This is a genomic window from Streptomyces sp. NPDC034670 (genome assembly GCF_055574875.1).
The window spans coordinates 126,431-182,179 of record NZ_JBVITR010000001.1 but is presented as its reverse complement, the minus strand read 5'-3'; the positions used below and the strand labels follow the sequence as shown (position 1 = coordinate 182,179).

Annotated in this window: 50 protein-coding genes and 1 riboswitch; of the genes, 30 read left to right on the top strand and 20 right to left on the bottom strand. The window is 73.6% G+C overall.

The window, feature by feature from the left end; translation table 11 throughout:
- The first annotated feature begins 153 nt into the window (after positions 1-153).
- On the top strand, positions 154-519 hold the full coding sequence (locus tag ACZ56B_RS00835; RefSeq protein WP_468784821.1) for an ArsR/SmtB family transcription factor: 366 nt from the start codon (positions 154-156) through the stop codon (positions 517-519).
- Positions 520-601: 82 nt separating this feature from the next.
- The gene (locus tag ACZ56B_RS00830) at positions 602-1,438 is read left to right on the top strand and encodes an MBL fold metallo-hydrolase (protein WP_468784819.1); all 837 of its coding nucleotides are present in this window, start codon (positions 602-604) and stop codon (positions 1,436-1,438) included.
- A gap of 36 nt (positions 1,439-1,474) precedes the next feature.
- On the opposite strand, the gene ACZ56B_RS00825 is transcribed toward ACZ56B_RS00830, so the two are convergent.
- The 5 genes from ACZ56B_RS00825 to ACZ56B_RS00805 form a co-directional block, all read right to left on the bottom strand.
- Positions 1,475-3,523: an SWIM zinc finger family protein gene (locus ACZ56B_RS00825; protein WP_468784817.1), complete on the bottom strand. Its 2,049-nt coding sequence runs from the start codon at positions 3,521-3,523 to the stop codon at positions 1,475-1,477.
- A complete protein-coding gene (locus ACZ56B_RS00820; RefSeq protein ID WP_468784815.1) occupies positions 3,520-6,438 on the bottom strand; it encodes a DEAD/DEAH box helicase in 2,919 nt (972 codons plus the stop codon). Before ACZ56B_RS00820 ends, ACZ56B_RS00825 begins: the two co-directional genes overlap by 4 nt.
- 118 nt (positions 6,439-6,556) lie before the next feature.
- A complete protein-coding gene (locus ACZ56B_RS00815) occupies positions 6,557-7,135 on the bottom strand; it encodes a sugar kinase (RefSeq protein ID WP_468784813.1) in 579 nt (192 codons plus the stop codon).
- The gene (locus tag ACZ56B_RS00810; RefSeq protein ID WP_468784811.1) at positions 7,132-8,283 is read right to left on the bottom strand and encodes an ROK family glucokinase; all 1,152 of its coding nucleotides are present in this window, start codon (positions 8,281-8,283) and stop codon (positions 7,132-7,134) included. The genes ACZ56B_RS00815 and ACZ56B_RS00810 overlap by 4 nt, the downstream gene beginning before the upstream one ends.
- A 76-nt stretch (positions 8,284-8,359) precedes the next feature.
- Positions 8,360-9,097: a GntR family transcriptional regulator gene (locus ACZ56B_RS00805; protein ID WP_468785015.1), complete on the bottom strand. Its 738-nt coding sequence runs from the start codon at positions 9,095-9,097 to the stop codon at positions 8,360-8,362.
- Between the two features lie 128 nt (positions 9,098-9,225).
- Between ACZ56B_RS00805 and ACZ56B_RS00800 the strand changes: the two genes are divergently transcribed.
- Positions 9,226-10,248 carry a Gfo/Idh/MocA family protein gene (locus tag ACZ56B_RS00800; RefSeq protein WP_468784809.1) on the top strand — a complete coding sequence of 341 codons (1,023 nt, stop codon included), beginning with the start codon at positions 9,226-9,228 and terminating at the stop codon, positions 10,246-10,248.
- A gap of 23 nt (positions 10,249-10,271) precedes the next feature.
- On the opposite strand, the gene ACZ56B_RS00795 is transcribed toward ACZ56B_RS00800, so the two are convergent.
- Positions 10,272-10,946 (bottom strand): response regulator, encoded by a 675-nt coding sequence (locus ACZ56B_RS00795; RefSeq protein ID WP_468784807.1) that lies wholly within the window; start codon positions 10,944-10,946, stop codon positions 10,272-10,274.
- 103 nt (positions 10,947-11,049) lie between these two features.
- Positions 11,050-12,336 carry a sensor histidine kinase gene (locus ACZ56B_RS00790; protein WP_468784806.1) on the bottom strand — a complete coding sequence of 429 codons (1,287 nt, stop codon included), beginning with the start codon at positions 12,334-12,336 and terminating at the stop codon, positions 11,050-11,052.
- Positions 12,337-12,515: 179 nt separating this feature from the next.
- Between ACZ56B_RS00790 and ACZ56B_RS00785 the strand changes: the two genes are divergently transcribed.
- The 3 genes from ACZ56B_RS00785 to ACZ56B_RS00775 all read left to right on the top strand — a co-directional run bounded on the left by ACZ56B_RS00785 (position 12,516) and on the right by ACZ56B_RS00775 (position 14,666).
- Positions 12,516-12,716 (top strand): hypothetical protein, encoded by a 201-nt coding sequence (locus ACZ56B_RS00785; protein WP_468784805.1) that lies wholly within the window; start codon positions 12,516-12,518, stop codon positions 12,714-12,716.
- A gap of 109 nt (positions 12,717-12,825) precedes the next feature.
- Positions 12,826-13,635, top strand: a complete 810-nt coding sequence (locus ACZ56B_RS00780; protein WP_468784804.1) for an SDR family oxidoreductase — start codon at positions 12,826-12,828, stop codon at positions 13,633-13,635.
- A gap of 236 nt (positions 13,636-13,871) precedes the next feature.
- Positions 13,872-14,666, top strand: coding sequence for an IclR family transcriptional regulator (locus tag ACZ56B_RS00775; RefSeq protein ID WP_468784803.1), 795 nt, complete (start codon positions 13,872-13,874; stop codon positions 14,664-14,666).
- A 100-nt stretch (positions 14,667-14,766) separates the two neighbouring features.
- On the opposite strand, the gene ACZ56B_RS00770 is transcribed toward ACZ56B_RS00775, so the two are convergent.
- Positions 14,767-15,060 (bottom strand): DUF5955 family protein, encoded by a 294-nt coding sequence (locus ACZ56B_RS00770; RefSeq protein WP_468784802.1) that lies wholly within the window; start codon positions 15,058-15,060, stop codon positions 14,767-14,769.
- A gap of 269 nt (positions 15,061-15,329) precedes the next feature.
- On the opposite strand from ACZ56B_RS00770, the gene ACZ56B_RS00765 reads away from it, so the two are divergent.
- On the top strand, positions 15,330-15,983 hold the full coding sequence (locus ACZ56B_RS00765; protein WP_468784801.1) for a nucleotidyltransferase family protein: 654 nt from the start codon (positions 15,330-15,332) through the stop codon (positions 15,981-15,983).
- Positions 15,984-16,158: 175 nt separating this feature from the next.
- Here ACZ56B_RS00765 and ACZ56B_RS00760 read toward each other — a convergent pair whose 3' ends face one another.
- The 4 genes from ACZ56B_RS00760 to ACZ56B_RS00745 form a co-directional block, all read right to left on the bottom strand.
- Positions 16,159-16,455 (bottom strand): Rdx family protein, encoded by a 297-nt coding sequence (locus ACZ56B_RS00760; protein WP_468784800.1) that lies wholly within the window; start codon positions 16,453-16,455, stop codon positions 16,159-16,161.
- Positions 16,452-17,366, bottom strand: coding sequence for a HipA family kinase (locus tag ACZ56B_RS00755; protein WP_468784799.1), 915 nt, complete (start codon positions 17,364-17,366; stop codon positions 16,452-16,454). The genes ACZ56B_RS00760 and ACZ56B_RS00755 overlap by 4 nt, the downstream gene beginning before the upstream one ends.
- Before the next feature lie 291 nt (positions 17,367-17,657).
- Complete coding sequence (locus ACZ56B_RS00750; RefSeq protein WP_468784798.1) at positions 17,658-18,848, bottom strand: cytochrome P450; 1,191 nt, start codon at positions 18,846-18,848, stop codon at positions 17,658-17,660.
- A gap of 608 nt (positions 18,849-19,456) precedes the next feature.
- A complete protein-coding gene (locus ACZ56B_RS00745) occupies positions 19,457-20,089 on the bottom strand; it encodes a class I SAM-dependent methyltransferase (RefSeq protein ID WP_468784797.1) in 633 nt (210 codons plus the stop codon).
- Positions 20,090-20,757: 668 nt separating this feature from the next.
- Here ACZ56B_RS00745 and ACZ56B_RS00740 point away from each other — a divergent pair.
- The 14 genes from ACZ56B_RS00740 to ACZ56B_RS00675 all read left to right on the top strand — a co-directional run bounded on the left by ACZ56B_RS00740 (position 20,758) and on the right by ACZ56B_RS00675 (position 37,127).
- Positions 20,758-22,047: a YcaO-like family protein gene (locus tag ACZ56B_RS00740; RefSeq protein WP_468784796.1), complete on the top strand. Its 1,290-nt coding sequence runs from the start codon at positions 20,758-20,760 to the stop codon at positions 22,045-22,047.
- Between the two features lie 16 nt (positions 22,048-22,063).
- A complete protein-coding gene (locus tag ACZ56B_RS00735) occupies positions 22,064-22,672 on the top strand; it encodes a TOMM precursor leader peptide-binding protein (RefSeq protein WP_468784795.1) in 609 nt (202 codons plus the stop codon).
- Between the two features lie 30 nt (positions 22,673-22,702).
- Complete coding sequence (locus ACZ56B_RS00730) at positions 22,703-24,307, top strand: tpaE (protein ID WP_468784794.1); 1,605 nt, start codon at positions 22,703-22,705, stop codon at positions 24,305-24,307.
- 4 nt (positions 24,308-24,311) lie between these two features.
- Positions 24,312-25,010: a nitroreductase family protein gene (locus ACZ56B_RS00725; RefSeq protein ID WP_468784793.1), complete on the top strand. Its 699-nt coding sequence runs from the start codon at positions 24,312-24,314 to the stop codon at positions 25,008-25,010.
- Positions 25,011-25,097: 87 nt separating this feature from the next.
- Positions 25,098-26,822: a hypothetical protein gene (locus ACZ56B_RS00720; protein ID WP_468784792.1), complete on the top strand. Its 1,725-nt coding sequence runs from the start codon at positions 25,098-25,100 to the stop codon at positions 26,820-26,822.
- The gene (locus tag ACZ56B_RS00715; protein ID WP_468784791.1) at positions 26,819-28,693 is read left to right on the top strand and encodes a YcaO-like family protein; all 1,875 of its coding nucleotides are present in this window, start codon (positions 26,819-26,821) and stop codon (positions 28,691-28,693) included. The genes ACZ56B_RS00720 and ACZ56B_RS00715 overlap by 4 nt, the downstream gene beginning before the upstream one ends.
- A gap of 29 nt (positions 28,694-28,722) precedes the next feature.
- The gene (locus ACZ56B_RS00710) at positions 28,723-31,392 is read left to right on the top strand and encodes a lantibiotic dehydratase (protein WP_468784790.1); all 2,670 of its coding nucleotides are present in this window, start codon (positions 28,723-28,725) and stop codon (positions 31,390-31,392) included.
- Positions 31,373-32,314, top strand: coding sequence for a thiopeptide-type bacteriocin biosynthesis protein (locus ACZ56B_RS00705; RefSeq protein ID WP_468784789.1), 942 nt, complete (start codon positions 31,373-31,375; stop codon positions 32,312-32,314). Before ACZ56B_RS00710 ends, ACZ56B_RS00705 begins: the two co-directional genes overlap by 20 nt.
- Before the next feature lie 106 nt (positions 32,315-32,420).
- The gene (locus ACZ56B_RS00700; protein ID WP_468784788.1) at positions 32,421-32,585 is read left to right on the top strand and encodes a thiocillin/thiostrepton family thiazolyl peptide; all 165 of its coding nucleotides are present in this window, start codon (positions 32,421-32,423) and stop codon (positions 32,583-32,585) included.
- A 104-nt stretch (positions 32,586-32,689) separates the two neighbouring features.
- Positions 32,690-32,836, top strand: a complete 147-nt coding sequence (locus ACZ56B_RS00695; protein WP_392040905.1) for a thiocillin/thiostrepton family thiazolyl peptide — start codon at positions 32,690-32,692, stop codon at positions 32,834-32,836.
- Between the two features lie 97 nt (positions 32,837-32,933).
- A complete protein-coding gene (locus ACZ56B_RS00690) occupies positions 32,934-33,986 on the top strand; it encodes a hypothetical protein (protein ID WP_468784787.1) in 1,053 nt (350 codons plus the stop codon).
- Positions 33,987-34,075: 89 nt separating this feature from the next.
- Positions 34,076-36,016, top strand: a complete 1,941-nt coding sequence (locus tag ACZ56B_RS00685) for a RiPP maturation radical SAM C-methyltransferase (protein WP_468784786.1) — start codon at positions 34,076-34,078, stop codon at positions 36,014-36,016.
- A gap of 14 nt (positions 36,017-36,030) precedes the next feature.
- Positions 36,031-36,696: a DUF5825 family protein gene (locus tag ACZ56B_RS00680; protein WP_468784785.1), complete on the top strand. Its 666-nt coding sequence runs from the start codon at positions 36,031-36,033 to the stop codon at positions 36,694-36,696.
- Positions 36,697-36,761: 65 nt separating this feature from the next.
- Positions 36,762-37,127 (top strand): hypothetical protein, encoded by a 366-nt coding sequence (locus ACZ56B_RS00675; RefSeq protein ID WP_468784784.1) that lies wholly within the window; start codon positions 36,762-36,764, stop codon positions 37,125-37,127.
- On the opposite strand, the gene nshR is transcribed toward ACZ56B_RS00675, so the two are convergent.
- Entirely contained in the window at positions 37,119-37,934 is an 816-nt protein-coding gene (gene nshR, locus ACZ56B_RS00670) for an NshR/TsnR family 23S rRNA methyltransferase (protein WP_468784783.1), read from the bottom strand. The genes ACZ56B_RS00675 and nshR overlap by 9 nt on opposite strands.
- Before the next feature lie 415 nt (positions 37,935-38,349).
- Positions 38,350-39,336 carry a ferric reductase-like transmembrane domain-containing protein gene (locus ACZ56B_RS00665; protein ID WP_468784782.1) on the bottom strand — a complete coding sequence of 329 codons (987 nt, stop codon included), beginning with the start codon at positions 39,334-39,336 and terminating at the stop codon, positions 38,350-38,352.
- Positions 39,337-39,485: 149 nt separating this feature from the next.
- Positions 39,486-39,670: riboswitch (cobalamin riboswitch) on the top strand.
- A gap of 30 nt (positions 39,671-39,700) precedes the next feature.
- On the opposite strand from ACZ56B_RS00665, the gene ACZ56B_RS00660 reads away from it, so the two are divergent.
- From ACZ56B_RS00660 to ACZ56B_RS00640, 5 genes are all read left to right on the top strand, one after another.
- On the top strand, positions 39,701-40,744 hold the full coding sequence (locus ACZ56B_RS00660; RefSeq protein WP_468784781.1) for an ABC transporter substrate-binding protein: 1,044 nt from the start codon (positions 39,701-39,703) through the stop codon (positions 40,742-40,744).
- Positions 40,741-41,928: a FecCD family ABC transporter permease gene (locus tag ACZ56B_RS00655; RefSeq protein WP_468784780.1), complete on the top strand. Its 1,188-nt coding sequence runs from the start codon at positions 40,741-40,743 to the stop codon at positions 41,926-41,928. The genes ACZ56B_RS00660 and ACZ56B_RS00655 overlap by 4 nt, the downstream gene beginning before the upstream one ends.
- Positions 41,925-42,746, top strand: coding sequence for an ABC transporter ATP-binding protein (locus ACZ56B_RS00650; protein ID WP_468784779.1), 822 nt, complete (start codon positions 41,925-41,927; stop codon positions 42,744-42,746). Before ACZ56B_RS00655 ends, ACZ56B_RS00650 begins: the two co-directional genes overlap by 4 nt.
- 47 nt (positions 42,747-42,793) lie before the next feature.
- Complete coding sequence (locus ACZ56B_RS00645; RefSeq protein ID WP_468784778.1) at positions 42,794-43,795, top strand: TerC family protein; 1,002 nt, start codon at positions 42,794-42,796, stop codon at positions 43,793-43,795.
- 82 nt (positions 43,796-43,877) lie between these two features.
- Entirely contained in the window at positions 43,878-45,446 is a 1,569-nt protein-coding gene (locus tag ACZ56B_RS00640) for an SDR family oxidoreductase (RefSeq protein WP_468784777.1), read from the top strand.
- Between the two features lie 218 nt (positions 45,447-45,664).
- Here ACZ56B_RS00640 and ACZ56B_RS00635 read toward each other — a convergent pair whose 3' ends face one another.
- Complete coding sequence (locus tag ACZ56B_RS00635) at positions 45,665-46,681, bottom strand: MerR family transcriptional regulator (RefSeq protein WP_468784776.1); 1,017 nt, start codon at positions 46,679-46,681, stop codon at positions 45,665-45,667.
- 68 nt (positions 46,682-46,749) lie between these two features.
- Here ACZ56B_RS00635 and ACZ56B_RS00630 point away from each other — a divergent pair, with 68 nt between their 5' ends.
- The 3 genes from ACZ56B_RS00630 (at position 46,750) to ACZ56B_RS00620 (ending at position 48,925) form a co-directional block, all read left to right on the top strand.
- Entirely contained in the window at positions 46,750-47,355 is a 606-nt protein-coding gene (locus tag ACZ56B_RS00630) for an RNA polymerase sigma factor (protein ID WP_468784775.1), read from the top strand.
- A 128-nt stretch (positions 47,356-47,483) separates the two neighbouring features.
- Entirely contained in the window at positions 47,484-48,257 is a 774-nt protein-coding gene (locus ACZ56B_RS00625; RefSeq protein ID WP_468784774.1) for a DUF4397 domain-containing protein, read from the top strand.
- Positions 48,258-48,427: 170 nt separating this feature from the next.
- Entirely contained in the window at positions 48,428-48,925 is a 498-nt protein-coding gene (locus tag ACZ56B_RS00620; protein WP_468784773.1) for a hypothetical protein, read from the top strand.
- On the opposite strand, the gene ACZ56B_RS00615 is transcribed toward ACZ56B_RS00620, so the two are convergent.
- From ACZ56B_RS00615 to ACZ56B_RS00605, 3 genes are all read right to left on the bottom strand, one after another.
- The gene (locus tag ACZ56B_RS00615; RefSeq protein WP_468784772.1) at positions 48,852-49,430 is read right to left on the bottom strand and encodes a Dps family protein; all 579 of its coding nucleotides are present in this window, start codon (positions 49,428-49,430) and stop codon (positions 48,852-48,854) included. The two genes, ACZ56B_RS00620 and ACZ56B_RS00615, sit on opposite strands and share 74 nt — an antisense overlap.
- 163 nt (positions 49,431-49,593) lie before the next feature.
- On the bottom strand, positions 49,594-49,926 hold the full coding sequence (locus ACZ56B_RS00610) for a DUF3140 domain-containing protein (RefSeq protein ID WP_468785013.1): 333 nt from the start codon (positions 49,924-49,926) through the stop codon (positions 49,594-49,596).
- A 5-nt stretch (positions 49,927-49,931) separates the two neighbouring features.
- Complete coding sequence (locus ACZ56B_RS00605) at positions 49,932-50,180, bottom strand: hypervirulence associated TUDOR domain-containing protein (RefSeq protein ID WP_468784771.1); 249 nt, start codon at positions 50,178-50,180, stop codon at positions 49,932-49,934.
- Between the two features lie 236 nt (positions 50,181-50,416).
- On the opposite strand from ACZ56B_RS00605, the gene ACZ56B_RS00600 reads away from it, so the two are divergent.
- The gene (locus ACZ56B_RS00600) at positions 50,417-50,680 is read left to right on the top strand and encodes an HU family DNA-binding protein (protein WP_468784770.1); all 264 of its coding nucleotides are present in this window, start codon (positions 50,417-50,419) and stop codon (positions 50,678-50,680) included.
- Positions 50,681-50,751: 71 nt separating this feature from the next.
- On the opposite strand, the gene ACZ56B_RS00595 is transcribed toward ACZ56B_RS00600, so the two are convergent.
- Positions 50,752-52,494, bottom strand: a complete 1,743-nt coding sequence (locus ACZ56B_RS00595; protein ID WP_468784769.1) for a lectin — start codon at positions 52,492-52,494, stop codon at positions 50,752-50,754.
- A 27-nt stretch (positions 52,495-52,521) separates the two neighbouring features.
- On the bottom strand, positions 52,522-55,398 hold the full coding sequence (locus ACZ56B_RS00590; RefSeq protein WP_468784768.1) for a lectin: 2,877 nt from the start codon (positions 55,396-55,398) through the stop codon (positions 52,522-52,524).
- Positions 55,399-55,749 lie beyond the last annotated feature (351 nt).

Here is a 55,749-nt window from a genome sequence, read left to right as displayed (position 1 = left end):
GCCCCCCCACCACCCCGTCCATAGCCCACGCTCTCATGCCACCTAGCCCTCCCCCCCCCCCCCCCCCCCCCCCCCCCCCCCCCCCCCCCCCCCCCCCCCCCCCCCCCCCCCACCCCGGCAGACCGTCCCCGACGCGGCAGGGAGCGCACACCCATGCAGGTCCCCCTCTACCAGGCCAAGGCGGAGTTCTTCCGCATGCTGGGGCATCCCGTGCGCATCAGGGTCCTGGAGCTGCTGCAGCACGGCCCCGTCCCGGTGCGGGACCTGCTCGCCGACATCGACATCGAGCCGTCCAGCCTCTCGCAGCAGCTGGCCGTCCTGCGCCGGTCCGGCATCGTCGTCTCGGTCCGGGAGGGCTCCACCGTCCGGTACGCCCTCGCCGGCGGCGACGTCGCCGAACTGCTCCGCGCGGCCCGCCGGATCCTCACCGAACTGCTGGCCGGGCGGAGCGAGCTCCTGGCCGAGCTCCGGCAGACCGACTCCCCCGTGCCGTCGGTGCCCAGGAGCAGGCGCGGCTGAAGGGCTCCGGGTGTGTGAAACCGCGGTCACGGATCACCCGGGGACGGAAACCGGGCAGCCTCGGCGAGGAAGGGGGCCGGTCATGGAGGGCAAGCCGCCCGAGGGCGTCGCGGAGATCCTGTTCATCGGCAACGCCACCCTGCTGATCCGCTACGGGGAGCTGACGCTCCTGACCGATCCGAACTTCCTCCACCGCGGGCAGTTCGCCCACCTCGGCTACGGTCTGGTGTCGCGCCGGCGCACCGAACCGGCCCTGGACGTGGCGGAACTGCCGCACGAGGACCTGGACGCCGTGGTGCTGTCCCACCTGCACGGCGACCACTTCGACCGGGTGGCGCGGCGCGGGCTGGACCGCGGCCTGCCGTTCGTGACCACCCCGCACGCCGGGCTCCTGCTGAAGGGCCTGTACGGCTTCCGCCGCGCCACCGGGCTGCGCACCTGGCAGAGCCACACCGTGCGGCACGGTGACTCCTCCGTGCGCGTCACCGCCCTGCCCGGCCGCCACGGCCCCGGACCGGCACGGATGCTCCTCCCCCCGGTGATGGGCAGCCTGCTGGAGTTCGGCGACCGCTCCGGGGAGGTCCGCCTGGTCCTCTACCTCTCCGGCGACACCCTGGTGTACGACGGCCTGCGGGAGATCCCCCGGCGGTACCCGGACATCCACCTGGCGGTCCTGCACCTGGGCGGCACCACCCTGCCGGGCGGGCTGCTGGTCACCATGGACGCCGAGCAGGGCGCCGACCTGCTCGACCTGGTGCGCCCGCGCCGGGCGCTGCCCGTCCACTACGACGACTACACGGTCTTCAAGTCGCCGCTGGACGACTTCCTCGCCGAGGCCCGGCGCCGCGGCCACGAGGCGCGCCTGCTGCGGTGCGCTCCGGGCGAGCGGGTGACCGTCGGCGCCCGGACCGCGCTCTGACGGGCACGCCGGCCCCGTCGCCCGCCCCGGGGGCCGTCACCGCTCGCCCCGTGCGTCGAGGCCGGTCAGCGCGCCGACGGGGTCCGGGTCAGGAGTGCCGCGGGGCCACCAGTCGTCGCGGCCCGGTTCGGACTCGTAGGCGTACCACAGGTGATCGCGGCCCAGGCGGAGCTGGACGTGGCCCCGGGGGTGGGTGAGGCGGTTGCGCCAGGGGCGGAAGGCGGGCAGGTCGGCGGCGAGCAGGAGCGGGCGGGCACGGTCGAAGCGGCCGGCCGGCGGGTCCCACGGCTCCTCCAGGACGGCGAGGCCCGCCGGGCCGCCCTGGCGCCAGGCGGCGACCGCGCGCGCCAGCTCGGCGGTGGTGCGCCCGGTGGCGGTGGCGAGGGAGGAGTACAGCGCGCGGGTGGCCGCGGTCAGGCCGGAGCCGGGGCGGGCGGCGGCGAGCCGCACCGCGTCCTGCCACAGGGTGAGCCCGCCGACCGGGTCGCGGCCGGTGGCGAGCAGGGCGTGGGCGCGGGCGGCGGCGTCGGTGGCCAGCTGGTCGAGCGCGAACGGGTCCGGGCCGCCGGGGGACGCGGGGTACACCGGGGGCTGCCCGGGGTGCGCGGGCGGGGGCGGCGGGGCCGGGAGCGGGGGCAGGTCGCGCGGGGCGAGGGCCTCGGCGGCCCGCACGCCGGGCAGGGGCTCCGGCTCCTTCTCCCGGGCGGTCCGGGCGGCACGGGCCGCGCTCAGCCGGGACAGGGCGTCGATCACCTCGCGCTCGCCGCGTCCGCGCAGCAGGAGCAGCACGAACGGGTCGGCGTCGAGCAGCCGGGCGGTCTGGTAGCACAGGGCCGCGGCGTGCTTGCAGGGGTGACCGGAGTCGGGGCAGCTGCAGTGCGGATCGAGGTCGCCGGGGCCGGGCAGCAGCGGGACCCCGCAGTCGGCGAGGGACGGGGGCATCTCCTTGTCCAGCAGGGCCGCGATGTGGCCGGGCCGGTCGGCGGCGGCGTCCAGGAACCGCTCCCAGTCGGCCTCCCGGAACGTCCGCAGCCGCACCTGCACGCGGTACGGCCGCGGCCGGCTGCCCCGCACGTACGCGAGGACGAGCCCCGGCGTGACGGTGATCGCGTCGACGTGGCCCCGCTCGGCGTACCCGCGCCCGCGCGCCAGCCGCGCGGCGTCCAGCGCGCCCTCCTCGAGCGCGGCCACCCACGCGTTGCCCCACCAGGTCCCGGCGAAGCCCGGGCCGTCCGAGGCGCGGGGCGGGAAGGCGGGGAAGGTGCGGCGCAGGTCGCCGTCGCGTGCCGGGGCGGCCATGGAGCGGGGGACGGCGCGGGACGCCGGGGGCTCCGGGGCGCCCCCGGGCTTCCGCTCCGGTGCGTCGGCCGGGGCGGGCGTGCGGAAGGCGCCGGTGGGCGACTCCCGGGCCTCGCGCGCCGCTCCCCCGCCCGTCCGGGTGCCGCGTGCGCCCGCCTCGTCCGCCCGGGTCTCGTCCGCCCGGGTCTCGTGCGTCCGGGCCTCGCCCGCCCGGGCCTCGTGCGTCCCTGCCTCGTCCGCCCGCACCTCGCGCACCCGTGCGTCGGTGGCACGGTCGCCGCGGGTGGTGCGCGGGAGGCGGGGGGCGGGGGACGGGGGGCGCCGTCGGCGGGGTTCGGCTCGCCCCTCCCGGTCCCCGGCCAGCGCGCGGGCGCGTACCTCGCGGGCCGAGCGCAGCGCCTCGCGCGCGACGTCCCCGGGGCGCTGCGCGGGGCGGTCCGCTGACCCCTCCCCTCCGGGTCCGGCAGCGGCGGACGCCCCGCCGGGCGGTGCGCCGCCGGCCGCCGGGGAGGGGGCCGTGCCCGGCTCCACGGGCGCGCCGGCGTCCTGCCCGCCGGGGTCGCCCGGGTCACCGGCCGCCGGCGCCGGGCCGCGCCGGGAGCGCACCGCCCGGCGCAGGGCCTCGCGGGCCGCGTCGCCCGGGCGGGGCTCCCGGTCCGCCGGCCGCCCGGGCCTCCGGGCCGCGGCGGGGACGGGCCCGGCCTGCGGGTCCGGGGCACCGGCGGCCGCCCGCTCCCGCGCCGCGCGCAGGGCCTCGCGGGCCTCGTCGGACGGGCGGGGGGTCATGCCGGCCTCCGCAGGGACACCAGGTCGGACAGGTCGCGGTCGGACAGTTCCGTGAGGGCCGACTCGCCGGAGCCGAGGATCGCGTCGGCGAGGGCGCGCTTGGACCGGAGCATCTCGGCGATGCGGTCCTCGACGGTGCCCTCGGTGACGAGGCGGTGGACCTGGACGGGCTGGGTCTGGCCGATGCGGTAGGCGCGGTCGGTGGCCTGCTCCTCGACGGCCGGGTTCCACCAGCGGTCGAAGTGGACGACGTGGCCCGCGCGGGTGAGGTTCAGGCCGGTGCCGGCGGCCTTGAGGGACAGCACCAGGACCGGGGTCGCCCCGCTCTGGAAGCGGTCCACCATGCGCTCCCGCTCCGGCACCGGCGTACCGCCGTGGAGGAGGTCGACCGGGACCGCGCGCCCGGTCAGGTGCGCGGTGATCAGCCGGGCCATCCCGACGTACTGCGTGAACACCAGGGCCGAGCCGTCCTCGGCGAGCACGGTGTCCAGCAGTTCGTCCAGCAGGGCCAGTTTGCCCGAGCGGGCGGCGAGCCGGTCGCCCCCGGCCCGGGCGTGCTCCTCCTTCAGGTACAGCGCCGGGTGGTCGCAGATCTGCTTGAGCGAGGTCAGCAGTTTCAGCACCAGGCCGCGGCGGCCCATGCCCTGCGCGGTCTCGATGGCGAGCAGGGACTCGCGGACCACCGCCTCGTAGAGCGCGGCCTGTTCGCGGGTGAGCGGCACGGGGTGGTCCGTCTCGGTCTTGGGCGGCAGTTCCGGGACGATGCCCGGGTCGGACTTCCGGCGCCGCAGGAGGAAGGGCCGGACCAGGCGGGCGAGGCGGTCGGCCGCCTCCTCGTCCTCGCCGGTCTCCACCGCGCGCGCGTGCCGGGCGCGGAAGGACTTCAGGGGGCCGAGGAGGCCCGGGGTCGTCCAGTCGAGCAGGGCCCACAGCTCGGAGAGGTTGTTCTCGACGGGGGTGCCGGTCAGCGCCACCCGCGCCGGGGTCCTGACCGTGCGCAGTGCCTTCGCCGTGGCCGAGTGGGGGTTCTTGACGTGCTGGGCCTCGTCGGCGACGACCATGCCCCACTGCCGCGCGGCCAGCACCGGCGCCGCGGAGCGCAGGGTGCCGTAGGTGGTGAGGACGAAGCCGCCGTCCAGCTCGTCCAGGGTGCGGTCCGGGCCGTGGAAGCGGCGGACGGGGACGCCGGGGGCGAACCGGGCGATCTCCCGCTGCCAGTTGCCGAGCAGCGAGGCCGGGCAGACCACCAGGGTCGGTTCGGTGCGGGCCCGCTTCAGGTGCAGGGCGATGACGGTGATCGTCTTGCCGAGGCCCATGTCGTCGGCGAGGCAGCCGCCGAGGCCGAGGGAGGTCATGAGGTCGAGCCAGGCCAGGCCCCGCAGTTGGTAGTCGCGCAGGGTGGCGTCCAGGCCGGGCGGCGGCTCGGCGGGCCGCACGCCGGCGGTCAGGCGGTCGCGGAGGGCGGCCACCGCGCCGGCCGGCACCGCCTCGACCGTCTCGCCGTCGACCTCCGCGCGGCCGGTGAGGGCGACGGACAGCGCGTCGACCGGGTCGAGCAGCCCCAGGTCCCGCTTGCGGGCCTTGCGGACGAGGGCGGGGTCGACCAGCACCCACCGGTCGCGCAGCCGGACGACGGGACGGTGGGCCTCGGCCAGGGCGTCCATCTCGGCCTCGGTGAGCGGGTCTCCGCCGAGCGCGAGCTGCCAGCCGAACCGCAGCAGGTCCCCGCTCTCGAAGAGGCCGGTGCCGTCGGTCGCCGAGCCGGGAGCCGGGCGGACCACCGCCGTGGCGGTCAGGTCCTGGGCGAGGTCCCGGGGCCAGTGCACCGCGACCCCGGCCGCGGCGAGCCGGCCGGCCGCCGCGCCGAGCAGGTCGTTCAGCTCGTCCTCGGACAGCGCCAGCACGTCGGGCACGTCCTGGTCGCGGAGCCGGTCCAGCGGCGGCCAGACGCGGGCCGCGCGGCGGACGGCGAGGGCGGCGTCCACACGCGCGCGGGGGCCGAAGGCGCCGTCCGCCGCGCCCGCCCACAGGGCGGCCGCGTCGGCCACGAGCGTGGGGTCGGCGAGGCTGTGCACCTGGACGACCGCCGCGCCCGCGGCGCGCGCGGCGTCGCCGCCCGCGGGGGCGCCGTCGAAGAGGTCGTACGCGGACAGGTCGAGGCGGAGCGAGATCCGCACGCCCGCGTCCATCCCGGCGGCGACCTCCGCGGCCCAGTCCCGGGCGCCCGGCAGCCGCTGGGCCTGCCGGGCGGCGAACGGCGGGCCGCAGGCGTACGCCGCGGCCGGGGTGCGGGGCAGCGTGTCGGCGACCGCGTCCAGGAAGGCGCGCACCAGCGCCTCCGGCTGCGGCAGCCTCAGGGGGCCGGGGCCGGGCAGCGGAACGGCGTGGCCCTCGTAGGGGAGGGCAGCGGCCACGGCGCGCAGGTGGGCCACGTCGTCCGGGTCGAGCGGGCCGGCGCGCCAGGCGTCGTGGCCGGCGGCGGTCAGGCCGGGCAGCAGCCGGCCGCGCGCCGTGAGCCGCAGCGCGTGCAGGGCGGCGGCGCCCCAGCAGGCGGTGGCGGGGTGGGCCGCGGGGTCGCGGCGGGCGCGGACCAGCAGGGGCAGCGCCTCCTCCAGGGGGAGCGAGAGGGCCGGGGTCGTCCGCCGGCGCACCCCGGCGCCGTGCGGGCGGACGACGGTGAGGTCGGTGCGGAGCGCGGACGCGGTCCCGCCGGACGCCTCGTCGGGCGGTCCGGGGGGTGGTGCCTGCCCGACGGGGCCGCCCCCGGGGTCGTAGAAGGCGACGCGTCCGTCGCGCGGGAGGGGGGCGGGCAGGAAGACGGCGGCGAGCCGGACGGGGACGTCCGCCCCCTCGGCCCCGACCGTGCCGCCGGGCCCGGTCCCGCTCCGCCCCACCGTCACGACCCGTTCGCCCATGTGCCTCGTCACCTCCCGCCCGCCTGCCGGACCACGTCCGTCCCCGACTCTACGGGCGGGGTCCGACAACCGGCCCCGGCGGCCGGTCCGGCGTGCGCCGGTCCCGGGCGGCACGGGGTCAGGGCACGGTGCGGGAGACGACGTACACCCAGGGATAGCCCGGTTTGTCGTGGTTGACGACGACCTCGTGGGTGGGCGCCGGGTCCTTCTGCTCGTGGACCAGGCCCGACCAGGTGCCGGGACCGTCGAAGGTCCAGCCGGTGACGTTCCGGTCGCGCTCGCTGATGGGGAGCTCGCCCCGCTCCAGGTCGTCCGGCCGCACGCCCATGCTGGTGAGGAAGGCGCTCAGGCCCGCGTCGGTGGTCTCGAACTCGACGTAGAGGCGGCTGGTCTTCCAGTTGTTGGTCTCGTAGTGCGCCACCCACCAGGCGGGGATCGGGACGGGCACCTGGTAGAGGCGGCGCTGCAGCTTCGACGGCCAGCCCTCGGTCAGGCCGGTCGCGGAGTACTTCGCCTCCTTGTCCTTGCCGCTGGCCCGGCTCTGGTTCGCGGAGATCACCAGGTACCCGGCGGGGATGCCGATGAGCAGCACGATGATCAGCAGGGTGAGCGCCCTGCGGCGGATCACGTGCCCGCGGTCCTCGGCCGGACGGGATCCGCCCGGGGCCCCCGTCCGCCGGGGGGGTCCGCCCGTCACAGCGACTCCTGGACGGCGCGCCGGGCCTGTGCGTAGTACCGCTCGTAGCGCTCGTACCGCTCGACCCGGCGGCGCTTGGCCCGGCGGAAGCGGCGGGCGACCAGGCGGGCGAGGTCGGCGGCGCCGACCATGCCCGCCTCGGGGCCGAGCTGGGCGCGGACGATGTGGGCCTCGGGGCGGTAGCCGCGGCCGGTGAGGTGCCGCTTGAAGGCGTCCCGCGCGGGGCCGATCAGCAGGTCGTCGGCGGCCGAGACCCCGCCGCCGACGACGAAGCAGGACGGGTCGAGGGCGGCGGCGAGGTTGGCGATGCCGACGCCGAGCCACTGCCCGATGTCCTGGAGCAGTTCGATGCACATGGCGTCGCCCTCGCGGGCCAGCTCGGTGATCATCGGGCCGCTGATCTCGGCGATGTTCCCTTTGACGTGCTCGATGATCCCGAAGGCGACCGGGGAGTCGGCGGCGGCCAGCTCGCGCGCCTCGCGGACCAGGGCGTTGCCCGAGCTGTACTGCTCCCAGCAGCCGCGGTTGCCGCAGGGGCAGCGGTGGCCGCCGGGGACGACCTGCATGTGCCCGAACTCGCCGGCGACGCCGTACTTGCCGCGCTTGACCTGCCCGTCCTCCAGGATCGCGCCGCCGATGCCGGTGCCCAGGGTGATCATGACGAGGTGGTCCTCGCCGCGCCCGGCGCCGAAGCGCCACTCGGCCCAGGCGGCGGTGTTGGCGTCGTTGTCGACCAGCACGGGCACGGACAGCCGCCCGGAGAGGCGGTCGCGCAGCGGCTCGTTGCGCCAGGACAGGTGGGGGGCGAACAGCACGCGGTTGCGGTCGGCGTCGACCCAGCCGGCCGCTCCGATGCCGACCGCGTGCACGTCGTGCCGGTCGGACAGGTCCAGCACCAGCTCGACGATGGTGTCCTCGACGACCTTCGGGCTCTTGGACTTGTCCGGGGTCTCCGCGCGGATCTTCTCCAGGATGTTGCCGTCGGCGTCCACGACGCCCGCCATGACCTTCGTGCCGCCGATGTCGATGCCCACCGTCGGGACCCGGGGCGCCGTCAGGTGGGAGCGGCGCTCCCGCGTGCCGACGGTTCTGAGGACCGGGGCCCGGCGGGATCCGATGGGGGCGGTGAAGTCGCGGTAGGTGCTCATCGAGCCCGATTCTGCCGCACCGCCCCGCCCCGGACCGAACGGGACGGCCGGGAAAGGACGCGCCGCACCGCGGTCGTCAGGACCGGACGAGCAGCTGGAACTCGAAGGAGTAGCGGGAGGGCCGGTAGGTGTGGGTGCCGAACTCCACCGCGCGGCCGGTGTCGTCGAAGGTCACGCGCTGCATGGTGAGCAGCGGGGCGCCGGTCTGCTCGCCGAGCCGTTCGGCCTCGGCCGCGGTGGCGGCGCGGGCGCCGATGGTCTGGCGGGCGCTGTGCAGGGTGATCCCGGCGGTCCGCATCAGCCGGTACAGGCCGGTGGCCTCGAGCTGTCCGGTCACCAGGTCGAGCAGGCCGGGCGGCAGGTAGTTGCACAGGTACGCCATCGGCTCCCCGTGCGCGAGGCGCAGCCGTTCGATCCGGTGCACCTCACCGCCCTCGGCCACCCCGAGGGCGGCCGCGACCTCGGCGGGCGCGGCGACGACGGTGTTGAGCAGGACCTTCGTGGCCGGGCGCTGGCCCGCCGCCTCCAGGTCGTCATAGAGGCTGCTGAGCTCCAGGGGGCGTTTGACCCGGCTGTGCACCACCTGGGTGCCGACGCCGCGGCGGCGCACGAGGAGCCCCTTGTCGACGAGGGACTGGATGGCCTGGCGGACGGTCGGCCGGGACAGGCCGAGCCGCGCGGCGAGTTCGATCTCGTTGCCCAGCAGGCTGCCGGGGGTCAGCGTGCCCTGCTCGATAGCGGCCTCCAGCTGCTGGGAGAGCTGGAAGTACAACGGCACGGGGGAGCTGCGGTCCACGCTCAGCTCCAACTGCACGGTCGGGTCCACTTCTTGTTTCGGCACGGCCCGAGCGTAGTCCCGTGCGCTGTTGACGGGAAGTCGTGTAGTCCGGTTGTCCGGACATGCGGATTGACAGGAGGGGAAGCGGGCCCCACTTTGTCTCCATGCGCATCGGGATCATCGGCACGGGCCGCATCGGCGGTCTCCACGCCCGCACCCTCAGCAGGCACCGCGACGTCGGCTCCCTGATCCTCACGGACGCGGACCCCGCGCGGGCCCAGGCGCTCGCGCACCGGCTCGGGGAGACGGCCGCGCCCGGGGTGGACGAGATCTTCGCCTGGGGAGTGGACGCCGTGGTGATCACGACGTCCACCTCCGCCCACGCCGAGCTGATCGGCCGCGCGGCACGGGCGGGACTGCCGGTGTTCTGCGAGAAGCCCGTCGCCCTGGACCTCGCGGGCACGTTACAGGCGATCACGGAGGTCGAGGCCGCCGGAACCGTCCTGCAGATGGGTTTCCAGCGCCGCTTCGACCCCGGTTACGCGGGCGCGCGGGAGGCGGTGCGCTCGGGCCGGCTCGGGCGGCTGCACACCGTGCGGGCGACGACCGGCGACTGCGGGCCGCCGCCGGCCGGGTACCTGGCGCAGTCCGGCGGGCTGTACCGGGACACCCTCGTCCACGACTTCGACATCCTGCGCTGGGTGACCGGGCGGGAGGTCGCGGACGTCTGCGCCACCGGGTCCGACGCGGGGCCCGCGCCGTTCCGGGAGGCGGGCGACGTCGACACCGGCGCGGCGCTCCTCACCCTCGACGACGGCACGCTCGCCGCGGTCACCGCGACCCGCCTGAACGGCGCGGGCTACGACGTGCGCATGGAGCTCGCCGGGGAGCGGGACCAGATCGTCGTCGGCCTGGACGACCGTACGCCGATCGCGTCCACGGAACCGACCGGGCCACCCCCCGCGGACCAGCCGTGGACCGGGTTCCTGGAGCGGTTCGGGCCCGCCTACGAGGCGGAACTGAACGCGTTCGTCGAGGTGGTGCGGGGGGAGCGGGCCAACCCCTGCGACGGGCGCGAGGCCCTGAGGGCGCTGCGGATCGCGGAGGCGTGCGAGCTGTCCCGGCGGGAGCGCAGGGCCGTCCGGCCGGCGGAGCTGGGGCACGGGGCGGGCGGGGCGTTCGACTGAGGCGGACCGGGCACGGCGCGGCGCTACCGCCCTTCGGCGTCCTCCAGGAGCCCGGCGTCGTGGGCGAGCAGGGCGATCTGCACGCGGTTGTTGAGGCCGAGCTTGGCCAGGATCCGGGAGACGTGGGTCTTGACCGTGGCCACGCTCATGAAGAGCCGGGCGGCGATCTCGGCGTTGGCCAGCCCCCGGCCGACCGCGACGGCGACCTCGCGCTCCCGGTCGTTGAGGGCGGCGATCCGCTCCCGTGCGTGCGTGCGCCGCGTGTCGGCGGCGGTGCCGGCCGCGTGCGCCATCAGCTGGCGGGTGACGGCGGGCGACAGGACGGGGTCACCGGCCGCGACCCGGCGCACCGCGGCGAGGATCTCGGCGGGCGGGGTGTCCTTGAGGACGAAACCGGCGGCGCCGGCGCGCAGGGCCCGCAGCACCTGCTCGTCGGCGTGGAAGGTGGTGAGCACCACCACCTGCGGGGCGTCCTCGCGCCGGCGCAGCATCTCGGTGGCGGCGAGCCCGTCCACCGTCGGCATCCGGATGTCCATCAGGACGACGTCCGGGCGGGTGCGGTCGACGAGTCCCCCGACCTCGCCGCCGTCGGCGGCCTCACCGACGATCTCGATGTCGCCGGCGCCGCCCATCATGAAGGAGAGCCCGGCCCGCACCAGGGGGTCGTCGTCGACGAGGAGCAGTCTGATCGCGGTCATGGGAGGTACGTAATCACGCCGGGGCGGGGCGTGGACATGCCGGGCGGCCGGTCCGCCGGGCTCCCGGCCGGGAAGTCGCGCCCCGGCGCGTCCGGTGCGCGGTTCACCGCCGCTCCCCCGCGCCGGTGCCGGGCTCCGCGCGTCCCCAGGGCAGCTCCGCCCGCACCTCGAACCCGCCGCCGGGCGTGGGCCCGTGGTCCAGGGCGCCGCCCGCCAGGGTGGCCCGTTCGGCGAGGCCGATCAGGCCCTGCCCGGCGCCGGGCACGGGCGGCACGTGTCCCTGGGGCGGGGGGTTGCGCACGGTCACGGTGAGCCCCTCCCCCGGGCCGCCGGCGACCGTCACGGCGACCTCCGCGCCGGGGGCGTGCTTGCGGGCGTTGGTCAGTCCCTCCTGGACGATCCGGTAGGCGGTGCGACCGGTGGAGGCGGGGACGGCGGCCGGGTCGGTGACCCGCTGCTCCAGGGTGACCTCCATGCCGGCCTGCCGGGACTCGGCGACCAGCGTGCCGAGCGCCGCGAGCGTCGGCTGCGGCCGGCCGGCGTCGTCGGACTCGCCGGCCCGCAGTACGCCGATGATCTCCCGCAGGTCCTGCAGCGCCTCGTGCGCGCTCTCCCGGATGACGCCCGCCGCCCGCGCGACCTCCTCGCGGGGCGCGTCGGGCCGGAACTCCAGGGCGCCCGCGTGCACGCTCAGCAGCGTCAGCCGGTGCGCGAGCACGTCGTGCATCTCCCGGGCGATGGCCTCGCGCGCGAGGCGCTGCGCCTGCTCGGCGCGCAGCCGGGCCTCCGTCTCGGCGCGCCGGGCCCGGTCCCTCAGGCTGAGCAGGAGCTGCCGCTTGGAACGGACGAACATGCCCCAGCCGACGATCGCGGCGAACAGCACCACGAAGAGGACGAGCATGGCGAGGTAGGGCAGGTCCGGGTCGGGACGCCACCAGAAGTAGAGCGGGACGGTCACCAGATGGGCGCCGCCCACCCACACCATGGACCGGAAGGGACGGTGCACGGCGAGCGTGAACAGGGCGATCACGGCGGCACCGCCGGAGGTCTCCGAGACGAAGCTGACCGGGACCATGACCGCGGCCAGGCCGAGCGGCCAGCGCCGGCGCAGCCAGACCGCGGCGCAGGACAGCGCCCCGAGCAGCTGGTCGACGGCGACCAGGGGCTCCGGGACGGAAGGGGTGTCGGCGAGCGTCACGGCGGCCGCCAGGCCCACGAGGACGGCCAGCAGGAAGCAGGAGAAGTCGACGATCCAGTCGCGCACGGTGCGCCGGGGCCGGCGCCCGGGGCGGGCCGTGTCGGGGTCGAGCTCGTGGACGAGGGCGGACGGGAAGAACCATCTGCGCCCCGTGAACACCGGGACGGCCTGCGCCGCCTTGTCACCAGTCACGGTCGACAAATCTATGCGGAGGGCGGTCCCCCCACGGCACCGCGGGCGGGATCACCGACCGAAGTCGCACCGCCGCAGACTTCCGTCGCACCGGACGGCACGGATCGCGGTCTTCCGCCGGACCGGTCCCGCCCCTCGGCCGATGCGGACGAGGGGCCCGTGGGGCGAGGGTCGACGGCATGAGGCAGTTGCTGGGATTCCTGGGTTTCATCGCGCTGGTGCAGGGGGTGGCCGGCCTGGTCACCGAGTTCTCCGACTGGCACTGGGGCCTCGTCCGGCGGGTCGGTCTCCTCGACGGCCACGAGGTCTACGCGAGCGTCGCCCTGCTCGTGCTGGGCGTCGCCCTGCTCGCCGCCGCGGAGAGCCGGAAGTCCGGCTGACCGCCGGCCGGACCACCGGGCGGGCGGCGCCCGCGGCCCGTCGGCCGTGCGCGAGGTCGGCGTCCGATCGCCGCCGGTTTTCCGGGGGCCGGGGCACTGGAATGGAGGCATGAACTCGACGACGAACTCCTCGGACTCCTCGAACTCCTCCCGGCTTCCGGACTCCTGCGGCCCCTCCGGCTCCTCGCGGACCCTGCACGGCAAGGCGGCCCTGGTGACCGGCGGCAGCCGCGGGATCGGCGCGGCGACGGCGCTGCGGCTCGCGCGGGAGGGCGCGGACGTGGCCGTGACCTACGTGAACGGGAAGGATGCGGCCGCGGACGTCGTACGGGCCGTCGAGGCGCTGGGGCGCCGCGCGGTGGCCCTGCGCGCGGACGCCGCGGACCCGGCGGAGGCCGCGGGGGCGGTGACGGCCGCGGTGCGGGCGCTGGGCCGGCTCGACATCCTGGTGAACAACGCGGGCGTCGGTCTGCTCGGCCCGGTGCAGACCCTGTCCGCCGCCGACGTCGACCGGGTCCTCGCGGTGAACGTGCGCGGGGTCTTCATGGCCTCGCAGGCGGCCGCCGCCCACCTGCCGGCAGGGGGCCGCATCATCACCGTCGGCACCTGCATGACCCAGCGCGTTCCCGGCCCCGGCGGGACGCTCTACGCGATGAGCAAGTCGGCCCTGGTGGGTCTGACCAAGGCCCTGGCACGGGAGCTGGGCGGGCGCGGGATCACGGCGAACATCGTCCATCCGGGTCCGATCGACACCGACCTGAACCCGGCCGACGGCCCCCACGCCCCCGGTCAGGCGGCCATGACCGCGCTGGGCCGCTTCGGTACGGCCGAGGAGGTGGCGGACACCGTCGCCCACCTGGCGGGGGCGGCGTACGTCACCGGTGCGGAGTTCGCCGTGGACGGCGGACACGCGGCGTGAGGCCGGGGCGCCGCCGAGGTGCCGTGCGCCGCGCGGGCCGCCCCCTCCCCGGGGGCGGCCCGCCGGGCCAGCCGCCCGGTTCCCGGTGGCGGGCGGCCGGGGCGGCGCGCCCCGATCGGTTCCGCGAACCGGGACGGCGCTCCCTCCGGGCGGAACGCGGCAACGCGCCGGCGGGCGGCCGACCGGCCGCCGGGTAGGCTTCTGGCCTCCCCCGCCAGTCCCGAAAGGAACGCGCCGTGCCGACGTCCAGCGCCAGCACCACCGACTCCGCCCGGTCCTCCGCCAGCGGCGGCGTGCAGTCCCTCGAGCGCGCCTTCGACCTGCTCGAACGGATGGCGGACGCGGGCGGCGAGGTCGGTCTGAGCGAGCTGTCCGCGAGCAGCGGCCTGCCCCTGCCGACCATCCACCGCCTGATGCGCACCCTCGTGGCCTGCGGGTACGTGCGGCAGCAGGCCAACCGCCGGTACGCGCTCGGTCCGCGCCTGATCCGGCTCGGCGAGTCCGCCTCCCGGCTGCTGGGCACCTGGGCGCGCCCGCACCTGGCCCACCTGGTGGAGGAGACCGGCGAGACGGCGAACATGGCGCTGCTCGACGGGGACGAGGTCGTCTACGTGGCACAGGTGCCGTCCAAGCACTCGATGCGGATGTTCACCGAGGTCGGCCGGCGCGTCCTGCCGCACTCCACCGGCGTGGGCAAGGCCCTGCTGGCCGGCCTCCCGCCGGAGGAGGTCCGGGCGCTGCTGGCCCGCACCGGCATGCCCGCCGCGACGGAGAAGACCCTCACCACCCCGGAGGACTTCCTCGCGGCGCTGGAGGAGGTGCGCCGCCAGGGGTACGCCGTCGACGACAACGAGCAGGAGATCGGCGTCCGCTGCCTCGCCGTGCCCGTGCCGGGCTCCCCCACGGCGACGGCCATCTCCATCTCCGGTCCCGCGGGGCGGGTCACGGAGGCGGCGACCGAGAGGATCGTGCCGGTGCTCCGGCAGGTCGCGGCGGAGCTCTCCGAGGTGCTCACCGCGTCGGGCGCCTGACCGCAGGCGACGGCCCCCGGTCCCGGTGGTCCGGGGCCCGGCCCCGCCCTGGTCCTCCTCACTCCCGGCGTCCCGTCGCGGGCCCGCGCACGGGCGCGCGTCAGCTCCGCGGCGGTTCCCCGAACAGCTCCACCGCGTCCCGCACCTCCCGCACGCCCCGCCGCAGCGCGCTCACCGAGCCGATCGCGCCCGCGACCAGCAGCAGCGAGCGGCGCAGCCGGGTGACCTCGGGACTGCCCCCGGCGGCCAGGGAGTCCAGCGCGGCCAGCTCCTCCTCCGCGATGCTCCGGTCCGGGAACTCCGCCGGATGCGCGGCGAGTTGCCGACGCAGCCGGGACACGGCGGACCGCAGCTCCGCCGTCCGCGGGTCCCCGCGACCGTCCCATGGGTCCACGCGACCGTCCCATGGGTCCACGCGACCGTCCCGTGGGTCCACGCGACCGCCCCGTGGGTCCACGCGACCGCCGGGCATCCGCCGCCGCTCCACGCTCCGCACCACACTCCACCCCCTGGCACGCCGTTGTGCTCCTCACCGCCCGGCCCCGGCACACCCCGCCGACCGGTCGCGCCAGTAAACGCCACCCCGGCGCCCTCGCGCCAGTCCGCTGCGTCATCGTCCCGCTCCGGAGCGTGACACCGCGGCCGGTGCGGTATGCAGGAGGCATGGCGGGCGACGAGGACCGAGTGGCGGGACTGCTGCTGGCCGCGGGCGGCGGACGGCGTCTGGGCGGGCGGCCGAAGGCGCTGCTCGCCCACCGGGGGCGGCTCCTCGTGGAGCACGCGGTGGGGGCGCTGCGCGCGGGCGGCTGCGCCCGTGTGCACGTGGTCCTCGGCGCGCGGGCGGACGAGGTGCGCGCCCGCGCCGCCCTGCCCGGCTGCGTGCTCGTCGACAACCCGCAGTGGGAGCGGGGCATGGGCACCTCGCTGCGGGCCGGACTGGACTCGCTGGCCGGGACCGGCGCGCGCGCCGCGCTGGTCTCGCTGGTCGACCAGCCCGGCGTCGGGGCGCGGGCCGTCGCCCGGGTCCTCGGCGCCTACGCCTCCCCGGCGTCGCTCGCCTCGGCCGCCTACGACGGCGTGCGCGGCCACCCCGTCCTGCTCGGCTCCGCGCACTGGGCCGGGATCGCCGCGGCCGCCACCGGCGACCGGGGGGCGCGCGCCTACCTGAGGGAGCACGCGGAGCACGTCGCGCTCGTCGAGTGCGGGGACGTGGCCGAGGCGTACGACATCGACACCGCGGCGGATCTGGCGCACCTCGAACGGGCGGCCCGCCCCGCGGGGACGCGCCGCCCGGCGGAACGTGGAACGTCCACATGAGGAAACCACCGTCCACGCACCGGAAGCGCTCGGCCCTCACCCGGGCGTCCCCCGCCGTCCCGGGCCGGCCGGTGTCCGCACCGGCGCCGTCCCCGCCGGCCGCCCTCGACGAGGACCACGCCGACTTCCTCACCCTGCCGGCGCACGAGCAGCTCGGGGCTGAGGCCCAGCCCCGCTACCCCTCCGAGTGCCCCAGGGGTTTCCCCGGGGCCACGCGGTCGCGGACGGCCCGCTTCACGGCCGTCGGCTCCGGGAAGCCCTGCTCGCGCCGGTCCCACACGACCTCGTCGCCGACCCGGACGACGAAGACGCCCCCCGTGCCGGGCCGCAGCGACAGCTCCGTCAGCTCCGCCTCGAAGGTCGTCAGCAGCTCCTGCGCCAGCCAGGCCGCCCGGGGCAGCCAGCGGCACCGGGTGCAGTACTCGATCTCCACCCGCCGTGCGTCCGCCCCGACCCGTCGTACGTCCGTCATCCCAGGTGCACCGTCCAGTCCTGCTCCGCCGCCGGCCTGCCGTGCAGGTCCGGGACCCGCTTGAGCCAGTCCGGGCGGCCCTGCCGCGTCCGCGCCGCGCGCCGGGCGTTCTCCTGCGCGAGCTCCTCGGCGCTCGGGAAGTCGGTGGGCAGCCAGTCCCCGGACGCCCGCACGCGCGCCTGGAGGTACCCCACGTACGCCTCCCGGGCCTCCTCGGGCGTGGCGAAGCCCGGCTCCTCCGCCAGCCAGGCGTCGGGCACCTCCGCGGTGACCGCCCGCAGCAGCTCCTCGGTCACCCGGGGGGCGAGTTCGGCGTCGGCGGCGCGGACGTCGGGGCCGTACCCGCCGAGGGCGTGGTGCCGGAAGTCGTACGCCTTGCGCGGGTCGGTGCCGTCCCAGCGGTGGTGGAAGAGGAGCGCGGCCCCGTGGTCGATGAGCCACAGCCGCGGGGGCGCGACGCCGAGGGTCGGCCAGACCATCAGGTTGGAGCTGTGGACGGTCCGGTCCACGTTCACGGTCAGCGCGTCGAGCCAGACGATCCTCCCCGCCTCCAGGGGATCGACGGGGAACGCCCGCGCGACCTCGGGGGTGAGGTCGCGGGCGCCCGGCAGGTAGTCCATGCCGAGGTTGGTCCCGGCGCTGGCGGCGTGCAGCTCCCGCACCTCCTGGTGCGGCTCGTCCCCGGCGATCCGCGGGTCGAAGCGCACCAGGACCAGTTCGGGGAAGCGCAGGCCCAGGGCGCGGGCCAGCTCACCGACGATCACCTCGGCGACCAGCGCCTTGCGGCCCTGCGCGGAGCCGGTGAACTTCACGACGTAGGTGCCCAGGTCGTCGGCCTCGAACACGCCGGGCACGGAACCGCCGGACCGCAGGGGGGTGACGTAGCGGGTCGCCGTGACCTCCCTCAGCATCCCGGGAGGTCCCGTCGTGCGTCCGTCCTGCCTTCCACAGCCACCTCCGAAGTGCTGCGCTCCGGGGTCGTCCCCGCGATCACCCCTGGGAGGGCCCGGGGATGTCCGGCCGGCACGCCCGTCCCCTTCCTCCCGGCGGTCCGCCGAGGGCGGTGCGCCCTCGCTCACGGACTCCGGTATGAAGTGAGCATAGTAACCGAGCGTGACAGCCGGAGCCGAACGGCCGGTCCCTCGTGGACGGACCACCCGGCGTCCCCCCGGCGGCGGCCGGCGGCCGGCGGGGTGTCGCGTTCAGAACACCAGCGGCAGTTCCCTGACCCCGGTCATGCTCAGGCTGGGGAGGAACCGGGGCGGCCGGTCCGGATCGCTCCGCAGGTTCGGGAAGCGGTCCAGCAGGATGTTCAGCGCCACCCTGCCCTCCAGCCGCGCCAGCGGCGCGCCGATGCAGAAGTGCGCCCCGCGGCCGAACGCCAGGTGCGGGTTCGGGTCCCGCGTCGGGTCGAAGGTGTCCGGATCGGTGAAGTGCTTCGGATCCCGGTTCGCCACGCCGAGGAAGGTCACCAGCAGGGAGTCGGCGGGGATGCGCTCGCCGCCGAGTTCGACCTCGGTCATGGTGGCCCGCGCCGTCCCCGCGAACGGGCTGTAGTACCGCAGCGCCTCCTCGATCGCCGCGGGCACCATGCTCCGGTCCTCGCGCACCCTGGCGAGCCACTCCGGATGGGTGTCCAGGCACAGGATCGAGTTGCCCAGCAGCATCGTGGTGGTGATGTGCCCGGCGATCAGCAGGACGTTGGAGAAGTTCACCACTTCGTTGTCGCTGAGGCGTTCACCGTCGACCTCGGCCTGGACCAGTTTGGTGATCAGGTCCTCACGGGGGTTCCTCCTGCGGTCCTCCACGTGTTCGCGCAGGTAGTCGCCGAGTTTCGCGACCTTCGCCATCGCGTCCTGGAGCCGCTGCCGCTGTTCCTCGGTCCGGTCGACGAAGGAGAACTCCTGGGTGGCCTCCATCAGCGCGCTCCCCCAGTCCCGGAACTTGTCCCGGTCCGCGGCGGGCACTCCGAGGAGTTCGGCGATGACGATGACCGGAAGCGGATAGGCCAGGTCGTTGACCAGCTCCATCCGGTTGCCGTCGGGCACCGCGTCGAGCAGCTCGTGGGTCAGCTCGGCGATGCGCGGTTCCAGATCGGCCACCACCTTCGGGTTGAAGGCGTGGCTGATCAGCCCGCGGAGCTTCTTGTGCTCCAGCCCGTCCATCTGGATGAGGTTCCCCTCGCTGAACTGATCCGCGCCCTCCATCATTTCCTGGGGGATGACGCGCTGGGTGTTCGAGGAGAACGTCGCGGGATTGGCCAGGACGTGCTGGACCTCCTGATAACCGTAGACGCACCAGATCCCGGCCTCCGCGTCGTAGCGCACCGGGGCCTCCGGCGCCTGGCCCCGCAGCCAGAACTGCGCCTCGTGGATTCCCCAGGTGTCGGCCATGGATGTCACGTTTTGCCACCCTTTGCTGAATTGTAGGTATGGATCCGCCGCGGAAGCCCGGGAGTGATTCCGTGAATGTCGCGCCGGCCTTCCGTGAAGCCGTCCGCAGGGATGCGGCGGAGAACTCCGTACCGGGTTCGAAGGATTCCCTGAGGACGCGCGCCGGGGATTCGGTCCGCTGTCCGCCGGCCGTATCGTCTCCCGCCGGTCCGGCTCCGTCGAGGACGGGGAATGCGGGCGACGCCGTGTTCATCACGCGCACCGGTTTCAAAATGCCGTCGTGCGGCAGGACGTTTCCGGGATCTCCCGGTGGAACCGATCGCAGGCGAACGGTTCCCCGCTCCCGCGCCATTGTGGGGAAAGCGCGGTGCACGGCCCGATGCCGCCGGATGATTCCCGGCCCGCGGCCGCCGCGGCCGGGACGTCCGTCCCGATGACCGGCTGCTCGTCAGGTTGGTGGCCGGCCGGAGCGAGGAGTACCTCTCCTGCTTCTCCGCGACTTCCGGCAAGGCAGGCGGCCGTCCATCAGGAGGCCATTCAGGACGTCATTCAGGACTCCGATCAGAGCGCCATTCAGGACGCCGATCAGGAACGGTTCCGCGAAGCCGCTACGCCTCGGGCTTGCGCGCGACGACCCGCTCGACGACCCCCAGTTTCCGCCGCTCCTGGTGTTCGATGATGAATCCGGCCTCCTTGACCAGCGGGAGCGGCCTGCGGGTCTGGTGGTCCCCGCACTGCCGCAACATGTTCTTCTCCAGCAGGCGCTGCCAGAAGAAGATCAGCCGGTGGTGACTGCCCACGTGGTCGAGCAGCAGCAACCGTCCCCCGGGCCGCAGCACCCGGCGCATGTCGGCGATCACCGCCCGGTCGTCGGGGACGCTGCACAGCCCGAGCGTGCAGACGACCGTGTCGAACGAGCCGTCCGGGAAAGGCATCGCGTGCGCCTCTCCCTCCCGCAACTCGACCTCCCGGCCCAGGGCGGCGGCACGGGCCCGGGCCAGGTCCAGCATGGCGGGGCTCAGGTCGAGCCCGGTCAACGACGTCCCGGCCGGATAGAACTCCAGGTTCCGGGCGGAGCCGATGGCGACTTCGAGAACATCACCCTTGGCCTGGCCGCACACCCAGGCACGCCCGTCGTCGAGCAGCATGCGCTCGAGGCGATCGGCGTCACGGTCGTAGCGGGGCGCGTAGTCCTGCCACATTTTGCGGAGCCGCTCGTTCTCGACAGTAACATCCGTCACGTCATTCCCCCTTGTCAATACCGCCCCATACCTGTTCGGGCTGGAACCTACCCGCCGTGGCGAGTTCCGCGCACCGGCTGTGCGGCACGAGGGCAGCGAACCGGCCAGATCCACTTGGTACCGGCATCCAGATCCACTTCGTGCGAGCAGACTGTGCCAGAAAGCGTTGCCATTGGCTACGTTCACGTATCACCTGTCCGTGACCGATCCGCAGTGAGCGGCCCCCTCCGGCCCTCTTCTCACCTGCGGCGAACCGGCCCCGGCCCACCGAAATCCTTTCCGCCGGCATCCCGCTTCACACAACCGCCCGTCCGGAGTTCGACGATGGCCGGAATAACACGGGCGGACCCGCGTCCACCGGCACGCGGGCGCGGCGGGGGCATCGCCCCGCCCGACCGGCGCGACGCCCCGCCGCAGCCGGGACAGCACATCTTCCGCCGGATGACGGCACATCAACCCACCATGCCGAGAAAGGCGTTCTGACCAGCAGGAATAACAGTGCGCAACAAAAAAGACCGGTGGCATCCCGCCCTTGACAGCCCGGATCTCATCAGTAACGATCAGCTCTCGGCGGCCAGCCCTCCGTGGTCGGACGCCGTAAGTCTGGGATTCTCGACGGGGGAGAGCCTATGGACGTCAACACACCTGCGTTACGACGAATAGCGTCTTTGGTCTCTCCTTACGGCCTCATATCGCGCACCACGGCCCTGCCGGTGGCCGACGGCGATCCGGATTTCGCCGTCCGCGTTTCCAGCATCGGTAATCCATCGAAGGTCCTGAACAGCCTGCGGGACTGGAGCAACGACGGCGACGTGGGGAATGTCGACGGTGTCGGCAGCGCCCTTTCCGGCGAACGGGCCAAGCTGGTGTCGATCGCCGAGGCTCTCGAGCGGTATTCGATCTGCTCCTGGCACGACGAGGACATCCTCGTCGCCTCCGAGGACGAACTCACCGAGGAATGCGTGTCGCCCACGCGGTGGCCCCGGTGTTCCGAGCGCGAGTTCGCCCGCGACGACTGCGGCCTGGTCCCGTACGACCCGGCCGTCCCGGTCAGATGGGTCCGGGCCTGGTCGCTCACCCGGCGGCGCCCCGTCCTCGTGCCGGCCATCGCGGTGTACCTCCACATGGCACCGCGGTCGCGGTCGGAGCGCTTCACCCGGGGCATCACCACCGGAGCGGCCGTCCACTCCGACCTGCACAGCGCGGTGCTCGGCGGGCTGCTCGAGGTCGTGGAGCGGGACGCGCTCTCGATCGCGTGGCTGCAGCGCCTGCGGTTGCCGCGGCTGTCGGTCGAGCCGGAGCGCCTGAAGCCGCTCGAACGCGCCTACCACGCGACCGGCACCGCTCGTCACCTCGACGTCCGGCTCTTCGACGCGACGACGGACTTCGGCATCCCCGTGGTGTACGCCGTGCAACTCTCGCCCCACGAAGACCGGCTGGCGCAGATCGTCTGCGCGACGTGCGACGTCGACCCGCAGCGGGCGGTGGCCAAGATCTACCGTGAACTCGCCGCCGTGCGCGTGGCGTTGCGTGATCGCGTGGACAGCCGGCCGGTGGGGCGGCCCGACGACGGGACCGTCAGCGTGGTCGGCTCGGCGGCGTACAACGCCTCGGCCGAACGGCGCGACGCCTTCCGGCACCTGCTGGAGGGCGAGCGGGACGTACGACACCTCGACGAGCTGCCCGACCTGTCCGCCGAACCCGACCCGCTGGCGACCGCGGTGTCCCGGCTGGCCGCGCGGGGAGCCGAAGTGCTCGTGGTCGACATCACCACGGACGAGGCGCGGCAGGTCGGCATGCACGCCGTCAAGGTGCTGGTGCCCGAGGCCATGCCCCTGTCGTTCATTCACAGCGAGCGGTACCTCGGCACGGACCGGCTCTACGCCGCGCCGACGGCGATGGGCCACGAGAGCCACGGCGAGGAGTCGCTGAATCCGGAACCGCAGCCGGCCGCCTAGACGGGAGAGAGAGCACGTGCAGTCCGAGCAATCGGTGGAATGCCTGTACCTGGTGAGGGACGCGTTCGGGGAGCAGTACGCCGACGCGTACCGGACGGCGGCATCGAGTCGGGTGACCGGCAGCGAGCTTCCCGACGACGCCCGGCTGTCGAGCGCCGCGATGATCGCGGCCGTGTACTCCGGGCAGGACGAGGAACTGCGTGACGCGCTCGACCGGCTCGGGTTCGAGCGGGGCATCCCGACGGTGGGAGTCGAACTGCTCCCGACGAGGATCGTGTGCGGACCTGCCGTGATCCCCGGTGCCACGGCCTGCTACTCCTGCTACCGGCGGCGCGTCGAGCAGCACCAGGATCCCGCGCGGACCGATCACCTGGGCGAGGCGACCCGGGGCCTGCCGGAGGGCTTCGGCCGGATGCACCTCGCGATCGCGCACGGTCTGCTGACACTGGCCATGGCCGAGCTGCGCACGGGCCCGGTGGGGCTCGGCGGCACGGTACGGAAGTTCGATCTGGTCGCGGGGACGCTGTCGACCGCGTCGACGGTGGCGGTGGACCGCTGTCCGCGGTGCGGTGCCCGATGGGGCGACCGGCAAACCGGCATCGGCGCGTTGGCCGGTCTCGCGTGAGGTTCTCGCTTTGGGGGAGGAGTGCAACCGATGGGTGCTGAGCTGAGGGCGGACACCCTCGGACGGGTCGCGCGCCGGGACAAGCAGATCGCTGTCCCCGTCCGCCCCGCCCTCCGCAGGGGCGTCCGGCTGCGCCAGTCCGGCGACGCCGTGATGCTCGACGGCGCGGACAAGCGGCAGGTCTTCACCGGGAAGTTCGCGCGCGACCACCTCGGCCGGCTGGCTGCCGCCTGTGACGGTGACGCCACGCATGCCGACATCGCCGCCGCGGTGGGACTCGACGAGGCGGTCGTCCACAAGGCCCTGGCCCTGTTGTGGGCGTCAGGGGCCTTGGAGGAGGGCGCCCGGGCCGGCGAACCCCCCGCGTCGCCGCCCGAGCTCGCCTGCCTGTTGTCACGGCTCGGCAACTCCACCGGAGTGAACCCGTCCTGGACCGACGCCGCGGCGAGGCTCGGCCGCGCCACCGTCCACGTGGCCGGCCACCGCCCCCTGGTGGAGGCCACGACGAGCTGCCTGAGCGGGGTGTGCGAGGTGGTCGACGACATCGATCGGCTGCCGGCCTCCGACGACGCCCTCGTCGTCTTCTTCGAGACCCGGCAGTCCCAGCCGGAGCTCGTCGAACTGCGGCGCCGATGCTGGCTGGAGAAGCGGTCACTGCTGCGCGTCCGGGCCGACGGCACCTCGATGGTCATGGGACCGTACGTGGACCCCGCGTTCACCCCGTGCCTGGAGTGCGGCGTGTCGGGCGAGGACGACCTGTCGGGCGATCCGCCGCAGCACGCGTACGACCTCATCGCCGGCCTCGTCGCCCATCACGTGCTCGCGCTCGTCTCGCGATCGATCCGGACCTACCTGCCGCTCGACGCGGGCATCATCGACCTGACCACCCTGTCGACGCGACACCGTCCGAGCGCGACCCGCCCCGGGTGTCCCACTTGCTCGTTCAGCGAGGGCCCGACGGCGTCCGTGCCGCCGTCCAGCGCGACGTACGAGGCGGCGGTGGCGTTGCCACCGCGCAGGTTCCTGGACCCCAAGGGGCATCTGGCCCATTTCCAGTCCTCGAACATCAAGCTGCAGTTCGAGTTCCGGAGCTGGCCCAGCTGCCCGCGGGTGGCGCTGCCCGAGGCGGACGTGTCGAGGTTGGCCGGAGCGCCGGCCGAAGGCCGGGCGGACCTCGGCCGGCCCGATGTCGCCCTCCTGCTCGCGACGGCGTTCGGCATCCGCGAGCGGACCGACGGATGGGTCCAGCGATGGACCGCGGCCGGCGGGAACATCGGCTCGGCGACGGCCTACGTGGTGAGCCGTGACGAGGCCGTGCTGCCCGTGGGCGGGTACGCGTACCGCGCCCAGGACAACTCCCTCGCACAGCTCACCACCGACAAGCTGCCGGGCGACCGGCCGCTGCTGCTGGTCGTCACCTCCAACCTCAAGAAGATCGCCGCCAAGTACGGCACGTTCGGGCTCCGGCTCTCGCTCTGCGACGCGGGCGTCGGACTGTCCACCGCCCGGAGGGTCACCGAACACCTGAACCTGGACCACTCGCTCGTCACGGAGTGGGACGACCACCTGCTGAGTGAGTACCTGGGCCTCTCCACGAGCGAAGAACCCATCGCCGCCGTCATGGAAGTGGGCTGAATCGATGCGATCCGACACGTCCATGATGCAACCGCTGCTCGACGGGTTCGCCACCCGTGCCCGTACGAGCGACGGCCGCGCGGCACACCGGTCGCCGAAGCCGTTCGCGGACGCCACGCCCGTCACCATCGACGAGACGGAGGCGGCCTCCGGGCACCCCCGCGATCTGGCCGCCACCCTCCTGACACGCCGGTCGTCCTTGCAGTACGCGGACGCACCGGTGCGCACGGACCTGGTCCTGAGCCTGGTGCGGAACGCGTTGCGGCGTGATTCCGACGGCTGGGCGCTCGATGACGACACCGGCCCGCTCGAGGCGTTCGTCTTCGCGCTGCGCAGCGAGGGCAAGCCGGCCGGGGTCTACCGGGTCACCGCGCGGGAGTCGTCGTTCATCGCCCCGGCCTCGGCCGTCGGGGATCCCGAACTCCTGGGGGTCCAGCGCGAGTTCGCCGACGCGGGCGGGATCGTCAGCGTCTACGCCGACATCGACCGCGCGGACTCGTGGGCGGGACCGCACGGCTACCGCCTCTGCGCGGTGCGTGCCTCCATGGCCCTCTACGACTTCCACCTGAGATGCCAGTCCCACGGCCTCGTCGGCACCATGTTCGGCGGATTCATCGGCTCGGCCGTCCGGAACCTGGTCCAGAGCGACGGCGTGACCCGGCACCCCCTGCTCGCCGCCACCTACGCCCACCCGGCGCCGTGATCGGCGGCCTCAGGCCGCGCCCGTTCCCCACCCCGTCGACGGTCAGCCGGCGACGCGACATGCTGCGCGACGAAAGTGAGTGAGTTGATGTCCTACGAGGGTGCGTCGCACGCGGCCGGTGTCGTCCTCGCCCGCCCGGACGTGTCCGCGCTGCGAACGAAGCACGGAGCATGGATCGGCGTCGGCTCCGCGTCCTTCACGATCAAGGGTGCGGCCGCCTTCGGCGTGGTCTCGACGCTGCTGGACCGGTCGGACGGCAGTCGCACCGGCCAGGACCTGGTCGGCGCGTTCCCGGCCGGGTCGCGCGCGGCGGTGTCGCGCGTGCTCGACGCGTTGGTGACCCATCGGTGCGTGACGGTCCTCGACGCGCCGATCGCCCAGCAGGTCACCGCCAAGGGCCCCGCGGCACAGTGGCTGATCCCGTTCTTCTCACAGCTGACGGACGAACCGGTGCGCGCGCTGGACCGCGTGCTCGCCACCACCCTCCACCTGTACGGCGGCGCCGACTGGCTCGGGCGCCTGCGCCGGCTGCTGACCGATCCACCGCTGTTCGGACTGCGGACCGAGTACCGCACCGTCTCGGACGAGGACCCGGTACCGCAGTGGGAGGACGCGGGCCTGGTCGTCATCGACGCGGACAGCCTCCCGTACGAACGCACCGTGCGGCTGCAGGACGCACTGCTCGACCGCGGCGTCCCGCACGGCATCGTGGGCGAGGCGGGCCGGCGCCGCTGGATCCTCTGGTCCGACGACGAGTCGACGGGTTGCTGGGCCTGCTTGTGCCGGTACGGTCGCACGGCGCGGCCCGACGCCCCGGCCGGCACCGTGCCGCCGGCACCCGACGACATCACCGAGGCAGCCGTGATCCACGCGATCTACCAGCGCGCCGCCGGGCTCGGTGAGCACGCGGCGGCAGCGGTGGCCATGCCCCTCGATTCGACCCCGCCGACGGTCAGATCGCATCCCGCGTGGTCGGCGGCGGGCTGTCGTTGCCACCGGGCGGTGGTGCCACCCGCCACCGGTGACCGGCGCGACGACGCGGAAGAGGCCCTGGTCCGCAGGAACATCGTCCATCCCGACGACGACAGCCGGCTGGACGACGACCACGAGCACATCATCGGCGTCCTGGCCGGCTGGACGGACGAGGTCGTCGGCCCCTTCCGTCACCTGGACGGGGGCGACCTGCCCCAGGTCCCGTTCGGACGGGCGCGGGCCACCCTCCTCCTCGGACCCGACGAGGCGCACGAGATCACCGCCGCCACGTTGTCGTCCCGGGAGGCCCTGTACCAGGCGGCGCTCAACGGCCTCGAACTCCTCGCCGCGCGGCACGACGGACCGCGGCCGACCCTCAGCGCCGGATGGAGCCTGGACGAGGCGATCTACCGTGCCCTGCTGAGGCAGTCGATGCTGGCGCCGGCGGACGACGCCGCGTTGGTGCCGGTGTCCGACGACGACCTGGGGCACGACGAGTGTGCCGTGTTCAGCCGGTACATCCAGCGGGGTGTCGAGCGCACCGGTGGCGGCGAGGCGCTGCGGTGGTTCGGCACCCGCCTGCCGAACGGCGTCCACCGGGTCCTGGGGCGCGCCACCGGGAAGGCGGTCACGCAGGGCGCGGGCGCCTGTTACGCGGAAGCGGTGTCGGCGGCGTTGCTCCGGTTCGTCAACGACGACAGCGCCCTGGTTCCGCTCAACCCCCACTTCCGTGACTGGAGTGAGGTGTGGCGGCACATCGCACGGCCGCGGTACGCGGAGGTGACCGCGCACACGGTTCCCTTCGCGCGGCAGCAGGTCCGACTGGTGGAGGTGGCATGAGCACGGAAACGCACGTCCCGCCCGCTGCGGACCTCGTCCCCGCCCTGTTGGCCGACGCCGGCGCACCCGCGCCCGCGGAGGTGCTCCTGGGCTCGCTGACCGACCCCGCACGGGTGCACGCCGACGCGGGCGGGTCGGGGCGGAGCATCGCCGTGCTGTTCTGGTGCGGCAGCGTCTACGTCCTGGCCTACGGTCCGGCGGACGAAGGGGGCGGCGGGTGCCCGCGGTGCCTGGCGTCGTCCCTCACCCGGCACGTGGACTCCGCCGACCTGCCGTCCCAGGAGGCGTCCGGCAGCGGTTCCGCGGGAGGCGCGCACAGCCACGCGCTCTGGCAGCAGGCCGGTCCCGCGGTGCGCGCGGTCGTCACTCGGATCGCGGCGCTCTTCCTGCGGGAGAACTCGCCCGCCGGCACGCTCGCCGTGGTCGACCGGGCCGGCGGCACGGTGCGACAAGGACTCGTACCGCCGAGGACGGGGTGCCCGGCATGCCGGCCGGCGGCGAGGGCCACGACCACGGTCGCCTTCGGCTCCACGCCCGAGCTGCTCGAGAAGTCCGACGGTGCGCTCCGGGCCAGCCGCCCGCTGCCGCCGACCCTCACGTCCGACTACCTGGGGCCGCACTCGCTGTTCCGGGAACCGCTCGCCGATCTGGACGGCCCCCTCCCCACGGCGCAGGTGGGCCTGCCGCTGGGCAACGGCGTGCTGGAGCCCGGGGTCGGACGCTCCCGGAGCTTCGCCAAGAGCCGGACGACCGCGGTGCTGGAGGGCCTGGAGCGTCTCGCGGGCTTCTGCCACCAGCCGGTCGACGGCACCGTGGAGGCCTCGCTCTCGGAGCTGGGGACACGGGCCATCGATCCCCGCACCCTCGGCTACCACTGCGCCGACCAGTACGCGCGCGAGGACTTTCCCTGGACGCCGCTGGACGCGGCCGAAACGGTGGAATGGGTCCCGGTCACGCCGCTCGGCGAGGGACCCGCCCGGTACCTTCCGGAGGTCGCGCTGTCGTGGGTGCGCCGCCCGGAGGCACGACAGCCGTTCTTCTACGACACGTCGAACGGCTTCGCGCTGGGCCAGAGTTACGAGGAAGCGACCCTGCACGGGCTCTTCGAGATCGTGGAACGGGACGCGTTCCTGCTCACCTGGTACCGCAAACTGCTCCTCCCCGAACTCACCCTGGGACCGGCCGACGGCGACATCAGGGACCTGATGGAGCGCGTGGAAGTCGTCACCGGATTCCGGGTCCGCCTGTACTGGGCGACCTTGGACATCGAGGTCCCGGTCGTGCTGGCGCTCGCCCAGCGCGACGCGGACTCGGGTCCCTGCACGCTCGTGTCGACCGCGGCCAGCCTGTATCCGCGGGCGGCGGCCGAGTCGGCCATCTTCGAGGTGGCCGCGCGCGTGGCCTCCATGAGGTACGTGTACGACGACGACCCGGAGCACCGGCAGCGGCTCGCGGAGGACTACGACTCGCTGGTCACCATGGACGACCACAGCCTGCTCGGCGCGCTGCCCGCCTCCCGGGAGTGGTTCGCGTTCCTGACGACGCCGGACCGGCCCGAGGTCAGTCTCAGCGCGGCGGCCGCGGCAGCCCCGGTGTTCGGCACCCTCAAGGGTGACCTCGACTACGTGCGCACGCAGATCGAGGCCGTCGGCCATCACGTCTACGCGGCCGACCTCACCACGCCGGAGCTGCGCTGGCGCGGGCTGGTGTGCACGCGCAGCTTCGTCCCCGGATGCCTGCCGATGACGTTCGGGCACCGCACCAGGCGCATGGAGGGGCTGCCGCGCCTGCACGGCGGACGGCTCCCCCGTCCCTCCCTGCTGCCCGACGACCAGACCCCGGCGGACGTCCCGCCGCACCCCTTTGCGTAGCCCGCTGGTAAGAGAAGGAGAGCCCTTTCGTGCGATCGGATGAGCATGCGGAGCCGCCGGCTGAGTCCACCGCGAGAGTCAGCCCCTACGTCCTCTTCCGGCGTAGTCGACTGCCGGTGACCGAGCTGGAGGGCCTCCGGTTCGACGAGGCCTGGGCGCGGATCGAGGAGAGCCGCCGTCTCCGGACGGAATGCGCGCGGCGTGCGGAAGAGGTGTCCGACCGTCTGGCCGGGTTCGTCCCGCAGGTGGACGAGTCGGTGCGCGCCGATCTCGTCCGGCTGCGCCGTGACGTCTACAACCAGCGTGCCGAGCCGGCGGCGCGGCGGATCGACGTCGTGGAACCGCACCTGGACGCGGACACGGTCGCCGGGCTGCGGGAGTGGTTCGACCTCGTTCAGCGGACGCGGCGCTGTGAGGACGAGGCACGGTCGCTGTTCGACGCGAGGATGCAGTCGGCACGCGCCGGTTTCGCCCGGCTCTTCGAGCACGACTCGATGGCGAGGAGCATCCAGCTCTCGGGCGACCAGCTCTACGAGAGCCTGCGCCGGTACACCTCGGGCGAGATGGGTCCGGTCAAGCCGAGCCGGTTGCGCGTCCTCGAGTCCACGCTGGTGAACTTCGCCTACCGCGCCGCGCTGAAGCCGTCGCCCTTCGGCCGGTTCACCGAGGTCGGAGCCTTCCCCACGGATCTTCCCGAGGCCGGGCCCGCCGTGTCCGAGCCCCGGACGTACTCGACGTCGACGCTGAACCGGGTGCTGGTGAACTGGCTGGTCGCCGGACTGCGACGGGTCGACGGCGGCATCGACCTCTGCCAGGTGCTGCTGAACTCGTCGCTGCGCGCGGACGACAGGACGATCGAGTTCATCGGGCTCGTCCCCGACGCCGGCGGGGAAGGCCTCTCGGAGACGGTCGTCAGGCTCAAGCGCGACAGGGTCGTCAACTGCATCCTGACGGTCCTGGCCTCGGGCACGGCGTCGGTGCCCGAGGTGCTCCGGGCACTGACGGAGCTGACCGGCAACGAGGAGGCCGGCCGGAAGGCCCTGCGGGCGATGCTGCGGCTCGAGCTGCTGTACGTCAGCCCCGGCTTCGACGAGCAGGACCCGGAGTACTCCGAGAAGCTGGCGGGGGTCCTGAGAGCCGGGACGACCCCGCCCGTGTCCGCGTTGAGCGGTCACCTCGACACCCTCGTGGAACTGGAGACGGCGCTTTCCGACGCGCCCACGGACAAGCGCAGGTCGCTGCTGAGCGCCGCGGACAAGGCCCTCACCGGCATCGCCGAGGTCTGCGGGCTGGAAGCGCCCCCCGCCGAGATCTCCCGGGCGCCGGTGTACGAGGACCTCTGGACGCCCGACCGTCCCGCCACCTGGAACCGGGAATCCGTGGCCAGGAGCGTTCCCGCGCTGGAGAGCCTGTGGCGGCTGTCGTCGGTGCTCGACTACGGCCACACGAAGCGGCTGGGGGTGTACGCCTTCGCGGCGGACACGTTCGGCGACCGGGAGACCGTGCCCTTCCTGACGTTCTTCGAGAAGCTCGTACAGCTCTCGGACGCCGAGCAGGACGCGGTGTTCTGGGGGCGTTACTCCCCGGCGGCGGAGACCTTCGTCGCGCAGCGCGACCAGGCCCTGCGCGACATCGGCGGGCAGCTCGTGCCCGAGGACGGCGTCGTCCGGATGACCCCCGAGGCCCTCAAGGACGCGTGCGCGGGCGTGGAGGACTGCGTCGACCCCGACTCGATCACCTTCCGGGTCCAGTTGGCGGGCGGCGCCCCGTCGCCCGAGGTCGTGGTGAACGGCGTCCTGACGGGGTACGGCGTCTACTTCTCGCGCTTCAGCTCGTTCATCGAGGGCTCGGCCGCCGAGGGCTGGACGCTCCGGTCGGCCGTCCGCGAACACCTCAGGAAGGCGTTCCCCGGGCAGGTGGACCTCAACATGGTCGCCGGGCTCAACTTCAACCTGCACCCGCCGCTCACCGACCGGGTGCTGAACTACCCCGGCACCTGGCCCACCTCGCCGGAGATGAAGGCCTACAGCCTCGACAAGCTGATGATCCGGATCGACCACGCCCACCGCGGGCTGTTCCTCTGGGACCCCGAGCTCGACGAGCGCGTCCACCTGACCCCCATGAACTTCCTGCTCCCCATCGTGGTGCCGGTCCTCTACAACCTCATAGAGGTCCTGAGCCCGACCATCCGGTACAACTACGCGCCGATGGACGACATCGGGCGGGCGATGGGTCACCGCGGGTACCCGGGCTCGTCCCCCCGGCTGGTGGTCGGCGACGTCGTCGCCAGCCGCAGGACCTGGACGGTGCCCGCACGCGAGATCCCCGAACTGTCCGAGCTGAGCAAGGACTCGTACCCGGCGCTGCTGCGCTTCGACCAGTGGCGCGTCGAACGGGGCCTGCCCCAGCACGCGTTCGTGCTGACTCAGCGCCTGGACGAGTACAACCTGCTGTCCGGGCTGGTCGAGGAGATCCCACGGGACTGGACCGACTTCAACCACCTGCACAGGGCCAGCGTCCACAAGCCCATGTACGTCGACTTCCGCAATCCGTATCTGGTGCGCAGCTTCGCGAAGACCGCGCTGACGCGGGACGACGTCTACGTGTCCATCCGAGAGTGCATGCCGGCGACCGACGAGTACGGCGGCTCAGGACCGGCAGCGGCAGAGGAGTTTTTCGTTGAGCTCTACAGGGACTGAACGTGACGCCGAGTGGCGGCCGCTCCACATCCATCTGCCGATGTCCCTCCAGCCCACCTTCCTGCGGGACGTGATCCGTCCGGTCGTGCGGGACGCCGGGATGCGGGACCGTTTCTGGTACTTGCGGTACTGGCAGGGCGGTCCGCACATCCGGCTCAGGCTCCACCGGGCGTCGGACGAGACCGTCGAGTCGGTGCGCGGCATGCTGGCCGCGGCGATGCCCACGCTCGACGCCGAGCAGGCCGCCGAGTACGAGGAGCAGTCCTCCCTCCAGCCGGGCCTGGCCGATCTCGAAGGGGCGGAGCCCGAGGAGGTCAGGGCGCCGGGCACCATCGAACCCGCCCCCTACTCGCCCGAGTACGCGAAGTACGGCGGGACCACGGGACTCCGCATCGCCGAAGAGCTCTTCCGCTCCACTTCGGCCGCGGTGCTGGATCTCCTCGCCGACCGGTCGGACCGTGAACTCAAGGCGTCGCCGGCGGGCCTGGCCATGCGCATCATGGCCATGTCCCTCAAGGGCTCCGGGCTGGACGTGGAGCAGAGCCAGGACTTCCTCAGCGCCTACGAGGAGGACTGGCTCAGGTGGGTGCCGCCCGGTTACGAGGAGCGGTGGGCGGCCGTGTACGAGAAGACGCGGAGCAGGGTGACGAAACTGTGCAGCGCGGTCTGGCACGACGGAGCCACCGACGTCTTCCACGACATCTACGCCACTGCGCTGAATTCCACCCTCTCGGCGCAGGAGAAACCGACGGGGAGTGACCTCGCGGAGCTCACGCTCGAAGGAACCCCGTACGCCGGCTGCCTGGCCAACTACATACACACGACCAACAACCGCCTGGGGATCCTTCCGGCCGCGGAGGCTTTCCTGGCGTATGTCATCCGGAACTCGCTGACCGAACTGCGGGCGCCCCACAGGGTTTGACCGGAGCGTAGGAATCCGCTCGTGACTATTTGGATTTCTTGGCTCTTGTCACCACAACTACCGCTATATGGCGGTAAGATGAAAAGGTACCGGAACCGAACAGGAGGTGTTTCAAGTGGATGCCGTAGAGCAGCTCGACCTGAACGCGCTGGAGATCTCGGATCTGATTGAGGACTCGAGCTACAGCGACGAGACGCTGTCGCAGGTCATGGCGGCTTCGTGCACGACCACCGGCTGCACGACCAGCTCGTCGTCGTCCTCGTCGTCCTGACCGGACAGCTCGACACGTCGCTGTCGCCGGGCACCATTCACGGAATGCGTGCCCGGCGGCAGTGACCCACCCTCCTCTCTCGTTCGTGGAAGGGGGTAAGTCAAATGGAGTTCACCGAAGAGCTCGACCTGAACGCGCTGGAGATCTCGGATCTGATTGACGATCTGAGCCACAGCGACGAGACGCTGTCGCAGGTCATGGCAGCGTCCTGCGTCGGCACCGCCTGCGCGACATCATCGTCGTCCTCTTGATGGGACGGCGAGGATAGTTGCTGTCGCCGGGCGCCATTCGCCGAATGCGCGCCCGGCGGCAGTGACGTACCCGGAGGTACGTATTGTGCATGTCTTTGTGACCATCCCGCTCGACGGGGGCGACAGAACGCTGCCGCAGGTGACACGCGGTTTCCTCACCGACCTGTTCGGGCCGGCCCGGACCTCCTGGCCGGGTGACTTCTACTTCGTGCGCACCTGGGACCGGACGACCGGACGCGACTGCCTGCAGATCAGTCTCGCGTCCGCCACGGCCACCGCGGACGAGGCCCGCGACCGGGTGCAACGCGCGGCGGACGGCCACGGCTTGCGTCCGGCCACGGCGGAGGTCCCGTTCGAGGAGATCCCCTCCCCGCTGTGGAACTCCGGGATCGGCGGGGCCGGGTTCGACGCCGCGGCGAAGCGCCTCTACCGTGCCGTGGCGCCGGTCCTCGCCCGCAGCGTGTCGGCGATCGGCGGCGACACGGCCAAGGCCTACCTGATCGCGCTGCGCCTGATGGTCGCGAATGCGGGCGCCACCCTCCTGGAGTCCGAGCAGCGGCGGATGTCGTCCCGCGACTTCGGCGAACTGCTCAGCCTCCGCCTGCTCAGCTACCGCTCACACTACGAAGGCGCCAAAACCGCGCAGGCCAAGGACCCCGATGCCTTCGAGCGTCGTTGTGCCGCCTATTACGAGAAATTCGGCCCGGCTGCCCTGGAGTTCATCGGCGACTGTGCCTCGACTCCGTTGCCCGCCGCCGACGACCAGCCGGCCCGCGCCTGGGTGGACGTCGTCCGGCAGCACTTCGGCACCCTGCGCGACGAATGCCGCGCCGGACTCGTCGTCCACGACGGGCCCACGCTCGACGACTTGCACCAGACCCCCGACTCCGCGTTGTCGCGCAGCAGCTTCCACTCGAAGGAACTGTCGCACGAGATGTCGGAACTCCTGCACCGGAACCCGGATTTCCTGGCGTACCGGGTTCAGACGAGCCTGCTGTACAGCTGTCTCCACACCATGGGATTCAGCCTGGCCGAGCGGTTCCTCTTCTGCTACCTCCTCGCTCGCGCCAACGAGGAGCTGTCAGGGAAGTCGACCGACGAACTGGCGCAGGGACTCGACGCCGTCGCCAAGGAGCTCGCGCATCAATAGCTCTCTCACCGAAATCCGTCTGGATCTGGCTCCGCACGCCTCCAGCTACGCAATGGTCCGGCCGAAATAGACCTCAACGGAGGGGAATCATGCACATTGTGCTCGCTAATGTGCCGTGGAGTCCGATCGGTTTTCCATCCCTGGCACTCGGGCTGCTCAAGCAGCTCACGCTCAAGGAGTTTCCCGACGCCCAGGTCGACGTGGTGTACGGGAACCTCGACTTCGTGGACTGGATCACCTCGCGCCGCCCCGATTTCAGCTACGAGGACTACCGGTACTACGACCTCGAGAGCTGCTACATCGGGACCGGTGACTGGGTCTTCTCCTCCGCCCTCTACCACGACCCGAAGTGGAAGGTGGAGGAGTTCCTCGAGAAGTTCGGCCCCCAGGCGGCGACCGAGCCCGGGCAGGACCTCGCGCACGGGACGACCGAGGAGAAGCGGACGCAGACCACGCTGTGGCTGCACGAACACGTCGAGGAGTTCACCGACGAACTCGCCGAGCGGATCGCCGCCGGCGAACCCGATGTCGTCGGCTTCACCACCACGTTCCAGACCCTCACCGCGTCCCTGGCGGTCGCCCGGCGGCTCAAGGAGCTGTCTCCCCGGACGGTGACCGTGTTCGGCGGCGCCAACTGCGAAGGACCGATGGGTGAGGCGCTGCACCGCAACTTCACCTTCATCGACTACGTGGTCCGCGGTGAGGGCGAGCTGGCCTGGCCGGGACTGCTGCGCTCCCTGCGCGAGGACGAGCCGTCCTTCGGGACCATCCAGGGTCTGTGCTGGCGGGACGAGAGCGGCAGCTCGGTGTACAACCCGGTGAGCACCAAGCCGCTGCCGCCGGCCGCGATGGTCCTGCCCCACTACGACGAGTACTTCGAGCAGTTCGCGAAGTCACACGCCCGGTTCTGGCTGGAGCCCCGGCTGGTCCTCGAGAGTTCCCGCGGCTGCTGGTGGGGCGAGAAGCACCACTGCACCTTCTGCGGTCTGAACGGCGCCAGCATGATGTTCCGCAGCAAGCGGCCGGACCAGTTCATCGACGACCTCGTGACGCTCACGAAGCGCCACAGGATCCTCGACGTGATGATCGTGGACAACATCCTGGACATGGCCTACCTGGACTCGCTCCTCCCCCGGCTCGCCGAGGCGGAGCTCGACCTGCGGCTGATGTACGAGATCAAGGCCAACCTGCGCTACGAGCAGCTCGAGACCATCGCGAAGGGGGGCGTGGTCTGCATCCAGCCCGGGGTCGAGAGCCTGAGCAGCAAGGTCCTCAAGCTCATGGACAAGGGCGTCTCCGGCTGCCTGAACGTGCGCATGCTGCGGGACGCCGAGTCGCTGGGGCTGACCGTCATCTGGGCCTACCTCTACGGTTTCCCCGGGGAGACGGACGAGGACTACGCCAAGATCATCGAGCAGTTCCCGAAGCTGCACCACCTGGGCCCGGCCGGCGGTGACGACCGGCTCGCGGTCCAGCGCTTCGCCCCGTACTTCGAGAACCCCTCGCTCGGCTTCCAGGAGCGGTGGGCGGCCTCCCAGTACGCGCTCACCTACGCCCTTCCCGAGAAGGAACTGTTCGACATCGCGTACATCTTCGACGCGACGCACCAGGGCATCGGGAACGACATGGCGTGGAAGCTGAGGGCCGGGCTGGACGAGTGGCGCAACCAGCACTGGCGCAGCCAGCTGTCCTACTTCGAGACCGACGAGGGCATCACCGTCACCAACACCCGGCCGGGCTTCGACTGGGACGTCGTCCAGCTCACCACCGACGTCGAGCTCGCGCTCTTCCACCTGCTCGACCAGCCGCGGACGCTCGAGTACCTCGAACGCACCTGCGCGAAGCGGTTCGGGCAGACGGACGTCGGCGCCGTGATCGACCGGTGGATGGAGCTGGGCCTGATCTTCACGGACGACGGCCGCATGATCCACGTCGTCACGAAGGACCGCAACCAGAGGTTCATGCAGATCCAGGTGGGCCGGGGGCTGTCGGCGGCCGACCGCCCGTCTCCGGCGCCCGTGGCAGTGTGAGGGGCGAGCCAGTCATGAACGATGTCGCGACCATTCCCGGCAGCGGGTTCGATGTCCGGTTCAGCCTGTGGCGCCACGGTGACCCGGCGGTGCGGGCCATGCCGGACATGCACCTCGGCGACCGCGTGCTCGGCGAGGACGCCGCGGACGAGGCGCGCCGGATCCACGAGTCCGGTGCGCGGTTCGTGTCGGTCGAGCCCGTGGTCGACCTCAGTGGGCGGCCCGGGACGGAGCACATGATCCCCGTGCTCTCCTTCCTCCGCGAACTCACCAGCTACGGCGTGGAGGTGGACTGGCGGGCGCGCCTGGCGGCGGACGGTCCCGAGTGGTGGGTGTTCAGCCACCTCTTCCCCCCGTCGGTCCTGGAGGGTCCGCACGGTGACGAGGTGCTGGCCGTCTGGAGGGCGAGGTACCACGTCGGCCGGTGCTTCCTGCGCCGGGGGCCCGGGTTCGTGCAGATCCGGGACCGGCGCCACGCGGGCCTGCGCCGGCTCACGGTCTCGGACGACGCCTACGTCCGCGCGATCGAGTCGTTGCTGGCGGGCCGCGGGGAGGACTCCGTCCCGGAGAAGGCGGCGGCGGTGTTCGAGAAGCAGCGCCTGCTCATCCGGATCGGCGGCGGTGTCTGGTGGGCTCCGTACCGGCTGAGGCGCTGGGCCCTGCCGTCCTGGGAGGTGTGAGCGCGCGGGCGGGACCCGGCGGGGAACGCGACGGTGGGCAGGACGGGGTCGTACGGAGGCACAGCATGTACATCAGCATTGTCATATGGAACCTGGAGAAGTCGGACGCCACGGTCGAAAGCCTCCGCGAGTACCTCCGTGACTACGCGGTGGACGCGTTCTCCACGCTCAAGGGGATGCGGATGAAGACCTGGTTCGCGGACGCCGAGAGGGGCTACTGGGGTGCGGTGTACCTCTGGGACGGCGCGAAGGTGGGCAACCCGCTGTCGGTGAGCCGGGCGATCGAACTCATCGGGTACCCACCGACGACCACGAGCGTCTTCGCGGTCGAGGCGATCGCGGAGGGCGTCAGCGAGATCGAGTCGTTCGTGGGCGTCGGCCGCGCCTTCGAGGAGGTCTCCGCCCCGGACCCGGCCGGCGGATCAGCGTGAGCGGTCGGCCGTGAGGTTCCGGCCGATTCGCTCGTGCAGCGTGATGCCGAGGGAGACGGACACGTTGAGGGACTCGGTCAGGCTGGTCATGGGGATGGAGACCGAGGCGGAGGACGCTTCCTCGAACAGGTCCGAAGGCCCGCCCTTCTCGCTGCCGAACAGCAGGGCCAGCCGGTCGGGGATGGCCCCGAGGTCCTTCACGGAGAGGTCGCCGTCCGCGCTGAGCGTCATCATCCGCAGACCGCTCTCCCGGATGAAGGCGACGGCCTCCTCGCGTCCGGAGAGGACGACGGGGAGCGAGAAGACGTAACCCCGGCTGGCCCTCTGCAGACGCCGGTCCGCGATGCTGGTGATGTCGCTGTCGACCAGGACGATCCCCGACGCGCCGAGCGCGAGCGAGGTCCGCACGATCGCGCCGATGTTCCCGACGATCTTCACCCCGTCGAGGACGACGACGTCCCCGCTCCGGCTCGCGATGTCGCCGAACCCGGCCGGGCGGGGGACGCGGGCGATGCCGAACGTCCTGGGCTTCCTCTCCCCCTTGAACAACTGGTTGACGATCGACGAGTCGATGAGGCGGACCGGTACGTTCCGCTGCCTGCACAGATCCAGCAGCCCGGGCGGGAAGGGACTGCTGTCGCTGCCGTAGACCTCGATGAACTCCACGCCGGCCGCGATGCAGTGCGTGAGGGGCTCGTCGTCCTCGATCAGCGTCGTCTTGATGTGGGACCGCGACGGCTTGGTGACGTCGATGATCCGCTGCACCGCGGGATCGGACGGATGGGTGATGGTGTCCAACTCGGTCATGGTCGTCCTACCGGCTGCTGTGTTCAGTGACGCGATTCCTGGGGTGCGACGCCCCGCGTGACGGCGGCCCGCAGGGGGCTGCGCCGATCGGGTGGCACGCACGCGAGGGGAGGATGCTGCTGTCCGGCAAGACTCCCCGCTCTCCCCGTCCGAGGCTCGCGCGGTCCGTCCCGCACACGAAGTGTTCGCCGGGATCATACCTTCCGGGCTGTGCCGGACCAATTCCGTTCACGGCGGCGGGGGCCCGGCGCCCCGCGAGCGGCCGGGGCGGTCGCGGCCGCTTCCCGGGGGCGGCGGGGAACACGGGAAGGGGACCTGTGCCCGCCGCCCCCGGCGGGCACAGCCCGAAGGGCCCCGTGCCGACCGCCGAAGGGGTGCCGGCGGGAGTGGCGGACGCCGGCCGGCACGGAACGGCTCACCCCGGCTCGGGGGCGTGCGGGCTGCTCGCGGGCGGTTCGACCGTGCGCTCCCGGCCGCCGTCGTGGCCGGACGCCACCACGACGAGGAGACCGACGACGACGGCCGCGGCGGCGACCCGGCCCGCGGCGCGCAGCGCCCAGCCCGGCAGGGAGGCGCCCCCGCGCCCGCCCGGCGCGCCCAGCCGCTCCGCCCGGCGGGCCGGCCGCAGCAGCCGGAGCAGCAGCAGGACGGCGACCGGCAGTTGCAGCAGCCACAGCAGGGTGCGCGGCCACTCGCCGTACCAGACGTTGGTGCCGTACAGCAGGGTGTGCCACACGCTCAGCACGTACACGACGATCACGAAGCGGTGCATCCGCCGCCAGGTGTTCGCGCCGATGCGGTGCCGGACGTAGAACAGCAGCCCCAGGGGGATCGCCAGGTACAGGGCGCCCTGGCCGATCGGAATGGCGATCTTCCCGGTCCCGGAGTCGTACCAGCCGGGCACGAAGGCGTCCGCGAAACCGACCCACAGCCGCTCGGCCCACGCCAGCCGGGCCTCGTAGCGGACCAGTTCGGCCGCGAACATCAGCGCGTGCGCGGCCATCAGCGCCGTCGTGGTCAGGCTGGTGGTGCGGTGCCAGCGCTCCAGGACCTGCCGGGAGACGGGCAGCCGGGCCGGGCGCGGCCCCGACAGCAGCAGCCCGAGCATGACCGTGCCCCACGCCCACAGCAGCGCCGACCAGCCGAACGCCTGGCTGAGCAGGTACATCCAGTACGTGCGGGGGTCGTCCATGAACGGCATGACCGCGACCGTCGCCGAGTCGCCCGACTCCATGCGCGCCCAGAAGAACACGAACACGGCCGCCGTGAGGACGACGGCGGCACTCGCGTCGGGGATCGCGGCCCGCAGGTCGGCGCGCAGGGTGACGCGCTCGGCGGGGCCCCGCCCGGGGGCGGGCGGGGTGGTCGTGCCGTCCGTGTCCGGCGTCGCGTCGGGGAGCATGCCGTGGCCTCCTGGCACTGGTCGTCCGCATGCGGTGGGGGGTGGGGCTCCGGGCGTCAAGTGTGGCCGAGGAGGCCGGAGTTTCCGAGACGTGATCAGGCCAGAGCGGTCGGCCGGGCCGGAACCCCGCCCTTTCGCCCGCTCCGGGAAGGAACGTACTATCGCCTGGTCATCACCGCGACGGGAGACAGGAAGCCGGTGCGAATCCGGCACGGTCCCGCCACTGTGACCGGGGAGTGCACCCCTTCGACACGCCACTGCGCGAGCCGCGGGAAGGCAGGGGGAGGAGCGTCGATCCGGGAGTCAGGAGACTGGCCTGTCGCGGGCCCGTTCCGAGGAGCGCGGACTCCCCAGGAGGCTTCACGTGTACGACGGCGCGTCCCGTCCCCCGCTGTTCTCCCCTGCCCGCACCCGCCGGACCCGGCGCGCCGCGGCCGCGGCCGTCGCCCTGGCGGCGGTCCTGCTGACCGCGGGCTGCGGATCGTCGCGGGACACCACCGAGGACACGAGGGCGACGGCCTCGCCGGCCGCGGGCTTCCCCGTCACCGTCGACAACTGCGGTGTCCGGACGACGTACGACAAGCCGCCCTCCCGCGTCGTCACCGTCCACCAGCACCCGGCGGAACTCATGCTCGCGCTCGGGCTGAAGGACCGCATGGTCGGCACCGCCTTCCCCGACTCCGCCGTCCTGCCCGAGCTGAGGGAGGACTACGAGGCGATCCCGGAACTGGCGAAGAGGGAACCGTCGTTCGAGACGGTCCTGGAGGCCGGGCCGGACCTCGTCTACGGCGGCTACGGCAGCGCCTTCGCCGACCAGGAGGGCCGCTCCCGCCAGGCGTTCGCCGACGCCGGCATCGACACCCACCTCAACCGCGAGTACTGCGGCGAGAAGCGGGTGACGATGGAGGACACCTACGAGGAGATCCGCACCGTCGGCAGGATCTTCGGCGTGTCCGACCGGGCGGACGAGCTGGTCGCCGATCTCCGGGCCCGGGTCGACGAGGCCACCGCCGCCGTCGAGGACGAGCCCGAGGTGTCCGTCTTCGTGTACGACAGCGGCGACAGGACCGCCTTCACGGCGGGCGGCAGGAGCCTGGGCACCGAGCTGATCCGGCTGGCCGGCGGGAGGAACGTCTTCGCCGACCTCGACGACGTCTTCGGCGACGTCTCCTGGGAACAGGTCGTCGCGCGCAGACCGGAGGTCATCGCCGTCTACGACTACGCCGGCGCCGGCGGCGTCGAGCAGAAGAAGGAGTTCCTCCTCTCCCAGCCCGCCCTCGCCGACGTGCCGGCCATCAGGAACAAGCGGTTCGTCGTCCTGCCGCTGACCGCGACGCTGGTCGGCATCCGGTCGGCGTACGCGGTGGAGGACCTGGCCCGCGGGCTGCACCCCGAGAGCTTCCGGTGATCCGCCCCGCCGCGGACGCGGACGCCGCGGACACGTCCGCCGGTCCGGCCGCCGGCCGGCGGCCGGACCGGAAGAGGGGGAAGAGCGGAAAGGCCGGGGAGCGCGGAAAGGACGCGGGCCGGCCGGGCGGGACACGCGCGGGCCGGGGCGCCCTCGCCGGGACCCTCCTCGTGCTCGCCGCGCTGCTCGTGGTCTCGGTCACGGCGGGACTGGCCGTCGGCTCGGTCCGGGTGCCGCCCGGCCAGGTGTGGGACATCGTGACGCACGCGCTGGGCGCCGACCGGCCGCAGCCGGACTGGTCGCGGGCGCGGGAGACCATCGTGCTGGAGGTGCGGGCGCCGCGCGTGCTGCTGGCGGTGGTGGCCGGTGCCGGGCTCGCGGTCGTGGGCACCGCCCTGCAGGCCCTGCTGCGCAACCCGCTCGCCGAGCCCTACCTCCTGGGGGTCTCCTCCGGGGCGTCCCTGGGCGCGGTCGCGGTGATCGTGTTCGGGGTGAGCGTGTTCGGGCCGGTGTCCCTGCCGGCCGCCGCGTTCGCGGGCGCGCTGGGCGCGCTGCTGCTCGTCTACGCCACCGCCCGCACCGGCGGCCGGATCACCTCGGCCCGGCTCGTCCTGTCCGGTGTCGCGATCGCGTCGGTGCTCACCGCGGTCCTGGACCTGCTGCTGCTCACCACCGACCGGGGCAACGAGGCCCGCACGGTCCTCGCCTGGACCCTCGGCGGTCTCGGCGGCGTCACCTGGGGCACCCTGTGGCTGCCGGGCGCGGCCCTGCTGCTCGGCGTCGGCGTCCTCCTGGCGCAGGCCCGCAACCTGAACCTGCTGCTGGCCGGCGAGGAGGCCGCCACCACGATGGGCCTGGACGTGGCCCGCTTCCGCGCCCGCATGTTCGTCCTGGTCTCCCTCGTCACGGGCGTGCTGGTCGCGGCGGCGGGGCCGATCGGCTTCGTCGGCCTGATGCTGCCGCACCTGGTGCGCCTGTTCGTCGGCGGCGACCACCGCCGGGTCCTGCCGACGGCCGCGCTCGGCGGCGCCGTCTTCCTGGTCTGGGCCGACGTCGCCGCGCGGACCGTCGCCGCGCCCGTGGAGATCCCCGTCGGGGTGCTCACGGCGCTGTGCGGCGGCCCGTTCTTCCTGTGGCTGATGCGCCGCGACGCCCGCCGCGGCACCGGCCGGGGAGGGGCATGAGCGCGGCCGAGCTCGTCGTCGACGGCGTCACGCTCACCGCCGGCGCGCACCGCCTGGTCGAGGACGTCTCCCTGACCGCACGCCCCGGCGAGGTCGTCGGCCTGGTCGGTCCCAACGGCAGCGGCAAGTCGAGCCTCCTGCGCGCCGTCTACCGCGTCCTGCGCCCCGAGGCCGGGCAGGTCCGCGTCGACGGCGCCGACGCCTGGTCGCTGCCCGTGCGGCGGCTGGCCCGCACCGTCGCGGCGGTGGTGCAGGAGCCGGGCGCCGGGGTCGACCTCAGCGTCCGGGAGGTCGTCGCGATGGGCCGCACCCCGCACAAGCGGCTGCTCGACGGCGACACCCCCGAGGACGCCGAGCTGATCGAGGCGGCCCTCGCCGCGGTGGACGCCACCGGACTGGCCGAACGCGGCTTCGACCGGCTCTCCGGCGGCGAACGCCAACGCGTGCTCATCGCCCGCGCCCTCGCCCAGCAGCCCTCCCTGCTCGTGCTGGACGAGCCGACCAATCACCTCGACATCCGCCACCAGTTGGACGTCCTCGGCGCGCTGCGCCGGCTTCCGGCCACCGTCCTGGTGGCCCTGCACGACCTCAACCTGGCCGCCTCCCACTGCGACCGGCTCTACGTGCTGCGCGACGGCCGGGTCACCGCCTCGGGCCCGCCCGCCGAGGTCCTCACCCCCCGGCTGCTGGCCGAGGTCTACGGCGTCAGGGCCGAGGTGGCCGTCCATCCGGGCACGGGGGCACCACAGGTGACGTTCCTGCCCGGGACCCCCGGATCCGGCGCGCCCCGCGAGGAGGAATGCCGCACACTCCTGTAGAGGGGGCGGAGCGTTCCCGTACCGATCGCGAGGGAGAGTGGTCCAGCGTGCTCGATGTCCCGGTCTGGCTGTGGGTGGCGTTCGCCGTCACGGTCGTGGTGTCGCTCGCCGTGGACCTGCTGGCCCACCGCAATGAGCACGTCATCGGCTTCAAGGAGGCCGCCGCCTGGAGCGCGGGGTGGGTGGGGCTCGCCCTGGTGTTCGGCGCGGTCGTCTTCCTCGTCCTGGGCACGACGGCGGGGACCGAGTACACCACCGCGTGGCTGCTGGAGAAGAGCCTGTCGGTCGACAACCTGTTCGTGTTCGCCGTGATCTTCAGCTACTTCAAGGTCCCCCGCGCCTACCAGCACCGCGTGCTGTTCCTCGGCGTCATGGGCGCCCTGGTCTTCCGCGCCCTCTTCCTCGCCGCGGGCGTGGCCGTGGTCAACCGGTTCACCTTCGTCCTGTACCTCTTCGCCGCGATGCTGCTCTACAGCGCCTACAAGCTCCTGAAGGGCGAGGAGGAGTCCTTCGACCCGGGCCACAGCTTCGCCGTGCGGATGCTGCGGAAGGTGATCCCGGTCCGCGACGAGTACGCGGGCACGAAGTTCTTCGTCAAGGAGGCCGGCAGGCGCGTGGCCACGCCGCTGCTCGCGGTGGTGGTCGCCATCGAGGCGGCCGACCTGATCTTCGCCGTCGACAGCGTCCCGGCCGTCCTCGCCGTCAGCGACGAGGTCTTCATCGTCTACACCAGCAACGCCTTCGCCATCCTCGGCCTGCGCGCCCTGTACTTCATGCTGGCCGGACTGCTGGACCGCTTCCACTACCTCGGCGTCGGCCTCGCGGTCATCCTCGCCTTCATCGGCGTCAAGCTCATCCTCCAGGCGTCCCACAAGCTGATCAGCACCGACATCCCCGAGATCCCCTCCCCCGTCAGCCTGGCCGTCATCGTCGTCGTCCTCGCCGTGTCCATCACCGTCAGCATGCTCCGCCCCCCGCCGCCCAAGCCCTCCGAACCCGCCGCCCCGTCCCGGGACGACCGGTCGGACGGTCCGCCGCCGGCGCCGTGACGGGCGCGGTCGCGCCCGTGCCCCCATGCTCGAAGGAGAGGGCGCGGAAGCGACCGCGGAGCGAACGTGTGGAGGAACGGCCGTGGACACGGACGGACAACGGGACGCGGAGGGGCTGCACTGCCTGGTCACCGGGGCGTCCGGGTACATCGGCGGCCGTCTGGTGCCGGAGCTGCTGGAGGCCGGCCACCGGGTCCGCTGCCTGGCCCGCTCCCCGGACAAACTGCGCGACCACCCCTGGGCGGACGACGCCGAGGCGGTGCGCGGGGACGTCACGGACGCCGGATCGGTCGCCGCGGCCATGCGCGGTGTCGACGTCGCGTACTACCTGGTGCACGCCCTCGGATCCGGCCCCGGGTTCGAGGACACCGACCGCCGCGCGGCCCGGATCTTCGCCGAGCAGGCGCACGCCGCCGGTGTGCGCCGGATCGTCTACCTGGGCGGACTCACCCCGAAGGGGGTACCCGAGCACGCCCTCTCCCCGCACCTGCGCTCCCGGGACGAGGTGGGGCGCATCTTCCTCGACGCCCCGGTGCCCGCCGCCGTGCTGCGCGCCGCGGTCGTCATCGGCTCGGGGTCGGCCTCGTTCGAGATGCTGCGCTACCTCACCGAGCGGCTGCCGGTGATGGTCACCCCCCGCTGGGTGCACACCCGCACCCAGCCCGTCGGGGTCCGCGACGTGCTGCGCTACCTCGTCGGCTCGGCCGCCCTGCCGGCCGACGTCGACCGGGCGTTCGACATCGGCGGGCCGGACGTCCTGACCTACCGGGAGATGATGCGCCGCTACGCCGCCGTCGCCGGACTGCGGCCGCGGATCGTCGTGCCGGTGCCGGTGCTCACCCCGGGCCTCTCCAGCCACTGGGTCGGCCTGGTCACCCCGGTGCCCGCCGCCCTCGCCCGTCCGCTGACCGAGTCGCTGCGGCACGAGGTCGTCTGCCACGAGCACGACATCGCCCGGTACGTGCCGGACGCCCCGGGCCTGCCGATGCCGTTCGACGAGGCGCTGGCCCTGGCGCTGCGCAGGGTGCGGGAGGCGCAGGTCGCCACGCGCTGGTCGTCCGCCGGCGTCCCGGGGGCGCCCAGCGACCCGCTGCCCACCGACCCCGACTGGGCCGGCGGCAGCCTGTACCAGGACGAGCGGCAGCTGCCGGTGGCCGCGTCCCGGGAGGCGCTGTGGAAGGTGATCGAGGGCATCGGCGGCGACCACGGCTGGTACTCCTTCCCGCTGGCCTGGGCGGTCCGCGGCTGGCTGGACCGGCTCGTCGGCGGGGTCGGCCTGCGCCGCGGCCGGCGTGACGCCGAGCGGCTGCGGGTCGGCGACTCGCTGGACTTCTGGCGGGTGGAGGAGATCGAGCCGGGCCGTCTGCTGCGGCTGCGGGCGGAGATGCGGCTGCCGGGCCTGGCGTGGCTGGAGATGTACGCCGAGACGGACCCCGAGGGCCGCACCCGCTACCGGCAGCGCGCCCTGTTCCACCCGCGCGGCCTGCCGGGTCACGCCTACTGGTGGTCGGTCTCCCCGTTCCACGCCGTCGTCTTCGGCGGCATGGCCCGCAACATCACCCAGGCCGCCGCCAAGGGGATGAGCGCCCACCGGAGTTCGCGGCGCACCGGCCGCCCGCGGCGCCGCCGGGCGCAGGGGGCCCGGCGTTAGGGCCCTTCGTCCGGACCGGGCCGGATCGGGGGGCGGGGTCCGGTGCCGTGCGTCGCACGGCGGAGGAGGGCGGCAGGGCGGTGTCCTGCCGACCGACGACCACGCGGCGAGGTGCGGCACCGGACCCCGCGAGCCCGGCCCGATCCCGACGAAAGGCCCTGGCACGCCCCGCACGCCCGGGGAAGCGCGGCGGGGCGGCGGCCCGTCGCGCGTTCCCCTCACCCCGCCACGGCCGACCGCACGGCCGCGACCGCCTCCGCCAGTCCCGACGGACGCGGCAGACCGGACACGCCCTGCCCGGCCCACCCGGGCCCGAGCGTCAGGACGAGGGGCCGGCGGCGGGCACCGCGCACCCCCCACTCCATCGCGGCCACGTGCTGCGCCAGCGGGCGGCTCGCGGTGGTACGGGACTGCGCCCACAGCCCCACCGCGGCCGGCCCGGTCCTGCGCACCGCCGCGACCAGCGACTCCACGGGCAGCGCGCCGCCGAACATGCGCACCGGGAGGCCCTGTTCGGCCAGGGCGGCGGCCAGGGCCTCCAGCGGCAGGGTGTGGTTCTCCCCGGGGACGCAGGCGAGCACCGTGGTGGCGCCGGGGCGGTCGGCGGCCACGGGGGGCGCGCCGCGCCGCAGCGCGCCGGAGACGTGCCAGGACAGGAAGTGCTCGACCTCGACGTACCGCTCGCCCGAGCTCTCCCACTTGCGGCCGACCGCCTGCAGCGTCGGCATGATCACCTCGGTCCAGGCGGCGACCAGGCCGTGCTCGGCGATCGCGGCCAGCAGCAGTTCCTCCAGGGCGGTGGCGTCGAGGCGCAGGGCGGCGCGGGCGATCCCCCTGCACTCCTGCCGCACGTCACCGAGCCGGAGGCCGCTGCCGGCCCGGCTGCGGTCCCGGGCGGGCGCCCCCGGCGGCGGGGCGGCGTCCCGCCGGGCCGGGGACGTGGCCGGCGACGTGCCGCCGCGCGCCAGGCGCGCGGCCTCGGCGGGCGGCAGCCCGGTCGCCGTCAGGGCGCACATCCGCTCCAGTCGCGCCACGTCCGCGGCGGTCCAGCGCCGGTGCCGGCCCCCGGTGTGCGCGTCGGGTCCCAGCCCGTAGCGGCGGTCCCACGTGCGGACCGTGGTGGGTGCCACCCCCAGCCGCCTGGCCACCTCGCCGGTGGTGAGCCCGCCGCCGCGCCGCGCGTCCTCGCCGGTCCGGCCGCCGCCGTCGCCGCCCCGGTCCCCGCTCCTGTCCATGGGACCACCGTACGACGCACGAACGACGCATGTTGTCCGCGTCGTTCGCGCGTCCCGAGACTGGGGGCATGAGCACGCACACGCGTTCCACCGGCGCCCCCGCCCCGCCCGTGGCGGAAACGCGGTACGAGGACGAGCTCGCCCGCGGTCTCCGCGCGGCCGACGAGAACGCGTTCGCGGCCGTCTACCGGCGCTGGGGGCCCCTGGTCCACACCCTGGCCGTCCGGTCGCTCGGCGACCCCCACGAGGCCGAGGACGTGACCCAGCAGGTGTTCCTCGGCGCCTGGCGCGGGCGGGACGGCTTCCGCCCGGAGCGGGGTCCGCTGGGCGCCTGGCTCGTCGGCATCACCCGTCGCAAGATCGTCGACGCGCTGGCCGCGCGGACGAGGCGGCTGGCGCTCGTGGACTCGGCCGCCCGCGGCACCGCCCCGCCCGCGGAGCCCGCGGCCCCGGAACAGGTCCTGGACCGGGTGCTCCTGGTCGACGAGCTGTCCCGGCTGCCCCGGCACCAGCGGGACGTGCTGTGCCTGGCCTTCTACGAGGACCTGAGCCAGGCCCGGATAGCGGAACGGACCGGGATGCCCCTGGGCACCGTCAAGAGCCACGCCCGTCGCGGTCTGCACCGGCTGCGCGGGGCGATCGAACAGGGCCGCGCGCAGGGGACGGGTCCGTGAGCCGGTCGGGGGACCGGGCGGGGAACCGGTCCGGAAAAAGGTGCCTCCCGTGCATCCACGGCGACCTCTCGGTGCGAAACGGGACCAAGAGCGGATAACAGTCAAAGCCCTCCGAAGGAATGATTCCCATGACTTCCCGCACCTCCCTCGTCGCCGTCGCCACGACCGGTGCCTGCGCCCTGGCCCTCGGGGTCGGGGCGTCCGCCACGGCGGCTCCCCCCGCCCAGCAGGACCGGGCCATGGTGTCCGTCTTCCACGGCATCCCCGGGATGACCGTCGACGTCTACGCCAACGGCGACGAACTGCTCGGCGACTTCGAGCCCGGCACGGTGACCGATCCGCAGGCCCTCGACGCCGGCACCTACGACATCCAGGTCTTCGAGGCGGGCCGGAGCCCGGACGGCACCCCCGCCCTGGAGAAGAAGGTGGAGGTGCCCGAGGGCGCGAACGCCACCATCGCCGCCCACCTCACCGCCGCGGGCGAACCCCGGCTGACGGCCTTCGTCAACGACGTCTCGCAGGTCGACGACGGCAAGGCGCGGCTGACGGTGCGCCACGTCGCGGCCGCACCCGCCGTCGACGTCCGCGCGGGCGGACAGCCGGTCTTCACCGGCCTGGAGAACCCCCGGGAGGAGACCGCCGTGGTCGACGCGGGCACCGTGAACACCGACGTCGTGCTCGCCGGTACGGACACGGTGGCCATCGGCCCGGCCGAACTGAGCCTCGAGGAGGGGACGAGCACCGTCGTCTACGCCTGGGGCAGCGCCGAGGACGAGAACCTGGCCCTGAAGACGCAGACGCTCGGCGGCATGGAATCGTCCCCCGGTGCCGGCGGCGGCGCGGCCGTCACCCCGAACTCCCCCGACCGGTGGCTGGCCCGGATGACCGCGGCGGAGCGGTGACGGGCGCGCCGGTGGCCCGGCGGTGACGGCCGCCGGGCCGGGGCCCCGGTCCTCACGCCCGTCCCCGGGCGGGGACGGTGTCCGGCCGGCCTCGCCGTCACGGCGGTGCCGGCCGCATTCTGACGGTGTGCCGGAGGAGTCCGTCCGGACGCGAGCAACGGGAGGGCGCGGTGAGCCACGTCGATCCGGCGCACCTGGTGGAACTGGCGCTGGGACACACCGCCCCGGACGACGCGGGCGCCCTGCGGCACCTCGCGGTGTGCGCCCGCTGCCGGGACGAGCTGCGGGCCATGGCCCGCGTGGTGGCCGCCGCCCGCACCGCGGACGTCGTGGACCTGCCGGCGGCGCCCCCGGAGCGCGTGTGGCGGCGGATCGCCCGGGGGCTGTCGACGCGGGCCGGTGCCGCCCCGCCGCCCGCGCGGGACGCCGCGCACCGGCCCGCACCGGACACGGCCGGCCGGGTGTCACCCGGCCGGACCACCGGCACCGGCGGAGGGGCCCGCCGTCTCCCGCCCGGCCCGGTCGGCCTGCTCGGCCTGCTCGGCCTGCTCGCGGGGGCCGCCGCCGTCCGGTGGGCGGGGCGCGGCCGCCGGGTCAGGGCTGCTTGCGGGCCTGTTCGGCGGCCCGGTCGGCGGCGTCGGTCTCCGTGGTGGCGCCGCGCGTGCTGAGCTTGCCGCCGCTCGACTCGAGGTGGGCGCGGACGAACCACTGGAAGAGCTCCAGACCGCGCAGCTGCTCGATGAGGATGTCCTGGGTGACGGGGTCGGACGTCTCGGTCGCCTGCATGGCCTCGCGGTGGTCCTTGATGATGGACGTGTACACGAGGTCGAGGGCGCCGAGGTGCTCGATCGCCTCGGCGCGGCCGATCGAGTAGTCGTCCCAGGTCCGCTCCCGCACCAGCGCACCGGGGGTGCCGTCGGGTTCGCCGCCGAGGGTGGAGATCCGCTCGGCGATGTCGTCGGTCATCTCGCGGACCTTGTCGACCTGGGGGTCGATCATCTCGTGCACGGCGATGAAGTGCGGCCCGACGACGTTCCAGTGGATGTGCTTGAGGGTGAGGTGGAGGTCGTTGAGGGAGTGCAGACGCATCTGCAGCAGCTCGATGATGCTCCGACTGTCCTGGACGCTCATCCCCGGCACGGTGTACGAGACGTCCGACGGCTGTGACGGCACGGTGGTGCTCCTTGCGTGGTCCGGTACTGGAACATTCAGATAAGCGGCTCGGGTGCGGATCCGGCGGTCCGACGGCGGCCCGCCGGTCCGATCTCACCGGTGTGGAGCAGGGCGGGAGCCGCGGACGGGGCCGGCGGCTCCCGCCCCGCGGTGCCGCCGGAGGTCACGCCAGTGGGTCGTGGCCCCAGTTCATGAGCGAATACCGCCACCGGGTGTCCCGCACGTCGCCCGAGGGCCGCTGGGCGAGGTGCCGCCGGACGTAGCCGACGACCTTCCGCATGTGCCGGTAGTCGTCGTCCGAGAGGTCGCCCTTCCTCGCCCGCAGGATGTCCACGATGCGGCGGCCGGAGGCGTGCCCCGTGGACTCGCCGCCGTCCTCGTGCTGCCCGGCGCTCCGCGACTGCTCCGAGGCCAGCCACCGCTCCAGGTCGGCCGGCTTCATGTTCACCACGTCGCGGAACTCGTCCCAGGTCTCCTTCCGCTCCGCGTCGCCCACCGGGCTCACCCCTTCTTCCTGAGCGCGGACGGCTTGTGCACCGCGGACCTGCCGGACTTCTCGCTGCGGACCTGGTACTGGGGTTCCTCGGGCGAGGCGTCCACCGTGCGCCCCGCGGCCTCGGTCCGTTCGGTGATCTCCTTCTCCACCTCGCCCTCGGCCTGACCGCCGTGGCTGCTCCAGGTGACCTCGTCGCCCTTCTCGGGCCTGTCGGACTTCTTCGGCTTCCCGGCCTCGCCGCGGTTCTTCGCCATCCCGTTCTCCCTCGCTGGGCGCGGTGGACAGCTCGCTGCCCTTCCCTCCAGGGTGCGGGCTTTCCGTCCGCGCCGCAGCTCACGAGCGGGTGCGGGCGCCCTCCTCCACCCGCACGCCCACCAGCGGGTGCACCGGTCACCGGATGCCACGACCATGGGGCCACGGGCTGCGGCCCCCGGTTCTCCGGCTCCCCGGCTCCCCGGCTCCCCGGCTCCTCACGGAACAGGCAGGACACATGGACAAGACCCAGCTGATCGAGGCGACCGCGGGCAACGCGGCGGACCACGGCGACGGCCGCCGGCTCAGCGCCGAGGACGTCGGACGGACGCTCGACGCCCTCTTCGGGACCGTGGAGCACCCCGGTTCGATCGCCGAGGCCCTCGGCCGCGGGGAGACGGTCCACCTGGGAAGCTTCGGCAGCTTCCACCCCGACGGCGGGACGGCCGCGTTCCGCCCGGGCAAGGCCCTGACCGAGTTCCTCCGGCACGCGACGGGATGAGCGGGCCGGGGAGCACGTCCCCGGCCCGCTCGTCCCCGCCGCCGCGGTCACCCGGTCACCCGGTCACCCGGTCACGGCAGGGTCCACTTCTGGTTGGGTCCGGTGTGACAGGTCCACAGGTGGACGGCGGTGCCGTCGTTCCAGGTGCCCCCGGAGGCGTCCAGGCACTTGCCCGACTGCGGATTGCGCACCGTGCCGTCCGCCTGCGCCGCCCACCGCTGCGCCCCCGTGCCGTTGCAGGTCCACACCTGCACCCGCGTCCCGTCCGCCGTGCCCCCGCCGGACACGTCCAGGCACTTGCCCAGCGCCCGCAGCGAACCGTCCCCGGCCACCGTCCACCGCTGCGCACCCGTGCCGTTGCACGACCACAACTGCACCTTCGTCCCGTCCGCGGAGGAGCCGCCGTCCACGTCCAGACACCTGCCGCCGACCCCCCGCACCTCACCCGACCGCGGACCGGGCACACCCCCGCCGGCCGCCTTGATCCGGACGTTGCGGAACGCCACCTCGTCGCCGTCGCCGTGGTTCTGGATGCCGATGTGCCCCTGGCGCAGGCTGCGCGCCGGGTCCGTGTTGGTGAAGTCGTTGATCCTGCGGCCGTTGAGGAACACCTCCAGCCGCTCCCCGGTGACCCGGATCTCGTACGTGTTCCACTCGCCCGGGGGGTTGAGCGCCGCGTCCCGTGCGGCGAGGTCGGCCGACTGGAAGCCGTAGACGGCGCCGGTGGTGCGGTCGGGGGCGTCGGTGGCGTCGATCTGGATCTCGTAGCCGTTGTCGACCGCCGACCACGGGTCGTCGGAGGCCGGGAAGCCCACGAAGACACCGGAGTTGTCGTCCCCGTCCATCCTCCAGTCCAGCTTCAGCGAGTAGTCGCCGGTGAACTCCTCGGCCTGGTACCAGTGCAGGCCGAGTCCGCCGTGGGAGGTGAGCGTGCCGTCCGCGAGGGTGAACCCGCCGGGGCCCGCCTGCTTCCAGCCGGTGGTGCCGGTGCCGTCGAAGAGGGGGCGGTACCCCGTCTCGGGGCGGCAGTCGGCCTCGGTCATGCCCGCCGCCCAGCGGATGCCGCCCAGCAGGTGGCGGCGGAACGCGGGTTCGGCGTAGGACTCGTCGGTGTGCCCGCCGCCCGTGTAGAAGGCGCGGCCGCCCTGGTAGTCCTTGCACCAGGCGATGGGGTGGTCCCCGCCCATCGAACCGCCCGCGTAGCTGGACTCGTCGAGCGAGGCCAGCACGTGCGCGGTGGTGCGGGGGTTGGTGCGGTAGTCGTACCACTCGTCGGTGCGCTGCCAGGTGGCGCCCAGGTGGGCGGTGGCGTCGTGCGCCCGGTCCTCGACCTCGACCGTGGCCCGCTGGACCGCCGGGTGGGACCGGAACAGCGCCCCGGCCAGCCCTTCGTAGAAGGGCCAGTCGTACTCGGTGTCGGCGGCGGCGTGGACGCCGACGTATCCCCCGCCGCCCTTGATGTACTGCTCCATCGCGGTCTGCTGCGCGCCGTTCAGGACGTCGCCCGTGGTGGAGAGGAACACGATCGCCTCGTACCGGGCGAGGTTGCCGGTGGTGAACGCCTGGGCGTCCTCCGTCGCGTCGACGGTGAAGCCGTTCGCGGAGCCCAGCTCCCGCAGGGCCGCGATGCCGTCGTCGATGGAGGAGTGGCGGAATCCGGCGGTCTTGGAGAAGACCAGGACCTCGTAGGCCGGGTCGGCGGCGGCCGCCGCCGTTCGGGGCGCCGGGGCGGGCGGGGCCGCCCAGGACTGCGGTACCGCGCACAGCAGGGCGCCCGCCATCAGGCCGACCGCCGTTCTCAGGTGGTTGCGCATGGGTGTCGCCTCCTTTCTCCGGAGCGGCTAGGGCAGGGTCCACTTCTGGTTGGGTCCGGTGTGGCAGGTCCACAGGTGGACGGCGGTGCCGTCGTTCCAGGTGCCCCCGGAGGCGTCCAGGCACTTGCCCGACTGCGGATTGCGCACCGTGCCGTCCGCCTGCGCCGCCCACCGCTGCGCCCCCGTGCCGTTGCAGGTCCACACCTGCACCCGCGTCCCGTCCGCCGTGCCCCCGCCGGACACGTCCAGGCACTTGCCCAGCGCCCGCAGCGAACCGTCCCCGGCCACCGTCCACCGCTGCGCACCCGTGCCGTTGCACGACCACAACTGCACCTTCGTCCCGTCCGCGGAGGAGCCGCCGTCCACGTCCAGACACCTGCCGCCGACCCCCCGCACCTCACCCGACCGCGGACCGGGCACACCCCCGCCGGAGGTGGTGAAGGAGAACTCGTCCACGTCGAACAGTGCTCCCGCGCCGCCCTTGAACACCAGGTACAGGGTGGTGGAGCCGCCCGGCCGGCCGCCGAGGGCGGTGGTGACGTCCCGGAACGTCTCCCAGCCGCCGGTCACCGGGACGGCCGCGGTGCCCAGCAGGGTGCCGGCCGGGGAGCCCGCCCGGACCTCGATGGTGCCGCCGACGCCGCCGGAGGAGACCCGGGCGGTGAACGCGGTCGCGTTGCCCAGGGCGTACGGCGTGAAGGAGATCCAGTCGCCGTTCTCGATGTGGCCGACCGTCTTCCCGCCGTGCGCGGGGGCGTGGTCCACGACCTGGACCCCGAAGGAGTCGCCGTAGTGCTCGCCCTGCCGGTGGGAGGGCTGGGTGATGTGCTGGTCGTGGGTGGTGAGCGCGGGCTGGCCGTTCGCGCCCCGGTCGGTGTACTCGGCGTCGAGCACGCCGAAGATGTTGGCGTTCGGGTCGTGCTCGCCGTCGGCCAGGGTCCGCAGGGTGCCGGAGCAGCCGGTCGCCGAGGTCTGCGGGTGGCCGTGGCTGTCGTGTCCGACGATGAAGGTGACCTTGACCCGGGAGCAGTCGATCGAGCCGTCCTCGGGGTCGGTCACCGTCACCTCGAACGGGATGGCGTCGCCGAAGTTGTGGATCGCGCCGTCCAGGGGCGTGTTCAGGGTGACCTTCGGGGCCGTGTTGCCCACCGTGACGAGCACGGAGGCCGATCCCGACCTGCCGGTGGAGTCGGTCACCGTCAGCGTCGCCGTGTACTGCCCGTCGGCGCGGTACGTGTGCGACGGGTTGGCCCCGGTGGAGGTGGCGCCGTCGCCGAAGGCCCACGCGTGGGAGAGCGCGTCGCCGTCGGGGTCCGCACTGCCCGCCGAGGAGAAGGACACCGTCAGCGGCGCCGTGCCCGACGTCACGTCCGCCGCCGCCCGGGCGACGGGCGCGCGTCCGCCGGTGACGTGCTCGATGCGGTACAGCGCCGAGTTCGCGTCGCCGTTGAAGTAACCGGTGCCGTAGTCCAGGACGTACAGGGCGCCGTCCGGGCCGAAGGCCATGTCCATCACCTGGGTGCCGTTCCAGGGGAAGGCGTTGATCGACTGCACGGCGCCGTCGCCGCCGGTCTCGATCCGCTTGATCCAGCGGCGTCCGAACTCGCCCGCGAAGAAGTCGCCGTCGAACTCCTGCGGGAACTTCACCTCCGAGGGGGAGGAGGCGTCGTAGCGGTAGACGGGGCCGCCCATCGGGGACTCCGAGCCGTTGCCGAACTCCGGTACCGAGCCGCCGTCGTAGGGGATCCACGCCGGCTGGGCGGGCGGCAGGTCGGTCAGGCCCGTGTTGCGGGGCGAGGTGTTCCTCGGCGCGGCGCAGTCGAACGCCGCGCCGGCGGCGCCGGAGGCGAAGTCGCGGTCCCGGTAGGCGTCGTTGTCGCCGGTGCAGTACGGCCAGCCGAAGTTGCCCGCCCTGGTGATGCGGTTGAACTCGACCTGGCCGGCCGGTCCCCGCGAGGCGTTCGCGGTACCGGCGTCCGGGCCGTAGTCGCCGAGGTACACGGTGCCGGTGGCCTTGTCCACGCTCATCCGGAACGGGTTGCGAAAGCCCATGGCGTAGATCTCGGGGCGGGTCCTCGCCGTGCCCGGCGGGAAGAGGTTGCCGCTGGGGATCGTGTACGAGCCGTCCGCGTTCACCTTGATGCGCAGCACCTTGCCGCGCAGGTCGTTGGTGTTGCCGGAGGAACGCTGCGCGTCGTACGCGGGGTTGCGGGAGGCCCGCTCGTCGATCGGGGTGTAGCCGTCGGAGGCGAAGGGGTTGGTGTCGTCGCCCGTGGACAGGTACAGGTTGCCCTGCGCGTCGAAGTCGATGTCGCCGCCGACGTGGCAGCAGATGCCGCGCGAGGCGGGCACGTCGAGGATCTTCTTCTCGCTGCCGGGGTCCAGGGTGCCGTCGGTCCTCAGCACGAACCGGGACAGGCGGTTGACGCCGTCGAAGGGGGCGAAGTCCGCCGCCGAGCCGTCGGCCGGGGCGTCGCCGCCCGGTGTGCTCAGCTTCGGGGCGTAGTAGAGGTAGACGTGCCGGTTGGCGGCGAAGCCCGGGTCCACCGCGACGCCCTGCAGCCCTTCCTCGTCGTGGCTGTAGACGTCCAGCCGGCCGGCGACCTTGGTGGTGCCGGCGGCGTCGGTGAGCCGGAGCGTGCCGTCCCGCGACGTGTGCAGGACGGAGCGGTCGGGCAGCACCGCCAGGGTCATCGGCTCGCCCGTCTCGGCCACCCCCTTGGCGAGGGTGACCTGCTGGAAGTCCCCGGGTGCCGCGGCCGCCGGGGGCGGCGCGGCGCCGGGTTCCGCCGCTGTGGCGGCGGTCGCCGGCAGGAAGCAGCCGACGGCGCACGCCGCGGCGAGCGCCAGTGAGCGGATCCGCCGGGGCCTCGGCGGACGTGGTCCTAACGGTCTCGTGCGCACAGGTGTCTCCCGGGTGTGGGGTGGCGGCAGGACGGACCGTCCTGCCGAAGGGGGGAGTACGGGCGCGCGCCGTCGCGCCGTGACGTCACCGGCCGTCGTGAACATGACCGGTGTGCTCCAAGGAAGTTAGCGGCCTTCGCCGGGCGGCGTAACCCCTTCCGCGCGGGGACCCGCCTCTTTTTCCTCACCGGGGACAAAGTGCCGCGGCCGGCCGCCGTCCCCGGCCCGGCGCGCGGAGGAGCCGGCGCGCGAAGGCCCGGGGGGGGGGGGGGGGGGGGGGGGGGCGGGGGGGGGGGGGGGGGGGGGGGGGGGGGGGGGGGGGGGGGGGGATGGGGGGGGGGGGGGGGGGGC

Bases quoted from the DNA above. Each gene is read 5' to 3' on its own strand.
- ACZ56B_RS00635 (WP_468784776.1), bottom strand. From the start codon at position 46,681: ATGGACAGGAGCGGGGACCGGGGCGGCGACGGCGGCGGCCGGACCGGC.
- ACZ56B_RS00730 (WP_468784794.1), top strand. From the start codon at position 22,703: ATGGGTGCTGAGCTGAGGGCGGACACCCTCGGACGGGTCGCGCGCCGG.
- ACZ56B_RS00630 (WP_468784775.1), top strand. From the start codon at position 46,750: ATGAGCACGCACACGCGTTCCACCGGCGCCCCCGCCCCGCCCGTGGCG.
- ACZ56B_RS00785 (WP_468784805.1), top strand. From the start codon at position 12,516: ATGAGGCAGTTGCTGGGATTCCTGGGTTTCATCGCGCTGGTGCAGGGG.
- ACZ56B_RS00720 (WP_468784792.1), top strand. From the start codon at position 25,098: ATGTCCTACGAGGGTGCGTCGCACGCGGCCGGTGTCGTCCTCGCCCGC.
- ACZ56B_RS00765 (WP_468784801.1), top strand. From the start codon at position 15,330: ATGGCGGGCGACGAGGACCGAGTGGCGGGACTGCTGCTGGCCGCGGGC.
- ACZ56B_RS00820 (WP_468784815.1), bottom strand. From the start codon at position 6,438: ATGGGCGAACGGGTCGTGACGGTGGGGCGGAGCGGGACCGGGCCCGGC.
- ACZ56B_RS00780 (WP_468784804.1), top strand. From the start codon at position 12,826: ATGAACTCGACGACGAACTCCTCGGACTCCTCGAACTCCTCCCGGCTT.
- ACZ56B_RS00605 (WP_468784771.1), bottom strand. From the start codon at position 50,180: ATGGCGAAGAACCGCGGCGAGGCCGGGAAGCCGAAGAAGTCCGACAGG.
- nshR (WP_468784783.1), bottom strand. From the start codon at position 37,934: ATGACCGAGTTGGACACCATCACCCATCCGTCCGATCCCGCGGTGCAG.
- ACZ56B_RS00825 (WP_468784817.1), bottom strand. From the start codon at position 3,523: ATGACCCCCCGCCCGTCCGACGAGGCCCGCGAGGCCCTGCGCGCGGCG.
- ACZ56B_RS00625 (WP_468784774.1), top strand. From the start codon at position 47,484: ATGACTTCCCGCACCTCCCTCGTCGCCGTCGCCACGACCGGTGCCTGC.
- ACZ56B_RS00830 (WP_468784819.1), top strand. From the start codon at position 602: ATGGAGGGCAAGCCGCCCGAGGGCGTCGCGGAGATCCTGTTCATCGGC.
- ACZ56B_RS00650 (WP_468784779.1), top strand. From the start codon at position 41,925: ATGAGCGCGGCCGAGCTCGTCGTCGACGGCGTCACGCTCACCGCCGGC.
- ACZ56B_RS00675 (WP_468784784.1), top strand. From the start codon at position 36,762: ATGTACATCAGCATTGTCATATGGAACCTGGAGAAGTCGGACGCCACG.
- ACZ56B_RS00750 (WP_468784798.1), bottom strand. From the start codon at position 18,848: ATGGCCGACACCTGGGGAATCCACGAGGCGCAGTTCTGGCTGCGGGGC.
- ACZ56B_RS00665 (WP_468784782.1), bottom strand. From the start codon at position 39,336: ATGCTCCCCGACGCGACGCCGGACACGGACGGCACGACCACCCCGCCC.
- ACZ56B_RS00800 (WP_468784809.1), top strand. From the start codon at position 9,226: ATGCGCATCGGGATCATCGGCACGGGCCGCATCGGCGGTCTCCACGCC.
- ACZ56B_RS00835 (WP_468784821.1), top strand. From the start codon at position 154: ATGCAGGTCCCCCTCTACCAGGCCAAGGCGGAGTTCTTCCGCATGCTG.
- ACZ56B_RS00810 (WP_468784811.1), bottom strand. From the start codon at position 8,283: ATGAGCACCTACCGCGACTTCACCGCCCCCATCGGATCCCGCCGGGCC.
- ACZ56B_RS00680 (WP_468784785.1), top strand. From the start codon at position 36,031: ATGAACGATGTCGCGACCATTCCCGGCAGCGGGTTCGATGTCCGGTTC.
- ACZ56B_RS00795 (WP_468784807.1), bottom strand. From the start codon at position 10,946: ATGACCGCGATCAGACTGCTCCTCGTCGACGACGACCCCCTGGTGCGG.
- ACZ56B_RS00685 (WP_468784786.1), top strand. From the start codon at position 34,076: ATGCACATTGTGCTCGCTAATGTGCCGTGGAGTCCGATCGGTTTTCCA.
- ACZ56B_RS00715 (WP_468784791.1), top strand. From the start codon at position 26,819: ATGAGCACGGAAACGCACGTCCCGCCCGCTGCGGACCTCGTCCCCGCC.
- ACZ56B_RS00600 (WP_468784770.1), top strand. From the start codon at position 50,417: ATGGACAAGACCCAGCTGATCGAGGCGACCGCGGGCAACGCGGCGGAC.
- ACZ56B_RS00595 (WP_468784769.1), bottom strand. From the start codon at position 52,494: ATGCGCAACCACCTGAGAACGGCGGTCGGCCTGATGGCGGGCGCCCTG.
- ACZ56B_RS00760 (WP_468784800.1), bottom strand. From the start codon at position 16,455: ATGACGGACGTACGACGGGTCGGGGCGGACGCACGGCGGGTGGAGATC.
- ACZ56B_RS00725 (WP_468784793.1), top strand. From the start codon at position 24,312: ATGCGATCCGACACGTCCATGATGCAACCGCTGCTCGACGGGTTCGCC.
- ACZ56B_RS00755 (WP_468784799.1), bottom strand. From the start codon at position 17,366: ATGCTGAGGGAGGTCACGGCGACCCGCTACGTCACCCCCCTGCGGTCC.
- ACZ56B_RS00695 (WP_392040905.1), top strand. From the start codon at position 32,690: ATGGAGTTCACCGAAGAGCTCGACCTGAACGCGCTGGAGATCTCGGAT.